This window comes from Janthinobacterium foliorum, assembly GCF_978021625.1.
Genome location: NZ_CDXDQE010000011.1, coordinates 1 through 57,671 on the forward strand (window position 1 = coordinate 1; position 57,671 = coordinate 57,671).

Consider the following 57,671-nt stretch of genomic DNA (forward strand, 5'->3'; position numbering starts at 1 on the left):
CGACTGTTAATTGTTAAAGAACTGTATTCGGTTACTGCTTTCGCGCTATCGACAAAGCGTTGTGTTTGTCAGCTGCGAAGAAGGAAGAGTATGAAGCATTTCGCTAAATCCGTCAACACCTTCTTTTCTGCTACATCACCGTTTCCGGTGATCCTCAAGTGCCGCATTTGACTGCGTCTCATTGGGGAGGCGAACTATAGCCAAGTCCTGGCCAGGAAGCAAGCTTTATCCAGAGAAATCTTCGCGTGCAGCGTAAAATGGCTGTTTTCCCTCGATCCGCACCTGTCATGACCATCCTGCTCTCCACCTTGAACGCCCGCTACACCCACGCTTCGCTGGGATTGCGCTATCTGCTGGCCAATATGGGCCCGCTGCAGGCGCAAACGCGGCTGCAGGAATTCGTCATCGGCACCAAAACCACGGAACTGGTCGAACGCATCCTGACGAACAAGCCGCGCATCATCGGTTTTGGCGTATATATATGGAACGTCGAGGAAACCACGAAACTGGTGGCCATGCTCAAGCGCGTGGCACCCGAGGTCATCATCGTGCTGGGCGGGCCGGAAGTATCACATGAGGCGGGTGAGCAGGAGATCGTCAAGCTGGCCGACTACCTGATCACGGGCTGGGGCGACGTCACCTTCCCCAAGCTGTGCGGCGAAATCCTCCACGGCCCCAAGCCGCTGATGAAGATCCACGCGGGCGTGCAGGCGCCGCTGGCGGAACTGCAGCTGCCCTACTCTTTATATACGGACGACGATATCCGCCACCGCACGATCTACGTGGAAGCGTCGCGCGGCTGCCCGTTCAAGTGCGAATTCTGCCTGTCCGCGCTGGACAAGACGGCCTGGCCCTTCGCGCTGGAGAACTTCCTGGCCGAAATGGAATCCCTGCATGCGCGCGGCGCGCGCCTGTTCAAGTTCGTCGACCGCACCTTCAACCTGAACATCAAGACCAGCCTGAAGATCATGCAGTTCTTCCTGGATAAGATCGAGGCGAATCCCAACGACCCCATCTATGCCCACTTCGAGCTGGTGCCCGACCACCTGCCCGACGCCTTGAAAGAAGGCATCAGCAAGTTCCCGCCCGGCGCACTGCAATTTGAAATTGGCATCCAGAGCTTCAATCCGGACGTGCAATCGCTGGTCAGCCGCAAGCAGGACAATCAAAAGGCGGCCGATAACATCCGCTGGCTGTGCGAGGAATCGAACGCCCACTTGCACGTGGACTTGATCGCCGGCTTGCCGGGCGAGGATGAAGCCAGCTTTGCCGCCGGCTTCAACAAGCTGGTGGCGTTAAAACCGCATGAAATCCAGTTCGGCATCTTGAAACGCCTGCGCGGCACGCCCATCATCCGTCACACGGAAAACTTCGGCATGGTGTTCGATCCGCACCCGCCCTACACCATCCTGGCCAATAAGCAGCTCGATTTCATGAGCATGCAACGCCTGGTGCGCTTTGCCCGCTACTGGGACCTGGTGGCCAATTCGGGCCGCTTTGCCAATACGGTGCAATGGATGCTGGGCGACGCGCCATTTGAAAACTTCATGGACTTTTCGAACTGGCTGTACGCGCACACGGACGCCACCCATCGCATCGCCATGGAGCGCCTGGCCAAGCTGGTGGCGCAATGGCTGCAGACGCGCGGCATGAGCGCGGCGCAAGCCAATGCCCTCGTGGCCAGCGACTATGCAGGCGGCGCCCAGGCAGCCGCGCAGGCCAAACCGGCCGAAGCGGGAACTGGCAACGCCAAGGTGCGTCCGGACATCGCCTTGCCGCAGCGGCAGGCGCGCCACCTGGCGTCCTGACGGCCCGGCGATCGAACATCGGTGGCGGTCTGCGCCATTCTCCCTTAAACTGACACGATGCCGACTGTACAATCGCCGAAACTGACCCTCTCCCAGACCAGCTCCCAACAGGGAGCCATCGTGACCGCCAGCGGCACCTGGCAGGTGCACGCCCTGGCCCATGACAATGCGATCAAGGGCATCGAGGCCCAGCTCAAGCCCCTGCAGGGCGACGCCAACACGCAATGGGACCTGTCGCAGATCGACAGCATGGACCATATCGGTGCCCAGCTGTTCTGGAATGCCTGGGGCAAGCAGCGCCCCGCACAGCTGACCCTGGCTCCGTCGCTGGAAGAGTTTTTCCGGCGCATCGAAGACACGGGGCCACTGGAAACGCCGCCCTCGCGCGCCAACCGCCTCACGCCCGTGATGAAGCTGGGCATGGCCATCCTGCTGTTTTTCGAACATTTGAAGGGTTTTATCGCCCTGGTGGGCCAGGTGACGCAGGATATCGGCCGTTTCGCGCGCCATCCCATGCGCGGGCCCTGGCGTGAAATCTCCGCCAACATCTTCCATGCGGGCTTCCAGGCGCTGGGCATCACGGCCCTGGTGGGCTTTTTGATCGGCGTGGTGCTGTCATATTTGTCCGCGCAGCAACTGCGCGCCTTTGGCGGCGACATTTACCTGGTCAACCTGCTGGGCATGAGCATCATCCGCGAACTGGGGCCGTTACTGGCGGCCATCCTCGTGGCGGGCCGCTCCGGTTCCTCCATCACGGCGCAGCTGGGCGTGATGCGTGTCACGGAAGAGCTCGACGCCATGCTGGTGATGGGCATTTCGCACGGCTTCCGCCTGATCATGCCGAAAGTCCTGGCCTTGGCCATTTCCATGCCCCTGCTCGTCATCTGGACGGACACGGCCGCGCTGATCGGCGGCATGGTGGCGGCCAAGGTGGAACTGAACCTGTCGGCGCGCTACTTCATCCAGAAGCTGCCCGACGCCGTGCCGCTGGCGAACTACATGATCGGCCTGGGCAAGGGCGCCATCTTCGGCATGCTGATCGCCCTGGTCTCATGCCATTTCGGCCTGCGCATCAAGGCCAACACGGAAAGCCTGGGGCGCGGCACCACCACCGCCGTCGTCACGGCCATCACCGTGGTGATCCTGGCCGATGCCGTGTTCGCCATCGTTTTCAATGGAGTGGGCTACTGATGGCGGACAACGATAGCGCTTGCAAGGCGAGCGAAGGCAAGGATGGCCAGTTCAACCTGCACGGCAGCGCGCCCGTGGTGGAGATCACCAACCTGTGGACCAAGTTCGGCCGCACCGTCGTGCACCAGGACTTGAACCTGGAAATCGAACGGGGCGAGATCCTCTCCATCGTCGGCGGCTCGGGCACGGGCAAGACCGTGCTGCTGCGCCAGATGCTGGGCCTGGAACATCCGGCGCGCGGCTGCGTCAAGGTATTCGGTGAAGATATCAACCAGGCAAGTTCCGACCAGTTGCAGCAATTGCGCAACCATTGGGGCATGCTGTTCCAGCAAGGCGCCCTGTATTCCGCGCTGACCGTCTTCGACAACGTGGCGCAGCCCATGCGCGAATTGCGCGTGCTGCCCGAAGCGCTGATACACGACGCGGTATTATTAAAGATGAACATGGTGGGACTGGGTCCGGAACATGCGTTGAAGATGCCGTCGGACTTGTCTGGCGGCATGATCAAGCGCGTGGCCCTGGCACGCGCCCTGGCGCTGGAGCCGAAACTGCTGTTCCTCGACGAGCCAACGGCAGGCCTGGACCCGGATTTGTCGGAAAGCTTTGTGTCCCTGATCCAGTCGCTGCACCGCGAGCTGGGCTTGACGGTCGTCATGGTGACGCATGACCTCGATACCCTGTTTGCCCTGTCCACGCGCATCGCCGTGCTGGCGGCCAAGCACGTGATCGCCATCGGCCCGCCGCGCGACGTCATCGACGTGGACCACCCATTCATCAAGCAGTTTTTCCTCGGCGACCGCGGCAAGCGCGCACTGGCCGTCCTGGACGAAAAACAGGCGGCAGACGAGGCCGCACAGCCAGGCGACGCTGCCGGCACTGACAAGAAAGCGGAGAAGTAATGGAAAACAGATCACATGCCCTGATGACGGGATTCTTTACAATCACCCTGCTGGTGGCGGCCATCCTGTTCGGCGTCTGGTTCAACCGCGACCGCGTGGAACGGGTGCCGTATCTGCTGGCCACCACCCTGTCCGTGCCGGGCCTGAACCCGCAGGCCACCGTGCGCTACCGGGGCCTGGAAGTGGGCAAGGTCGATGCCATCGATTTCGATACGCAAAAAGCCGGACAAATCCTCGTGCATATCAGCGTGGCGCCCGACACGCCCGTCACCAATACCACTTTTGCCGTGCTGGGCTACCAGGGCGTGACGGGCATCGCCTACATCCAGCTCGACGACGAGCACGTGGGATCGAAACTGCTGGGCACCAGCAAGGACAAGCCATCGCTGATCCCCCTGCGCGCCGGCTTGCTCGACCAGCTGGAAAAGCGCGGCAAGCGCATCCTTGACCAGGCCGAGCAGATCACCAACAAGGTCAACAATCTGCTCAGCCCGGAGAACCAGGCGGCCATGCTGGGTGCCTTCAATGAAGTGGGCAAGGCAGCCAAAGCCTTTGGCGCCATTCCGCAGCAGCTGGAGCCAACCATGACGCAATTGCCGCAACTGACGGAACAAACGCGGCAAACCCTGACGGCCATCAGCACGGCCAGCAAGAATGTCTCGGACTTGACGGCCACCTGGAAAAAACTGGGCAATGACATTCAGGCGCCCGGCGGCGTGCTCGACAAGGTCAATGGCACGGTCGACAAGGTCGGCAGCTCGGTGGAAACGGTAGCCAATGGCGTGTCGCTGGAAGTCTTGCCGCAGGTAATCGAGCTGAGCGGCGAAGCGCGCTCCTCCATGCGCGCCCTGAAAACCACCATGAGCACGCTGAATGAACAGCCGCAGAGCATCTTGTTCGGCGCCCCAGACATTCCGCCCGGCCCGGGCGAGCCCGGTTTTTCGGCGCCAGGCAAATAAGGAGAACACCGCATGCATATCCCACGCAATCTCACCGCGCTGGTCCTGGCCAGCGCTTTCCTGCTGAGCGGCTGCGCCAGCCGCGGCCCCCTGCCCACGTTTTATGATTTTGGCCCGCCGGCGCCGCAAGCTGCGCAGGCGCAGCCAGCCGTGCCAGCCGTGCCCGTGCTGGTAATTGCCGAGGCGAATGGCCCTTCTTGGCTGGACAGCCAGCGCATGTATTACCGTTTGCTGTACGCCGATGCGCAGCAATCGCGGCCCTACGCCTACAACCGCTGGAACACGCCGCCGTTGCAACTGCTGAGCCAGCGCCTGAAGACGCGCGTGGCGCAAAGCGGCGTGAAAGTGCTGTCGACCACGGACGCGGCCGCCGGCATTCCCCTGCTGCGCATCGACGTCGATGATTTCTCGCAAAATTTTGACACGCAGACGCAAAGCAGCGGCCATGTCTCGCTGCGCGCCTCGCTGTTCCGCGGCTATCGCCTGATCGACCAGAAAACCTTCAGCCGCAGCGGCCCGTCCGCCAGCGCCGACGCCCAAGGGGGCGCACAGGCGCTGGCGGCGGCCTCGGATGCCATCGCCGCCGACCTGCTCACCTGGCTGGGCACGCTGACCATCCCGAAAGAATGACGGCACCCGCTTCCCCCGCCAGCCCGGCGGCGCTGCCGCCCCTGCCCGTACGCTCGTCGCCCGTCTCGCGCGCGACCCTGCTCGCCTACGTCTTCCTGATCGTGTATGCCAGCTGGTTTCCGTTTACGGGCTGGCACAGCAACGGCCTGTCGCCGCTGACGTTCCTGGAAAACACGCGCATGCCCCGCTACTGGACGGGCTTTGACGTCGGCATCAATGTCGTCGGCTATATTCCGCTGGGCGCGCTGATCGTGTATTCGCTGTTTCCCAGGGTGACAGGTTTTCTTGCCGTCATCATCGCCAGCCTGTGCGGCGTGTTTATTTCCGGCAGCATGGAAGCCGTGCAAACCTATCTGCCCAGCCGTGTCTCGTCGAATCTCGACTTTTATACGAATTCGGCCGGCTGCTGCCTCGGCGCCATCATCGGCGCCTTGACGGCACGCAAGCTGCTGGACCAGAGCCACTTGCTGCGCCTGCGCCAGCGCTGGTTTGCCCAGCATGCCAGCCAGGGCCTGGTGCTGGTGGCCCTGTGGCCGCTGGCGCAAATCTATCCGCAAGGCTATCTGTTCGGCCTGGGCCAGCTGCTGCCCATCCTGTCGGACTGGGCTTCGAGCCTGATGGGCATGGAAATCGACCTGGCATCCTACCTGCGCCCCGACACCATATTAACAGTTGAACAATATTGGCTTTCGGAAACCATCATCACGGCCTGCGGCATGACGGGCGCCGTGCTCACCTTGCTGTGCCTGCTGCGCCGCGCGGCTCCGCGCGCCATCCTGATGCTGACCCTGATCGGCGCCGCCCTGATCGTGCGTTCGATGGCCAGCGCGCTGCTGTTCTCGCCGCAAAACGCCTTCGTCTGGATCACCCCGGGGGCACAGGGCGGTTTCCTGATCGGGCTGATCATGCTGGGCGGCCTGGCGTTCGCGCCCCATGTGGCGCAGCGCCGCATCGCGGCCGCCACTTTGCTGCTGAGCCTGGTAATGGTCAACACGACGCCGATCAATCCGTATTTCATGTCGACCTTGCAAGGCTGGGTGCAAGGCAAGTTCCTCAACTTCAATGGCGCGGCCCAATTTCTGGCCCTGCTGTGGCCCTTCATGGCCCTGTGGTTCCTGTGCCTGCCATCGCACCGCCTGAACCGCCAGGACGATGTGCAGCGACAGCGTCGCGAAGACCATCCATAAGCGCTATCATGGCGCATTAATGTCTTGAACAGCAGGAGAGCCGCATGAGCGACGCACCGTATTTTGAACGCCACGTTTTTTTCTGCATGAATAAACGTGAAGATGGCCGCAACAGCTGCGGCGACCATGGCGCGGAAGCGGCGCAAAAACATTGCAAGCGCCGCATCAAGGAGCTGGACATGAATGGCGCGGGCAAGATCCGCATCAACCAGGCCGGCTGCCTGGACCGCTGCGAAGAAGGCCCGCTGCTGGTGATCTACCCGGAAGCGACGTGGTACACCTATGTCGACACCAGCGACATCGATGAAATCATCGATACGCACCTGGTGGGTGGCAAGGTCGTCGAGCGCCTGAAAATCTAAGATCGCTGAACAAAACCTGCTGCGCGTGGCGATAGACGGCCTCCGATGCTCACTGTGCTCCAGCACGGTTGCGCCTCTCGGACCAACAGAGGCGCCGAGCCTCACTGCCGCTCGCTAGGGTTTTGCCAGGCGCTCCATGCCCCGTCTTTAATCTTAATTTAAGCGTAAGCCACCAGTATGAGCATCATGAACAGAAACTCGGAAAAATTTACCCTTGCCGGCCATGCGGGCAGCATGGAAGGCTTGCTCGATTTCCCGGCAGATACCCCGCGCGGCATCGCCCTCGTTGCCCATCCGCATCCGCTGTACGGCGGCACGATGGACAACAAGGTCACGCAAACCCTGGCGCGCGCCTTTGTCGCCCTTGGTTACGTGGTGGCGCGCATCAATTTCCGCGGCGTCGGCGCCTCGGAAGGCGTGCATGACCATGGCGCGGGCGAGACGGACGACATGCAATTGCTGTATGAACACATGCGCGGCCTGTATCCAGGCTTGCCCGTGGCCCTCTCCGGTTTCTCGTTCGGCACCTTCGTGCAATCGAAACTGCAGGAACGCCTGGCCGCCGCCGGCACGCCCGTCGAGCGCCTGGCGCTGATCGGCAGCGCCGCCGGCAAATGGGCCATGGCGGACATTCCCGCCGACACCATTTTGATTCACGGCGAACTGGACGATACCATTCCCCTGTCCGCCGTCTTTGACTGGGCCCGTCCTCAAGACATTCCCGTGATCGTGATCCCCGGTGCCGACCATTTTTTCCACCGCAAGCTCAACCACATCAAGAACCTCGTGATTGCCTTGTGGCATGGTGACAAACCCGCAATCGCAGCCGATGATCATTGAAGTGTGGGCTTACTACTGCCTCCACGGCTATAATTGATCCGTTTTTTCCACGCGGCCATGTAAGTAGCAACGACATGGCCCTCAGCCTTCATCTTTTTCGCAGACCAGCCTCCATGAAAAAACTTTTAGCGGCACTGGCCTCCAGTGTATTTTTCTTTTCCGCCGCCTTCGCCCAGAGCGTTCCCGCACCAACCATCGCCGCCAAGTCCTGGCTGCTGCTTGACGCCACCAGTGGCCAGATCATTGCTTCGCAAGATCCGGACGCGCGCATCGAGCCGGCATCGCTGACCAAAATCATGACGGCCTACCTGACGTTTGCCGCCATCCGCGAAAAGAAACTGGCGCTGGATCAAAAAGTGAATGTCTCCGTGCGCGCATGGAAGGTCGATTCGAGCAGCTCGAAGATGTTCATCGACCCGGCCACGCCCGTCTCGATCGACGACTTGCTGCATGGCCTGATGATTCAATCGGGTAACGATGCCGCCGTGGCACTGGCCGAAGCCGTTGCCGGCGACGAAGGCACTTTTGTCGTGCTGATGAACCGCGAAGCCCAGCGCATGGGCCTGAAAAACACGCGTTTTGGCAATCCGCATGGCTTGCCTAGCCCGGATAACTATTCCACGGCGCAAGATTTGTCCGTGCTGGCCCAGCGCGTGATCGCCGACTATCCGGAATTCTACAAAATCGATTCCATCAAGAGCTTTACGTACAACAAGATTACCCAGCCTAACCGCAACCGCCTGCTGTGGCTGGATCCAACCGTGGACGGCATGAAAACGGGCCACACGGAAGCGGCCGGCTATTGCATGATCGCTTCGGCGCGCCGTCCGGCCGGTTCCGGCGAGCGCCGCCTGATTTCCGTGGTGCTGGGCACCACCTCCGACCAGGCGCGCACGCAGGAAAGCCAGAAGCTGCTGAACTGGGGCTTCCAGAACTTCGATACGGTCAAGCTGTACTCGAAAGGCCAGGCCGTGGCCACGCCGGAAGTGTGGAAAGGCTCGAAAGGCACCGTGAAAATCGGTTTCGCCCGCGATGTGCTGGTCACCGTACCCAAAGGCACGGCTGCCAAGATGAAACCTGTGCTGGAACGCAAGGACCCGCTGGTCGCCCCGCTGGCCGAGAACGCCCCCGTCGGCAAATTGAAAATGATGGTGGACGACAAGGTCCTGCTGGAACTGCCAGTCGTGGCGCTGGAAACCATCAACCAGGCAACGATCTTCGGCCGCGCCTGGGATTCGATGCGTCTGTGGATGAAATAAGCAGTTAGCTTTCCGCATAAAAAATGCCCGCACGTTGCGGGCATTTTTTTCGTCCGTTCACCTTACTTCAGCGGCGCATCCTTCAGGTGCGGCGCCCGCGGCACGGGCGGGAAAGTGCCGTGGCGGCCGGCGGCAAAGGTCGCTTCCGTCTGCGATGGCTCCACCGGCACGGACACCTTGCGCACCTTGGCCACTTGCGCCGCCGTCACGGGCGTGCCGCGATTGCCCCAGCTGGTCTGGATGAAGGTCACTACCTGCGCAGTCTGCTCATCGGTGAAGATGTCGGCATACGGCGCCATCGTCAGCGCCGACGGTGCCGTGCGCGTGGCCGGCACGGCTCCGCCCGACAGCACGATGTTGATGGCCGACGTAGGGTCATTCGTCTGCAGCACGGCATTGCCGGCCAGCGCAGGGAAAGCCTTGTCGTACCCCTTGCCGTCGGAACGGTGGCAGCCGGCGCAGCGGTCCAGGTACAACTGGGCGCCCGTGGAATTGACGATACCGCTGAACAATTGCTTGCCCAGCGTGTCGTCTGCCACGAACGCGGGCGTGGCCGGATTCGATGGCGGCAGGGACTTCAGGTATTTCGCCATCGCCGCCAGGTCGCCATCCGTCATGTGCTGCATGGAATGGGCCACCACATCGTTCATGGCGCCGAACGATGCCGTATGGCTGTTGCGGCCCGTCTTCAGGAATTCGGCGATCTCCGCCGCGCTCCAGCGCGCCAGGCCGCCGCCATGCTCGTTGCGCAGCGATGGCACGGACCAGCCGTCGATCACGCCGCCGCCGGCCAGGAAGGTGGTATTGCCCGCATCCGTCAGCGATTTTTCCTGCATGCCCACGCCGCGCGCCGTGTGGCAGGCGCCGCAGTGGCCCAGGCCCTGCACCAGGTAGGCGCCGCGCAGCAATTGCGCGTCGCCCGTGGCCGGCACCTTGTACGGCTGCGGCGTGGGCGCGAAGGCCCAGCGCCAGATGGTCAGCGGGAAACGCATCGACAGGGGCCAGGGAATATCGGCCGCCTTGTTCGGCGTCGGGTCCGCCTTCACGCCATGCATGAAGTAGGCATACAGCGCCTGCATGTCCGCCTCGCTCAGGCGCGAGTACGATGGATACGGCATGGCCGGATACACGGTGTAGCCGTGCTTGGTCACGCCCGTGCGCATCAGCTTGTCGAAATCGGCAAAGCTCCAGTCGCCGATGCCAGCCTTTTTATCCGGCGTGATATTGGTGGAATACACCTTGCCGATCGGCGTTTCCATGCCCAGGCCGCCCGCGAACGGCTTGCCTTTCGTGCCGGCCGTATGACAGGCGATGCAGTCGCCGGCGCGGGCCAGGTATTCGCCCTGGCGTATCAGCTGGGCGTTCGGCGTGGTGGCGGCGGCAACCGCGCCGGCGGACCAGGCGATGCTGGGGGTACTGGAGGCGAGCGCCAGCAGCAGCGCGCCCACGGTGGTGGTGAATGTGTTGTTCATCTTCTTGTTCTTCATCAGGCGACCAGGGGACGGGGATCTTTCAGGTATTGCTCGCGGATGGCCTTGGCCGACCAGTAGGTCAGCGCGCAGGCCAGGCCTGTCGGGTTGTAGCCGATACCTACCGGGAACACGCTGGAGCCGACGGCAAACACGTTATGCACGTCCCAGCTCTGCAGGTAGCGGTTGACGACGCTGGTCTTGCGGTCCGCGCCCATGGCCGTGCCGCCCGCCCAGTGCGTGGTCTGGTAGTTGCGCAAGTCCAGGTGATCGCCCACGTTCTTGACAGACACCTTGATCGATTCCGGATTCATGGCTTCGGCCACTTTCATCATCTTGTCGGTGACGAAACGGCTCATCTTGATGTCGTTTTCCTTCCAGTCGAAAGTAAAGCGCAGCAATTGCTGGCCATATTTGTCCGTGTAGGTCGGGTCGAGATCGACGTAGCAGTCGCGGTAAGTCATGTTGGCGCCGTGGCAATCGAACGAGACCGTATTCAGGTAGCTTTTCTTGACGGCTTTTTTCCACGCCGAACCCCAGGCCGGCGTGCCATCCGGCGTGGCGATGCCGGAAATGGGCTTGGAACCGGCCGGATTGCACCAGGCGGGCGAGCCCCCCACGAAGCCCAGCGGGCCATGGTCGAAATTGTCGCCATTCCAGTCATCAAGCGCGACACCGGTGCCGCCGGCGCCGATGAACGGGTTCGTGTTCGTGTCTTCCTTGAAGAAGGTCTGGATGGTGGACATCATCTGGTAGGCGATGTTGCGTCCCACCACGCCTTCATTGCTGACGGGGTCGTACGGCTTGCCGACACCGGACAAGAGGAACAGATGCGCATTGTTGTAGGCAAAGGCGCTGGCGATGACCAGGTCGGCCGGTTGCTCGACGGCCTTGCCGTCCGCATTGATGTAGGTCACGCCGGTTGCGCGTTTCTTGGTGCCATCGAGGTTGATGCGCACGACGTTGCAATTGGCGCGCAATTCAAAGTTGGCCACCATGCGCAGGGCCGGCATGATGTTGACGTTGGGCGACGCCTTGGAATAGTTGTAGCAGGCGTAGCCGGAGCAGAAGCCGCAGAAGTTGCACGGCCCCATCTGGCAGCCATACGGATTCGTGTACGGGCCGGACGCGTTCGACGACGCGTTGACGAAGGGATGGTAGCCGACAGCCTTGGCCGCGCGGCGGAACAATTCCGCCGTGTACGGCACTTTTTGCGGCGCCAGCGCGTAATTGTCGGAGCGGTCGCCCTCGAACACATTGCCGTCGCCGACGACGATGCCGTTGACCTTATATGCCTGGCCCGAGGTGCCGAAGACTTTTTCCACAAAATCGAAGTGCGGCTCCAGTTCGGCGTAGGTCACGCCAAAGTCCTGGATCGTCATGCCTTCGGGGATGAATTTCTTGCCGTAGCGGCGCTCGTAATGGCTGCGGATTTGCAGCTCTTCCGGCAGGACGCGCCAGTGCATGCCCGACCAGTGCAGGCCGGCGCCGCCCACGCCCGTGCCCGGCTTGAAGGCGCCGATCTGGCGATACGGCACGGCCACGCCCGTGATGCTGTGGCGGAAGGTAAACGTGCTCTTCGACATATCCTGGAACAGCTTGGTGCGCTGGATGTAGGTCAGCTCGTCGAGGGTCTTCGGATAGGCGCCGTCGGGATAGGTGTCGCGGTACTCGCCGCGTTCCAGCGCGACCACGTTCAGGCCCGCTTCCGTCAATTCCTTGGCCATGATGGCGCCGGTCCAGCCGAAGCCGACAATCACGGCATCGACAGGCTTCATTTTCAAATCTGGTGTGATATCACTCATGATGGTTTTTCTTTTTCTTTGATCTGGTACAACAACAATGCGATGACAGGCTTAGGCGATGGAGACGGGCGGCAACGGGTATTTCTTGCCGTACTGTTCGACCCAATCCATGTAGTCGGCGCGGGCGCCAGGGAATCCCACCATCTTCCAGGCCAGCATGTCCTTGTTACCGCCGTGCACGGGATCGCAAAAGTAGCCTTCGCGCGTGTTTTGCAGCAGCTGGTTGAAGAAGGTCTTCGAAGGCACTTCGCCGATATCCAGCGTGCCTTTTTGCAATTGCGTGATGACGGCATCGCGCTCGGCCGCCGCCAGCTGCACGAAAGGCTTGCCAAACTGCTTGTTCACGGCCGCGTTCACGCCCGCCAGGGCACTGCGGTACAGCTCGCGCGGCGCCATGTGGAACTGGTAGCCGAACTGCTCGATCGATGGCACGAACGGCGCCTGCATGTACCACAGCGCGCCATACGCATACGGCGTGTTCATCTGCAAGTCGATGAATTCATGCGCGCCCGATTCCAGCGCGCCCGGCCCTTCGCCATCGGCGGGGATCAGGCGGTCGACCAGCGCCGTCAGGGTCGCCCATTCCGTGGCGTTGAAAAAAGTGGGCTTGTAGGCAGGCTGGTCCTTGGAGACAGCCATGGCCAGGCCGCCGCCGGCACCGGCCAGCAAGGCCACGGCAGGCGCGGCGCTGACGGCCTTGCGCAGGAAATGACGCCGGTGCGGCGAAATTCCGATGGTTTTCATAGGTTTTCCTCAGGCGGCATGAGCCACCACAATGATGGATGGGGGAAGAGCAATGCGGGCAAGCGCCGCTGAGCGTGCAGATTTCACGTGGGATAGGCCAGGGTATCGCTGCGCTCATCTATCTGCCTCTTGGTTAGTTGACCAACATGATTGACAAGCGCTTGTTTTGCATTTACGGTGCGCATCGTACCATAATTAAAAGAAACATTCAGAGACAGGCGCAACATGATCAAAAATGAGGCAGCGCCGCGCGGACGGCCGCGCAAGGCTGGCGTGGAAGATGCTGTGCTGGAAGCGATCGTCATGCTGGTGCGCCAGCATGGGCTCGATGCGGTGACGATACAGATGGTAGCCGATGCGGCAGGCGTGGGGCGCCAGACGATTTACCGGCGCTGGCCGCGCCGCGAAGAGATGCTGCTCGACGCGCTCGTCAAGCGCACGGCGGAAAAGCTGCAGCGCGCGCTCGACATGCCGGAAGGCCAGGAAATCGAAGCGATCTGCGCGCGCATCTTCGACAACCTGAATGCGGACGGCCGCTTCACCTGCGATTTATTAGTGCTGATCCACAACGATGCGGCGGCGCAGCTGCGCTTTCGCGAACACATCGTCGCCCCCTGGATTGCCCTGGTGGTACAGCGCCTGCTGAACATCGGCGTGCGCCCCGACCTCGATCTGCGCCTGTTCGCGTTCATGCTGCAATCGGCGCTGGTGTACCAGATGCAGCTGGGCGGCCAGCTCGACGATGCATTGCAGGAGCGTTGCTGCCGTTTTATCCGCAGCATGCTGTAGATTAGCTGGCTATAATCGTGGCGAGTTCTTCCACGCCACCACCAGAAAGCCAGCCCATGAGCCATGTATTTCCCGCCAGCCTGCAAGCACCGCGCAGCCGTTTGAGCAGCAACGGTCCCGAACTGTCGCGCATCGTCGCCGGCATGTGGCGCATCGGCGAGTGGGAAATGTCGGCGCAAGAACGCCTGGCATTCATCGAGCAATGCCTGGCGCTGGGCGTGTCGAGTTTCGACCATGCCGATATCTACGGCGACTACAGCGCCGAAGGCCTGTTTGGCGAAGCGCTGGCCCTGCAGCCGGGCTTGCGCGACAAGATGGAACTGGTCAGCAAATGCGGCATCAAGCTGCTCTCGCCGCACCGTCCCGGCCATGCCATCCAGCATTACGACACGAGCGCGGCGCACATCACCAGTTCCGTTGAGCACAGCTTGCGCCAGTTGCGGACGGACCGCCTGGACTTGCTGCTGATCCACCGCCCCGACCCGCTGATGGATTTCGACGAAATCGCCGGCGCGTTTACCCGCCTGCAGCATGCGGGCAAGGTGCTGCACTTTGGCGTGTCGAACTTCAGCCGCCACCAGTTCGAGTGCCTGCACCGGCGCTTCCCGCTGGTGACGAACCAGGTCGAATTTTCACCGCTGCACGTGGCGCCCCTGTTCGACGAAACCTTCGACGGCTTGCAGGACCTGAAAGTGGCGCCGATGATCTGGTCGCCGCTGGCGGGCGGACGCCTGTTCCAGGGGGGCGATGCGAATGTGGAGAATTTGCGCAATGTCATCAAGCAGATCGCCGACCAGCTGCAGCGTCCGTTTGCCAGCGTGGTGTTTGCGTGGATCATGCAACTGCCTAGCCGGCCCCTGCCGCTGACGGGCACGGGCCGCATCGAAGCCGTGGGCGTGGCCGTGGAAGGCACGCAGTTCACGCTCAGCCGCAGCGACTGGTTCGCCATCCTGCGGGCCGCGCGCGGGCACGAGGTTGCTTAAAATTTAATCAATCTCATCCGGGTCATGGAACACCTGCGGCAAGGCAATCCCTCGCCAGCCCAGGTGCCACGCCAGGTTGAGCAGCAGGGTGGCGGCGATGTAAACGGCGAAGAAGAAGGCGAAGAAACTGGTTTTCAGCCATACCAGTGCGGCAATGGCGACGATCAGGACCAGCAAGGCGGCCAGGCTTTTCTTTTGCTTGGAGCTGGGGAAGCGCAAGGTCGACACCATCAGGCTACCCACGCCCACCAGCAGCAGCATCAGCAGATAGCTGTGCAGCATCGAATCGATGGGCGCCGGCCAGGCCACCACCACGGCCGCCACGCAGGCGGCCCCGGCCGTGATCGGCATGCCGACAAAATACAGGGGATCGGTGCGTCCCACGTTCACATTGAAGCGCGCCAGGCGCATGGCGCCGCAGGCCACGAAGAAAAAGCTGGCCATGCCGCCAAAACGCAGCAGCAGCGGGTCGTGCACGCCCATCTGCACAAAGCCATAGCAATACAACAATACCGCCGGCGCGCAGCCGAAATTCATCACGTCGGCAATGGAATCGAGCTGCACGCCGAACTGCGAACTGGTGCCCGTGAGCCGGGCCACGTAGCCATCGAGCGCGTCAAATACGCCGGCCAGGACCAGCAAGGCGGCGGCCAGGCGATAGGCATCCGCGTCACCGACGGTGGCGTTATCGACGGAAATGACGATGCTGGCAAAGCCGCAAGCGATCGACATTAACGTCACCATGCTGGGCAAGGCGTATTTGGCGCGCTGCAAGCGCGACTTGGGCAATGTGTTCAAATTATGGACAATCAAAGAATTCGGAAATAAAACAGCGCGGCGGCGCACGATGCACTATGCTCATTCTACCCTGTGCGGCGCCGCTGCCACCTGTGCACCAACGCGTGACATATCTTTTCACCAATGCTCTACGGCACATAAAAATGCCTTAGAATCGATTCCAGGGCAGCACGGCGGCCCCCCACAACATTTATACAGGAGTCAGCTTGATTGCCTCGTCTTTGCGTTGGAAACATGGCCTACCCGCCCTTCTGGTCGCGGCACTGCTGAGCGCTTGCGGCGGTGGCGGCGATAGTGGCAGCAATGCCGCACAAATCACGTCGACACCGGCCGGCCAGCTGACCCAGGAACCGGGCGCTCCCGTCCTCAGCAACAATATCGCCACGGATGGCTTCAACTGGATCAATTACCGGCGCAGCCAGGTCGGCCTGTCGCCGCTGGTGCGCAACAGCCTGATCGACAGCGCGGCCCAGGGCCACACATCGTACCTGAACACCAATAATCTGGTAGCGCACGAGCAAATCGTCGGCAAGCCGGGATTTACGGGCGTCGCGCCCTACGACCGCATCACCAAATCAGGCTATGCCATCACTTCCGTCTGGGGCGAGGTGATCGCCGGCGTGGCGACCACCTCCGGCTTCTACATGGCGGAGAACCTGATCACGGCCATCTATCACCGCTTCGTCATTTTTGAGCCGCTGTTCAAGGAAGGCGGCGCCGGTGCGGCCGTCAACAATAGCGGCTACGCCTACTTCACCACGGACCTGGCCGGCAATAGCCGCTACGGTCCCGGCTTGCCAGCCGGACAGATCATCAGCTATCCCTTCAGCGGACAAGTCAAGGTCGCCACCAGTTTTTCCAGCAATGAAGAAACGCCCGATCCCGTGCCCGACCAGGACGTGGTCGGCTACCCCATCAGCGTCCATGCGAATTTCGACGCCACGCTCAGCGTGAGCGCATTCACCGTGCGCCAGCATGGGGCCGCTTCGGATCTGACCGTCCGCCTCCTCACCCGGAGTACCGACCCCGTCAATACGGCGCGTTCTGTGGCCGCCATCATCCCTCTGGCGCCCCTGCTGGCGAACACCACCTATGACGTGAGTTTCATCGGCAAAGTCAGTGGCGCGGACGTCACGCGCACCTGGTCATTCACCACGCGCTAGGCTGCCCCGCCTTGCCAAGCGGGCGCAGCATCTAGGACGACTGGATGTAAAATAGCTGCTCCTGCTGTACGGCAATTGACAAGTTTTGGGGCCATGGGCATTCAGGCATGATGAAACCACACGCCACTTGCGATGATGAGGCTGCCTTGGCGGCTTCCGACATGGTGCGTATTCTCGATGTCGAGAACGGACTGGGCCGCATCATGGGCGACCGCCTGCTGTACCTGAAAATCCTGCGCCGCTTCCTGCACGACCACGGCACCACGCCATGCCAGATCCGCGCCGAGTTCGACGCCGGCAACTACAGTTCAGCACGTCTAAAGACGCATACCCTGAAAGGCGCCGCCGGCATGATCGGCGCGCGCCACGTGCACCGCCTGTCGGAAACCCTGGAATCGGCGCTGCGCGCGCAGGCGCCCGACCTGGCGCAGCAAATGCTGCAGCTGGAGCTGGCACAGGACCAATTGCTCGGCGCCGTCAGCAGCATGCTGGGCACGCCGGAAGCACCGCATACGGCGGCGCAAGACGTGGCGCCCGATCCGGCCGCGCCCGCCATCCAGCTGCTGCTGGCGCGTTTGGCCAGCCATTTGCGCGAAGGTGACGGCGCCGCCATCGATATCCTGGAAAACTCGGCCAGCCTGCTGGCTGCCAGCCTGGGTGTGCATGTGTACCAGGAGGTGGCGGCGGCCGCGCACGAATTCGATTTTGACGGCGCCCTGGCGGCGCTGCTGCGGCGCCGCTAGCGTCCGAATTCAGGGGTTGTACTGCGCCTCTTCCGCATAGGCCACGCCACAGCTCTTGCCGCAAAAGCGACGCACGGCGTCGAGCGGCTTGTCGCAGTACCAACACGCACCTTTGGGCGGCAAGGAAGCGATCAATTCCGGCATGGCCGGCAATGGCCGCGCCACCACCTCCGCCCCGCCTTCCACGACATCCGGCTGTTTGCTGTCCATGGCGCTTCCTTTCCTAGCGGCACTTCAAGGCCGCTCAGCAAGATTACGTCAGCGCAGTTTGGACTCCATGACATTTCTCAACGGGGCGGAGCCTAGCCTGACTTTCGGTAGCTGCGCACCGCGTCATTGGCATGTTCATCGATGATTTTCAGCAGCCGCGGCTGCTTCGCATACATGGCAGACAGGCGCTTCCATTGCCGCTGCGCCTGGCCGCAGGAGTCATCGATGGCCGCGATGATCTCGCGCTGCCGCGCCTTGTCGTTGTCATCCCACTCGCCGGCAAAATGCTCGCACGTTTGCGCATGCTCAATGAACTGGGCCACGTCGCGCGGCAGTTTTTCCTGTGCCGGGGCCAGCAGGGGCAGACAGCACAGCACGCCAGCGATGAGGATTTTCATCGTGTCCCCCTTACTTGCCGATACAGAAACGGCTGAAGATCACGCCCAGCAGATCGTCGGGCGAGAATTCCCCCGTGATGCTCGACAGCTGTACTTGTGCCAGGCGCAACTCCTCGGCGAACAAGTCCAGCGACTGGTCATCCTGCGCCGCGTGTTCGGCGGCGATATTCAAGTGCTTGCCCGCCGATTTCAAGGCGATCAAATGACGCTCGCGCGCCAGGTACAGCGACTCGCCCGTCTGCTGCCAGCCGGCGATACGCAAGAGCTCGGCGCGCAGGAGGTCGATGCCGATGTGCTCGTGCGCCGACAGATACACGTGCGTGGCGTCCGGCAAGCTGTCGACGCTGGGCTTGTGGCCGGAGAGGTCAATCTTGTTCCATACGCGCACAACCGGCACGCCTTCGGGGAAGGCGGCAACGATGGTTTCATCGGCCAGGGTCGGGCCGTGGTCGGCGTCGAGCAAGTGCAAAATGACGTCCGCCTTGCCAATCTCTCCCCAGGTGCGCTCGATGCCGATGCGCTCGACGGCGTCGATGGTGTCGCCTGCGCTGCGGATGCCGGCCGTGTCGATGATGTTAAGCGGAATGCCTTCGATCTGGATGGTTTCGCTGACCTTGTCGCGCGTGGTGCCGGCGATCGGCGTGACGATGGCCACGTCGGCGCCCGCCAGTGCATTCAGCAGCGACGATTTGCCCACGTTGGGCTGGCCCGCCAGCACCACGTTCAGGCCTTCGCGCAGCAGCGCGCCCTGCGCCGCCTGGGCAAACACTTTATTCAGCGCTTCGATGACGGCCTTCAACTGGCCCCGCGCATTCGATTTCTCCAGGAAGTCGATTTCCTCTTCCGGGAAATCCAGCGTTGCCTCGACCAGCATGCGCAAGCCCGTCACCTGCTCCACCAGCGCGTGGATGGTATTCGAGAACGCGCCCGACAGCGATTGCGAGGCGGACTTGGCCGCCGCTTCCGTGGACGCATCGATCAGGTCGGCCACGGCTTCCGCCTGCGCCAGGTCCAGCTTGTCATTGAGGAAGGCGCGGCGCGTGAACTCGCCCGGCTCGGCCAGGCGCAAGCCGCTGTCCCTGCCCGCTTCGAGCACGCGCGCCAGCAGCAGTTGCAGCACGACGGGGCCGCCATGGCCCTGCAATTCCAGCACGTCTTCGCCCGTGTACGAATGCGGGCCCTTGAAATGGAGGGCGATGCCCTGGTCGATGATGGCGCCATCGGCCTCCGTAAACGGCAGATAGGTGGCGTGGCGCGGTTTCAGCTGCTGCGCGCCGAACAGGGCCGTCATGAGAGGCGCAAGGTTTTTGCCGGAGGCGCGGACCACGCCGATGCCGCCGCGTCCGGGAGCGGTGGCGATGGCGGCGATAGGGGAAGAGTCGAGTTTCATGGGGATATTGTAGATTATTCGGGGAAGGCTGCAGGAGCCGCGATATTTTCAGCGACAAACCGGGTGCACAAAAAAAGGGGAAGTCCAGTGGAAAACCGGCAAAACCCACTTTTTTTTGACATCGTACCCACTGGGTAGGATGCCAAAAAAAAGCCCGCGCGAGGCGGGCTTTCTGTTCGCTGGCCGGAATTACTTGGCGGCGACCGCGTATTTCTTGGTGATCACCCATTGCTGGCCGATCGACAGGACGTTGTTGACGACCCAGTAAAGTACCAGGCCCGACGGGAAGAAGAAGAACATCACCGAGAATGCCAGTGGCATGAACAGCATCATCTTCGCTTGCATCGGATCGGCTGGAGCCGGGTTCAGCTTGGTCGTGATGTACATCGAGATCGCGTACAGCACGGGCAGGATGCACCATGGGTCATGCTGGGCCAAATCGGTGATCCAGCCGATCCAAGGCGCGCCGCGGATTTCCACGGACGCGTTCAGCACCCAGTACAGGGCGATAAACACGGGCATCTGGATCAGGATCGGCAGGCAGCCGCCCAGCGGATTGATCTTTTCCGTCTTGTACAGCTCCATCGTGGCCTGGTTCATCTTTTGCGGGTCGCCCTTGTAGCGCTCGCGGATGGCCTGCATCTTCGGCGTGACCAGTTTCATCTTGGCCATGCTGCGGTAGCCGGCGGCCGACAGCGGGAAGAACGCCAGCTTGATCAGGATCGTGAAGGCGATGATGGTCCAGCCCCAGTTGCCCAGGACGCTATGGATATGCTCCATGACCCAGAAGATCGGCTTGGCGATGATGGTCAGCCAGCCGTAATCCTTGACCAGTTCCAGGCCTGGCGAAACGGCTTCGAGCAGGTGGGCGATTTGCGGACCCGAGTACAGCTTGCTGTCCATGCTGGCCGAGGCGCCTGGCGCCAGGGTCGGCAAAGGCAACACGTTGCCGATGGCGTACAGGTTGGTACCGACCTTCTTCGTGAAGATGTCGCGCTTGGCGTTTTCAGGCGGCACGAAGGCGGACACGAAGAAGTGTTGCGAAATGGCAAACCAGCCGCCATTGGCCGTCTGCGGATGCAGCGCCTTCATGGCATTGTCGTTGCCCTTCTTCTCGTCTTCCAGGGCCGCTTTTTCGATTTTCTCGAACGTCAGCTTCTGGTACTTGTCTTGCGGCGTGTACAGGGTCGGGCCAGTGAAGCTGCTGTTGAAGAACGAGTCGCCGACGGGCTTGTTGCCGTCATGCGTCAGTTGCAGGTACAGCTGTGGCGTGACAGGAGCCGCGCCCACGTTGGCCACGTCGTGGCGCACGTCGATGACGTAGTCGCCGCGCTTGAAGGTAAACGTCTTGGTCAGCTTGACGCCGCCTTCGACCGCTTCCATCACCAGTTGCACTTGCTTGCCGTCACCCAGGGTGCGCACGCCAGGCTGCACGGTGAAACCGCTCGCGTGGGTGGGGAAAGGACCGCCGACCAGACCCGATTGCGCCAGGTACGTGTGGTTCGCGCCTTCGTCGAACAGCACTTCGTTTTGCTTGCCTTCGTCAGGCTGGCACCATTTGAACAGGCCGAAGCAGCCGCCAAACCAGCCCGGGTTGCCCGCGCCCTTGAATTTCAGCAATTCCAGACGCTTGACCTGGCCGCCCAAGGTGTCGATATCGACCTTGATGACGTCGGTGGTGATGGTAATCACTTCGCGCTTGAACGCGGCGGGATCGCTCACTTCGCCAGGCACGGCAGTCGCGCCGGCGGCTGGCAATGCAGCCGTCTTGGCCGGGGTCACAGGCGCCTTGGCGGTTTGTTCCGTGTTCGCGGAGAACATCGACGGCTTGCCGTTCGAGATCATCCATTCGTTCCAGAGAATTACCAGCGAGACGGAAAACACGATCCACAGGATGGTACGTTTATTGATATCCATTAGGGTATTTGTCAGGAGTGGTTGCAACCGCAAGCGGTCGTTGAAGATTGTTTGCAATCGGCCGGCGGCACCGGGTCGACGCCCCCTTCATTCCAGGGGTGGCAACGGCACACGCGCTTGGCAGCCAGCAGGCTGCCCTTGGCGGCGCCGTGCACGCGCAACGCTTCCATCGCGTAATGCGAACAACTCGGATAGAAGCGGCAATTCTGTCCCAGCACGGGGCTGATCAGCAACTGATAAGCACGCAACAGGAACAGCAGCAGGGTTTTCATGGCGCAGCGGGTGGTGGCGCAGCAACAGAACGGGCCTGGGCGGCGATTTGCGCCGCGAACAGGCGGCTCAATTCTTCCCGCAGCTCGGCCTTGAGCCGGGTCGTGGTGGCCGGGCCATCCTTGCTGTTGACGGCGCGCGACAGGCGCACCACGCAGTCGACCGGCGGCAGCGCGCTGTTGCGAAACAGCTCGCGCGTCACGCGCTTGATCGTGTTGCGGGTCGCCGCGCGGGGCGCGAAACGCTTGGCCACAACGACGCCCAGCCGCGCATGCGGCAATTGATTGTGTCGGGTGTACAGCACAAAATGCGCTGTTTTTTGCGAAGGGCGCAAACGAAAAACGGATGAAAATTCATCCGTTTTAACGATACGCCGAAAGCGCGCGAAGTCGTGTGAACCTTCGCGTTGATTGCCGACTGGAGTACAGCTAGCCACGCGATCAGCTGTCAACGACAAGCCTAGACGGCCAGACGTTTGCGGCCCTTTGCGCGACGTGCGTTGAGCACATCACGGCCACCACGGGTAGCCATACGAGCGCGGAAGCCGTGCGTACGCTTGCGGCGAACGACGGAAGGTTGGTAAGTACGTTTCATGTTGGTCTCGCTAAAAACAAAAAAAATGCAAAATCGGGTCTGACGTCCCGTCAGTTTTTGGTGCCAATGACAATCGCGCACTTATGCCAAGGCACAAGCTGGCCAATCTCATCGCCCGCTGGAACGCGCACCAAATCTACTACGCGGAGCGATTTGCGGCCTCCGGTGCTCACTGTGCCTTCGCACAGTTGCGCGCCTCAGCCACAACTCATCACCGCTCGCTACGATTTGATACTGCGTCGTTAATCCACGCTTAGTCCATATTGTCGTTCCAAATGAATAAACACGGAATACGGGCGGGGAACCCTGAATTATTCAGCATATGCCCCCCTCTTGTCAAGGATTGCCGTGATCGCCTGGAAATTTGCGCGCCGCTCCCCACCTGCGCCAGAGGCCGCACCAGCACTGCCTGCAACGGGATAACCGGGGGATAAGTCCAGGCTTATGCACATGGCGCCCCACCCCGCCACGCAAAAATAACAGCCGCGCCTGTGGATAACTTTCGCAGTCGGGAGTAGAATAGCGCGTTACGTGTGGCGAGCCCTCGCGCGACGCCGGCCTTGCAACACGGTGAACGCAGGGCAGAATCGATACGCCCTCCCACACCTTTTCACATAGACATACATGGATAATTTCTGGCAGGCCTGTTCCGCGCAGTTGGAACTGGAGCTGACACCGCAACAATTCAGTGCGTGGATCAAACCGCTTATCCCTCTCGACTACGAAGAGGGCAAGCTGCGCATTGCTGCGCCCAATCGCTTCAAGCTCGATTGGGTCAAGACCCAGTTCGCCAGCCGCATCACTGCCCTGGCCATTCAGTACTTCGAAGCGCCCACGGAAGTGCAGTTCGTGCTCGACCCGCGCCTGGCCCTGCCGAAGAAGCCCGTTGCCGCCAGCACCCCGGCCAGCGATCCGAATGGCGGCGCGCCCAGCGCGCGCGCCGCGGAACCGCAGCCCAGCGTGCCGGAACTGAGCATCGGCGCGGCGCCGCGCCGCGAGCAGAGCCGCATCAACACCGACCTGACCTTCGACAGCTTCGTGACGGGTAAAGCCAACCAATTGGCGCGCGCCGCCGCCATCCAGGTGGCGAACAATCCGGGCGTGTCGTACAACCCGCTGTTCTTCTACGGCGGCGTCGGCCTCGGCAAAACCCACTTGATCCATGCCATCGGCAACCAGGTCATGGCCGACAACCCGGGCGCGAAGATCCGCTACATCCACGCAGAACAGTACGTTCGCGACGTAGTGACCGCTTACCAGCGCAAGGGTTTCGACGACTTCAAGCACTACTATCACTCGCTCGACATGCTGCTGATCGATGATATCCAGTTCTTTGGCGGCAAGAGCCGCACGCAGGAAGAGTTTTTCTATGCGTTCGAGGCATTAATTGCAGCGAAGAAACAGATCATCATCACCTCGGATACGTATCCGAAGGAAATCACGGGCATGGACGACCGCCTGATCTCGCGCTTCGATTCGGGCCTGACGGTGGCCATCGAACCGCCGGAACTGGAAATGCGCGTGGCCATCCTGCTGAAAAAAGCCAAGCAGGAAGGCGTGACCTTCTCCGATGACGTGGCTTTCTTTGTCGCCAAGCACTTGCGCTCGAACGTGCGCGAGCTGGAAGGCGCGCTGCGCAAGATCCTCGCGTACTCGCGCTTCCATGGCAAAGATATCACCATCGATATCGTCAAGGAAGCCCTGAAAGACTTGCTGTCGGTGCAAAACCGCCAGATTTCCGTGGAAAACATCCAGAAAACGGTGGCCGACTTCTTCAATATCAAGGTCGCCGACATGTATTCGAAGCGCCGCCCCGCGAATATCGCCCGGCCGCGCCAGATCGCCATGTACCTGGCCAAGGAACTGACACAGAAGAGTCTGCCGGAAATCGGCGAGCTGTTCGGCGGCCGCGACCACACCACGGTGCTGCATGCCGTGCGCAAGATCGCGCTGGACCGCACCAAGAACCCGGAATGCAACCATGAATTGCATGTGCTGGAACAAACATTGAAGGGGTAAGCGCCGCTTGGGCAAGACTGGCTCAAAACGTGCTTTACCCTTATTATCTGGGAGAGCGCCGCAGCTGGTCTGCCGGGGTTCCCCATGCAATGATTGTTAAATTACTACGTTAAACTTCATACCTATACATTGAGGATAAATATGCAATTGGTCAAAACCACCCGAGATACCCTTCTCCGGCCACTGCAGATCGTGAGCGGTATTGTCGAGCGTCGGCACACTATGCCGATTCTGGCCAATATCCTCATCCGCAAAGACGGTGAAAATGTCTCCTTCCTGTCGACCGACACCGAAGTGCAGATCACCACGCACGCGGAAATCGGCTCCGGCGCGGACGTCACCGGCACCACCGTGGCCGCGCGCAAGCTGCTGGACATCCTGCGCGCGCTGCCCGAATCGGGCGACGTCACGATGACCCTGCTGAACAAGCGCCTGACCGTGCAAACGGGCAAGTCGCGCTTCGCCCTGCAGACGCTGGCGGCGGAAGAGTTTCCAACCGTGCAACAAGCGGAAAGCTACAACGCGACCGTCACCCTGCCGCAGAAAACGCTGAAGCACCTGTTCAACATGGTGCATTTCTCGATGGCGCAGCAAGACATCCGCTATTACCTGAACGGCTTGCTGCTGGTATTGGATGGCAATAATGTCATCGCCGTTGCCACCGACGGCCACCGCCTGGCGTTTTGCCAGGTGGCCACCGAGCAAACATTTGCGCGCCAGGAAGTGATTATTCCGCGCAAGACCATCATCGAACTGCAGCGCCTGCTGGAAGAGAACGATGAGCCGGTGCAGCTGGACATCGCCGCCAACCAGGTGAAACTGACTTTTGCCGACATCGAGCTGATCTCGAAGCTGGTGGAAGGCAAGTTCCCCGACTACACGCGCGTGATTCCTAAAGGCTATAAAAACGACTTCACCATCGGCCGCGATGAGCTGCTGCGTTCGCTGCAACGCGCCGCCATCATGACCAGTGACAAGTTCAAGGGCGTGCGCTGCATCATCACCCCGGGCAGTATGAAGATCAGCTCGACCAACGCGGACCAGGAAGAAGCCGTCGAGGAACTGGAAATCGACTACGGCGGCGACGCCGTCGACATCGGTTTCAACGTGACCTACCTGCTGGACGTGCTGAACAACCTGAAGTGCGAATACGTCAACATCGCGCTGGGCGACTCGAACTCGTCCGCCCTGATCTCCATCCCTGACAACGCCGACTTCAAGTACGTTGTCATGCCGATGCGGATATAGAAGGCAGGTCGGATTAGCGAAGCGTAATCCGACGCACCCGGCGGCCATGTCGGGTTACGCCGTTCCGGCTAACCCGACCTACGCTCATCCGCCAGCAGTCCCGAATCAATCAGTAATCGCTATTTGAGAAAGCAGTCCATGTCCGAGAATCCACAAGACACCCCGATCCAGGCCAAAACGGAAGAATACGGCGCCTCCTCCATCCAGATCCTGGAAGGCCTGGAAGCCGTACGCAAACGCCCGGGCATGTACATTGGCGACACCTCGGACGGCACGGGCTTGCACCATCTGGTATTCGAAGTGCTGGACAACTCGATCGATGAATCGCTGGCCGGCCACTGCACGGAAATCCACGTCACCATCCACAGCGACAACTCGATCTCGATCACCGACAATGGCCGCGGCGTGCCGACCGGCCTGAAAATGGACGACAAACACGATCCGAAGCGTTCGGCGGCGGAAATCGTCATGACCGAACTGCACGCGGGCGGCAAGTTCGACCAGAACTCGTACAAGGTCTCGGGCGGCTTGCACGGCGTCGGCGTGTCCTGCGTGAATGGCCTGTCGAAACTGCTGAAGCTGACCATCCGCCGCGATGGCAAAGTGCATTACATGGAGTTCGTGCGCGGCGTGCCGCAAAACCGCGAAATCGAGATGCGCGATGGCGTGGCCGTCTCGCCGATCAAGGTCATCGGCGACACCGACAAGCGCGGCACGGACGTGCATTTCTGGGCCGACGAGGAAATCTTCACACACGTGGAATTTCACTACGAAATCCTGGCCAAGCGCATCCGCGAACTGTCCTTCCTGAACAATGGCGTCAACATCAAGCTGTCGGACCAGCGCACGGGCAAGGAAGAAATCTTCGCCTTCGAAGGCGGCACGCGCGGCTTCGTCGAGTACATCAACAAGGCCAAGTCGGTCTTGCACCCGACCATTTTCCAGGCCACGGGCGAGCGCCTGTCGGACCAGGGCACGAACATCTCGGTCGACGTGTCGATGCAGTGGAACGATGCCTATAATGAACAAGTGCTGTGCTTCACGAATAACATTCCGCAACGCGATGGCGGCACCCATTTGACGGGCCTGCGCGCGGCCATGACGCGCGTCATCAACAAATACATTGATGAACACGAATTCGCCAAGAAGGCGAAAGTGGAAATCAGCGGCGACGACATGCGCGAAGGCCTGACCTGCGTCTTGTCCGTGAAAGTGCCGGAGCCGAAATTCTCGTCGCAGACGAAAGACAAGCTGGTGTCGTCGGAAGTGCGCGGCCCGGTCGAAGAGATCGTCGCCAAGACCCTGGCCGACTACCTGCAGGAAAAACCGAACGACGCCAAGATCATTTGCGGCAAGATCGTCGAAGCGGCGCGCGCGCGCGAAGCGGCCCGCAAGGCACGCGACCTGACCCGCCGCAAAGGCATCATGGACGGCCTGGGCCTGTCGGCCAAGCTGGCCGACTGCCAGGAAAAAGACCCCGCCCTGTGCGAACTGTACATCGTCGAGGGTGACTCGGCAGGTGGCTCGGCAAAACAAGGACGCGACCGCAAGTTCCAGGCGATTCTGCCGCTGCGCGGTAAAGTGCTGAACGTGGAAAAAGCCCGTTTCGAGAAAATGCTGTCGTCGGAACAGATCACCACCCTGATCGCCACGCTGGGTACCTCGATTGGACCGGACGAATTCAACGTCGAGAAGCTGCGCTACCACCGCATCATCATCATGACCGATGCGGACGTCGACGGCGCCCACATCCGCACCCTGCTGCTGACCCTGTTCTACCGCCAGATGCCGCAACTGGTCGAGCGCGGCCACATCTACATCGCGCAACCGCCGCTGTACAAGGTGAAGGCCGGCCGCGACGAGCGCTATCTGAAAGATGACGCCGAAGAAGCCAGCTACATGATGACGGTGGCCCTGAACACGGCCGTGCTGGTGCCGCGCGAAGGCGCGGACGGCATTTCCGGCGAGACCCTGGCCGAACTGGTACGCAAGTTCAATCTGTCGAACACCATCATGACGCGTTTGACGCGCGTCATCGACCGCGCCGCCCTGACGGCCATCATGACGGGCGTGCAGCTGGACCTGTCGACGCTGGAACTGGCGGAAAAATCCGCGCTGGCCCTGCAGGCAGCCATCAACGATACCGCCGTGCAAGTGCACGTGCGCTCCGACGACCTGTCGGAAAAGCACATGCTGCGCATCGAACGCATGCACCACGGTAACGTCAAGGTCACGGCCATCGACGCCGACTTCGTGCAAGGCCCGGACTACGCCGTGCTGAGCAACGGTGCCGCCACTTTCGAAGGCTTGATCGGCGCAGGCGCGTTCGTGCGCCGCGGCGAAGGCGAGCGCGTCAAGGAAATCGCCGTGGTCGATTTCCACCAGGCCATGCAATGGCTGCGCGACGAAGCCGAGCGCACCGTGTCGAAACAGCGCTACAAGGGTCTGGGCGAAATGAACCCGGATCAATTGTGGGAAACGACGATGGACCCGACAGTGCGCCGCCTGCTGAAGGTCCAGATCGAAGACGCCATTGCGGCAGATCAAATCTTCACGACCTTGATGGGCGACGACGTGGAACCACGCCGCAACTTCATTGAAAACAACGCGCTGCGCGCGGGCAATATCGACGTGTAAACCACCGCGTCATGCCATCACGCATGCAAAGAAAACGCCACCTGTAGGATCTCAAAATACATGAAATAAATCTCATAATTTGAAATATCGGCGGCCACCCAAAACGGCCGCCGTTTTTGTCTACAGGCTCAGAAAATTCCGAAATAAACTCAAATAATTTTCGCGGCTGGCCAAATATACGTTGGGCATCGTTAAGATTAATCCGTCACGCGATACTCTCAACTGCAGCCCCCCCGAAACAGAGCATCGTCTATCATCGGCGAGCATCTGATCTAGGAAGCGGTAGTCACAGTTACGGCAGCGGCCATTGAAAAAGTTCGCAAGCCTTAGTGACCGACGGTAGAATTACCCAGATTGCACTATCTCATCTTGGTCTACGTACTCGGCTCAAATATCGTCTCCAAGCTCTCAATCCGAAAGTTGGCGAGTTTATGTGGGTACTTTTCGTAAATGGATAATTCGGTGGTTCCGAACTGTGCCACTGGCAGAAGCGGGTCAGCGCGGAGCAGCTTCGCGGGGTGGGGACTACGGATACAGCCGAGCCGGTTACGCTAAGCCGACTTCATGCTATACCATCATAATTAACGATCTGACATTGTCCTTGTTAAACTTTCTGTTTATGGATCCATCGATGGCGTCCCCTGGACTTTACTATTATATGCATGGTTGATAAGCTGCATCCAAACAAACCACCAATGGCATTATTAACAACACACTCCACATCCGATGCCGATGGACAAATCATAGCTAGCGATGAAATTTTGTTATTCAATAGCCAATAAAACAGCACTTCGCGTCAGTTTTACATACTTCAAATCCACTCTGGATAACAGGTAAACTGGGCAAGACCTCATCGATAAGCTAGTAGCAAACTTTAAAGCGTCTCCTGAATGAACAAACAACAACTCGCCGCCAAAATCTGGGAATCGGCAAACCAAATGCGGTCGAAAATAGAGGCCAATGAATACAAGGACTACATCCTCGGCTTCATTTTTTACAAATACCTCTCCGACAAGCTGGAGCGCTTCGCAAAAATCGAGGGCTTCAGCGATGAAGAGCTCCGCGCTCTGTCAGAAAGCGACGCCGAAGCCGTTGACCACATCAAGAGCAACATCGGCTACTTCATCGCTTACGAGCATCTGTTTTCCACCTGGATAGAGAACAAGGGCGACTTCGATGTCGCCCATGTACGCGATGCACTCTCCGCCTTCAGCCGCCTGATTCACCCAAACCACAAGCGCCTTTTCGATGGCATTTTCAAAACCCTTGAAACCGGCTTGAGCAAGCTCGGTGACACCGCCGCCAAGCAGAGCAAGGCCATCAGCGAGCTGATTCAGCTCATCAAGGACATTCCCATGGATAGCCGCCAGGGATACGATGTGCTCGGCTTCATCTATGAATATCTGATCAGCATGTTCGCCGCCAATGCTGGGAAGAAAGCCGGCGAGTTCTATACCCCGCACGAGGTCTCCGTCCTCATGTCCGAGATAATCGCGCATCATGTAAAGGACAGGAAAACCATTCAGATCTACGACTCCACCAGCGGCTCCGGCTCGCTCCTCCTAAATATCGGCCAGTCCATCGCCAAGCACATGGCGGACAAGGACAACATTAGATACTACGCCCAGGAGCTTAAAGAGAACACTTACAACCTCACCCGCATGAACCTTGTCATGCGTGGCATCCTCCCAACCAACATTGTCACCCGCAACGCCGACACCTTGGAAGATGATTGGCCTTACTTTGACGATCAAGACCCAGTCAATACCTACAACCCGCTATACCTCGACGCTGTGGTCTCGAATCCTCCATACTCGCAAAAATGGGATCCGCAGCACAAGGACACTGACCCTCGCTACGCCCGCTTCGGCCTCGCGCCCAAGTCCAAGGCGGACTACGCCTTCCTCCTTCACGACCTTTACCACCTCAAGCCTGACGGCATCATGGCCATCGTTTTGCCGCACGGGGTTCTTTTCCGTGGTGGCGAAGAGGGTGCGATCCGCAAGAATTTGATCGAAAACAACCACCTTGAGACTATCATCGGCCTACCGCCCAATATTTTCTTTGGCACCGGCATCCCCACCATCATCCTCGTGCTTCGGCAGAAGCGGAAAGATAGCGCTGTCCTCATCGTGGATGCCTCCAAGGGCTTTGCCAAGGAGGGGAAAAGCAACAAACTTCGTGCTTCCGATATCAAGAAAATCACCGACACGGTGATCGAACGAGTCAGCGTGCCGCACTACAGCCGCCTCGTCCCCAAGTCCGAGCTTCAGGAAAATGAATATAACCTCAACATCCCGCGCTATGTGGACTCTTCCGAGCTCGCCGAGAGTTGGGATCTCTATGCCGCCATGTTCGGCGGCATCCCGCAGAGCGAGCTGAATGACTTGGCTGACTTTTGGCAGGCCTTTCCAAGCCTGCGCTCCGCCCTGTTTGCCAATAACGGCACGCCATACGTCGCGCCGCAGGTGGAAGACCTTGCCCACGCCATTCGCGAACATGCCGAAGTGAAAAAATTTGGCGAAAAATTTTCTGCGGCATTTACCGATTTCAATCCCTGGTTGCGCCGGGCGCTGCTGGATCAGATGCTCACCCTTCACGTCCACGGACAGGAGGCGCTCATCAGCGAAGAACTGTTTGCCCGCCTTGCTCCGCTGCCACTCATTGACCGCTATCACGCTTATCAAATTCTCGACGTTCAGTGGCAGCCCATCGCCATCGATTTGGAAATTCTCCAGACAGAGGGCTTTGACGCCTCCCGCATGGTCGATCCTCATCTCGTCACCAAAAAGAAAGATGGGAAAGACGTAGAGGTGCAAGATGGCTGGAAAGGCCGCATCATGCCCTTTGAGCTAGTGCAGATGACCTACCTAAAAAAGGAGCTGGACGCGCTGCACGAAAAGGAAACCCGCCTCATCGAGATCACCGCCTCCATTGAAGAAATTCTCGAAAGCCTCAGTGAAGAAGAAAAATCCTCCGACACCGTCAACGACGTGGGCGATAAGTTCGTCAACGCCGCCGTGACCAGGGAGGCAACGTCCCTGCAAACCGAGGTGAAAAAATCAGGCGACTTTGACCCCGAATCTTACGAGGCCAAGATCATCAAGGTAGCCAAATGGCTCGCCGAAGAGAAAACTCTAAAAGCCGCGATCAAACAAGAAGCCGCCTCCCTCCAACTGAAGACCAAAGCGACCATCGAAGGCCTGAGCGATGCGCAGGTGCACGACCTCCTCGACCGCAAATGGATCATTTCCCTTAGTGACGAACTTCACCGCTTGCCCGATCAACAAATCGATGGATTGACCCGCAAGTTGGAAGCCCTCGTGGAAAAGTATCGCATCACCTACGCTGATAATGCCCGCGAAATCCAGCAAACTGAAACCGAGCTTGCTGGCATGATTGGGGAACTCGACGCGAACGAATTTGACCTTAAAGGCCTCACGGAACTGAAATCTTTACTCAATGGCAATGGCAACTAAGATGAGGAAGCAAACAAACAACAAAGCTCCTCAAATTCGCTTCAAAGGATTTGTGGGGGCGTGGGAGCGTCAGACGCTGGGGAACTTATTTCCAATCACATCTGCTGCTCGCGTTCATAAACATGAGTGGACTCAATTCGGTATCCCATTTTTCCGATCGAGTGATGTCGTTTCAGCTTTCATAGGTAAAGTAAACACAAAGGCATTTATCTCTAACGACCTTTACTTAGAACTTTCAGAGAGAGTTGGACGCGTCAAAAAAGGCGATATGCTGATCACTGGTGGCGGCTCTATAGGCATACCCTACTTAGTGAAAACCGATGATCCTTTGTACTTCAAAGACGCGGATCTTCTTTGGTTCAAAATTCGCAATTCCGTAGATAGTCACTATCTATTTACTTTTTTTTCATCTCAGTCGTTTAGGAGATATTTAAAAAGCATAAGTCACATCGGAACAATTGCTCACTATACAGTCGAGCAGGCAAAAATAACCCCACTCGCCGTTCCTAGAGAAAGTGCCGAGCAAACCAAAATCGGAGAGCTTTTCGAAGATCTGGATAGTCTGATTGGGTTGCATCAGCGCAAGCATGACAAGCTGATGATGCTGAAAAAAGCGATGCTCCAAAAGATGTTCCCGCGACCCGGTACAACCACTCCCGAAATCCGCTTCAAAGGTTTCTCGGGGGCCTGGGAGGAGCGTTTTTTGAGCGAGCTCACGAGCAAAGTAATTGAAAAGAATGTTTTAAAAGAGCACTCTGAAACTTTCACAAACTCAGCTGAGATTGGAATTATCAATCAGAGAGACTACTTCGACAAAGACATCTCGAACGCAGAGAATATCGGTGGCTACTACATCGTGGAACCAGATAGCTTTATTTATAACCCACGCATTTCGGCATTGGCTCCAGTTGGTCCAGTCAATCGAAACAAGCTTGGCCGGACAGGTGTAATGTCACCGTTGTACACCGTGTTTAGAACCAAAGATGTTGATAACACTTTTCTGGAATATTTTTTCAAAACGAATCTCTGGCATCCTTTCATGTATTTAAATGGGGATACCGGAGCAAGGGCTGACAGATTTTCGATCAAAGACGCTGTTTTTATGGAACTACCCGTCCCTTATCCCGTTTTGCTAGAACAACAAAAGATCGGCACCTACTTTCGTACGATGGATGAGCTAATTTTCAAACACGCCATCCAGCTTCAAAAGCTCAAACAGATCAAATCCTCCTGCTTGGAAAAAATGTATGTCTAAATCCCCTATGACCACTTTTTCCAAAGAATCCGAATTTGAAACCGCAGTGATCCGCGAGCTTCGCCAGCGTGGCTGGGGCGACGCGGAAGTCATCAAGAACCCGAGCGAAGCGGACTTGCTGGCGAATTGGAAGCTAATCCTTTTTGAGAACAATCGTGGCAAGGATCGGCTCAATGAAGTGCCCCTGACCGACGGTGAGATGCAGCAGATCATGGAGCAGATTACCGCGCTGCGCACACCGCTCAAGCTCAATGGCTTCATCAACGGCAAAACTGTTGCCATCACCCGCGATAACCCAGTGGACACGTTGCACTTTGGCAAGGAAGTGAGCTTGAAAATTTACGACCGCCACGAGATCGCCGCCGGTCAGAGCCGCTACCAGATCGCCCGGCAACCGCGTTATCCCCGTGGCTCGGAGCTCATCAATGACCGGCGTGGCGACCTTCTGCTCCTACTGAATGGCATACCAGTGATCCACATTGAGCTGAAGAAAAGCGGCGTGGCGGTGGGTCAGGCCTACAACCAGATCCAAAAGTATTCTCGCGAAGGCATTTTCACGGGCATTTTTTCGCTCATCCAGATCTTCGTGGCGATGGAGCCCGCCGAGGCGCTTTACTTTGCCAATCCCGGGCCGGATGGGAAGTTCAACAAAGACTACGCCTTTCACTGGGCGGACTTCAACAACGAGCCGATCACCGATTGGAAGAACTTCACCGCCAGCCTGCTTTCCATCCCGATGGCGCACCAGCTCATCGGCTTTTACACTGTGGCAGATGAATCGGACGGCGTGCTGAAAGTAATGCGTAGCTACCAGTACTACGCCGCCCACGCCATTTCCGACAAAGTGGCCAAGACTGATTGGAAGAATGCAAACCGCCTTGGCGGTTACATCTGGCACACCACCGGATCGGGCAAAACCATGACCAGTTTCAAGTCCGCCCAACACATCGCCAACTCTAAGGACGCGGACAAAGTGGTCTTCCTGCTCGACCGCATCGAGCTGGGCGCCCAGACCCTGCAAGCCTACCGCAACTTCGCCGGCGATGGCAATGAGGTGCAGGCCACGGAACACAGCGGCGTGCTCATCAAGAAACTCAAGAGCACCAATCCCGCTGATACCCTCATCGTCAGCTCCATTCAGAAGATGAGCAAACTCAAGGATGAAGAGGACGGGCTCAAAGCGCACGATCTGGAAACCATGCGCGCCAAGCGCATCGTCTTCATCGTCGATGAATGCCACCGCTCCACCTTCGGCGACATGCTCATTGACATCAAAAAGAGTTTCCCTGGAGCGGTTTTCTTCGGATTTAGTGGCACACCCATCCAAAAAGAGAACGTCCGAAACGACAACACGACCACCGATGTCTTTGGCGATGAGCTACACCGTTACAGCATTGCCGACGGAATACGCGACAAGAACGTCCTGGGCTTCGATCCCTACCAAGTGCCGACATATAGCGACTACGATTTAAGGAAGGCCGTCGCTTTGGGAAAAGCCAAAGCCGCCACGCCACAGGAGGCCTTTGCCACCCCCGCAAAGAAGAAGGTTTTCAACCACTACATGAATTTGCCAATGGCGGGACACAGGGATAACGCCGGTGTTTATCAAACAGGCATAGAGGATCATCTATCCAGCACCCAATACAATCGGAACGAGCACCAGAACGCCGTGGTTCAAGACATTGCCGACAAATGGGTCACCCTTAGCCAAGGCAGTAAATTCCATGCCATCTTCGCCACCAGCAGTGTCCAAGAAGCCATCACCTACTACCGTCTGATGAAGGCGCAATGCCCGCAGTTGAAAATCACCGCCCTCTTCGATCCGAACATCAGTGATGAAGATGGCGGCGGCGACCCCGTTTTCAAAACCAATGGCCTCGTCGAAATCCTGGGAGACTACAACGCGTCCTATGGGCACAAATTCGACCTTGGCAGTCATGCCAATTTCAAAAAAGACCTCGCCGCGCGTCTTGCCCACAAAGCGCCCTATATTCGCATTGAGACCGAGCCAGACAAGAGGCTCGATCTGCTGATTGTCGTGAACCAGATGCTCACCGGCTTCGACTCGAAATGGCTAAACACGCTCTACCTCGACAAGCTGTTGGCGTATGAGAACATTATTCAGGCATTTTCCCGTACCAACCGCCTCTTCGGGCCGGACAAGCCGTTTGGCACAATCCGCTACTATCGCAAGCCGCACACGATGAAGCGGAACGTCGCCGCTGCCGTAAAATTGTATTCAGGAGACAAACCCATCGGCCTGTTCGCGGATCGTTTACCCCACAATTTGGAGCGCATGAATGCCAGCTTTGCCGAGATCAATGCCATCTTCGAAGCAGGGGGCATTAAGGATTTCATAACGCTGCCAGATGACCTCACCGAGCGCGCGACCTTTGCCAAAAATTTTCAAGAATTCAACAGAATTCTAGAAGCGGCGAAGATCCAAGGCTTCACTTGGGAGAAAGCGATCTATGAATTCGATGAACCAAAACGAACGGTTGACCTTGCTATTACCCAGCATCAATATCTCACACTCCTTCAGCGGTATAAGGAGCTTGGCGGCGGTGGTGGCAGCGTTGGCGAGGCCATCCCCTTCGAGATTGATAGCCACATCACCGAAATCGACACCGGCAAGATCGATGCCGACTATATGAACTCGCGCTTTGACAAATATCTCAAAGTTCTGCAAAGCGGCAATGAACCGGCCAAGGAAACCACCTTGGCCGAGTTGCACCGGTCCTTTTCATCGCTTTCCCAAGAAGAGCAAAAAATCTCCGAGATCTTCCTTCATGACATTCAACGTGGCGACGTGCAGATCGACGCCCACCGTACCTTCCGCGACTATCTGGCCGACTATCAGGCCAAGGCTAAGAATCGTCAAATCGACATGCTCGTGGCTCTTCTAGGTGTGGACAAAACGAAACTCGTCGCTCTCATGAACACCCATGTGACGGACGCCAATCTCAACGAATTTGGCCGCTTCGACGATCTGAAAGCGACCGTCGATCAACAAAAAGCGAAGACCTACTTTGAAGGTTTGGAAGGCAAAGAACTGGCCTTGTTTAGGGTCAATATCAGAACCGCAAAGCTCCTCCAAGATTTCATTATTAAAGGGGGGATATTATCCACCTGAGCTTTACCGTTGTAACCTAAATCGAAGGGTGCTTGTCAAGTTGTCGGTTTGAGAGCAAATCTTCGCGCGTTTACGAATGTCCAGCTTTACGCCCATGCCATTTGGGCGTAAATCACCATATCAGACCTTAACCATCATGGGGCACCGAAGATACGAAGTTCAACATCAAGGTTTGAACACGCACTAATCCATCCCTGGATTAGCTGAAAGGCTTGCAGCGACTCGCTGCTCCCAGCTGCACCGAGATTCATTTGGTTAGCAAAGTGATTTCTTGAGAAACTGTTTGCCGCAACGACCCAGACCTCTTTTTTCACCGCGTGATTCCTCCTCCTATCGGCGATGAGGTCCCATAGGCGCGTCATTTCTGATTCCGAATCCGACGTTGACTCGTCGAAACGTTTTCGATCCAACATGCGAATACGACTTTTGAGGCGATTTGCCGCTCCATTTGTAGGCCAGTCATTGAGCAGCTCGGACCAGTTTGCAGCGAGAAGATTTCGATCACTTGATATTAGCATCTCCAAGTTTTTCACCGCCTGTGAGCCGACTTCAGCAATTGCACCAGCAGATGACTGCGGTCGCTTGCTCGAAGAACCGCATTTCACATGAATATAAACAAGCTTGTCTGGTGAAGAGACGACGAAGTCTGCCGGTTCTGTTCCCATATCTGAACACAACAGAATGTCGGGATGAGCGACATAATCATAAAAGGGTCCCAAGTCTGCAAGCGAGGGGTTCGCCAAAGAGAAATTTTTCAACTTATCGATCAGGTAGAACACAGACAACGGATCAAATTCATCGTTTACCGGTCCGGTACTTGCGCCCTTCTCACTCAGGCCTGCCTGCTGCAAGGCTGTGAGTCCAACGATAATGTTACTCAACTCAGACTTTTCGATTTCAAATCCCCCCTGTGTTGGCAAGCGCAATTCGTAGAATCTACCTCCAGAATATGTGATGCCATCTTTGAATAAAGCTTTGCTTAACTTCATAGTCAGAAGGTCGCTGATGTTGTCCACTCCTTCGGCATGCACATCCATACTTTTCCGAGGTGAGAATGTTAAGTACGGCTCCTCCAGACCCACGCTGACATCGATGAGCGTTCCCTTAATTCCTTCGATCAGTTCGAACTGATTGATGCATGGGTAGAAAGCGAACTCATCGTCGAATTCGCGTCGCACCCCGTCAACCTCTACACTAATTGGATTTTCTTCTCCGTCAAACTCAAACATCAGCGCTTCGAGTTCAAGCGCTCGACTAGGTACAATTGGCTTCGCGAATGAACTTAATACGCGACTTGTTGCCACCTCGTTCGAAGCGAGGCACCCTTCGATCATCTCGAACCACTCTTCCAAATCGGACAAACTGAATTGACGATCTTTGTGGTCGGAGATTCGCCCGGCATCCACGCCCACGTAGAAAGTTCCAGATTTCTTCCCCTGATTGTTCAAGGTGTCACACTTCAACGTTGACATTCGGTAGCCAGCAAATTGTTGCTGTCCTCCGAGCTCGTCTAGATTGGGACTTTTTAAGTGCATTGACTCTGGCCGGCGAGCTGGCCTGCCAATAGCACGTGTGCTCGTCTCCTTTGGGCGCATCTGGCCATCTCGAATCATGACTTTCAGCAATTTTTCCTGCGACAGTGGAAGTGTTAATCCAAGCTCAGTATCGCCAGAGAATGATCGGCCTCGGCTGTCAAACACAGCAACAACACCATTCTTCAGAACACGAATCAATGTAATTTCAAGGCTGGGCTCAAAGAAAAGTTCATTCGCCAAGAACCTGGATTTATTGAACGCTACGGATAACACGACATGTATTGAAGTACTATTCGACTTAAAAGTCTTGCATAATTCTCCACAATTTGTCGAGCGCCAAAATAGTGTATCTACCGCCTGATCGATGGAAAAGCTGCTTTGCGTATTGAGGAAACAAATCGAAGCTGTCGGAATGACTAGAGCCTTGTCGGGATCGAAATCGTTAATGTCAAATTTCCCGACGAAACGGCTCTGATGATAGCTATAGTTCGGGAATGCATCCAAGTATAGTTCGATCAACTTCGCGCTGTCTAACGAACTAAGGAACTTCGACACACCAGTTGATGATCTTAGCGATTCGTCGAAATCACGATAGCTCTCCCACATGACCTGATTTGAGCCGTCATCCAATTCGACCACAACCGGATCGGTACCTTTGAATGCGCGGACCACGCGACCGATTGTTTGAACGAGCTCTCTGCCGCTACCGACTACGTAAGTTAGGACAAGCATCTTCGCACATGGAATATCAACGCCTTCATCAAGCTTATGCTGATGAACAAGGATGCGGTACGAACTTGTGGCGATGTCTTGTGGAACCGACACTCGTTCAGTTTGACGTGAATCATTCTTATAGGCATCGTGCACTGCAATCGTCGGCGCGAGCTTTGAAAATCGGTCGAAATAGCGCTGGACCTCTTCAAAGTTCTTGCACTTGACGATGCACTTTAGCTCTAAATTCTTCGCCAAGAAAGCCGAAATAACAGAGTCAAGTTCATAGTCACCCACTGAGTCTACGCTCGGAGCGCATAAAACTCCATCCTCCGCAGCCTCCGAAAAGGTGTAGATGTAACTCGCTTTCGTACCAACGTCAAACTGAAAGAGATCATTACGGTAAGGGGTTGCAGTGACGATGATTCGATGGGCGTGTGTTCCACGGACCAGTGTGCGCCACACGGGAGATGGTTCAGAATGACCTTCATCGATGATGATAAGGTCAAATTGCTCCCTAATCTTTGTAAGGTGCTCCAGCGTCTGGTGCAAGAGCATCTGGAATGTCGTCACATATATGCCATTCTGATCGATGTCGTTTATTGAGCGATGAACTTTTCGCTGTGCAGTCATCGAACCTGGCGCCGCCTTCTTAAAGAATTCGCCTGCGATTTGCTTGGCTAACTGATTGCAGACGTAACGCCTATGACAGAGGACAAGTATCTTGTGTTGTGGCGCGTAGTGAGCAAGCGTCGCTATAACTCCTGATTTCCCAGCACCAGTGGGGAGACTGAGCAAGCAAGCTTTGTGTTCCTGTTGATCTAGCGGCTCGTTGAGATAACCCACACCGCAACGGACTGCGCTCTTCTGGCATTCACGCAGTGCGATCCATATGCCTTGGTCAATCCCGAGGTCATTCAATGCGGCTTGATCCACTCTTTACCTTTCCTCGCATATACGCGCGTCTGCTCCGCTGGTAATAAGACTCAACTTGGATGCCGGAAGCACGATCTGAATCAACAGCCGCTCTTTCCTGCTGGAAAAGTAATTTTATTCCTAATTTATGATCAAAGCGTTAAAATTTACAGAGCCCAACTTTTTTATAGTTACGGGTACGATATGGAATCGCCGATCAACTTGGCATCTCACGCTCTACCGTCCAGCCTTGATAACTCAATGACGTTCTTCCAACGTCAGAATTCTACTATTTTTATCTAACAATTCCTTTAAAATCAAAGGCTTATTGACATTTCCTACGATAAACACTATCTTTTGGGTATTACTCGCGTTAGAACAGCAATAAAATGAGCCCCTTCTCTGTTTATCTTTTGGATCTAAGGAATCGCTTTGGCCTTCGCCAAACGAAGCTTGCCGAAATGCTGGGCTATGAGCAAAGCTACATCTCCGGCCTTGAACTGGGCACGAAGAACCCATCAAACCAGGAATTCATCGCACGTCTAAGCAGTGCATTCAAGATGACAACTCAAGAGCAGGAAGAACTCGCCAAAGTTGTTAAGCAATCACAACAACGGTTTGTTATTCCACGCGAGGCTCATCCCGAAGCGTTCCGCTTTTGCAGCGAATTATGGGACAAAATTGATCGCATTCCACTCCTTCAACTTCAGGCAATTCGAGCAGTCTTGAACTTAGACGTGCCCATGAACGGTCTGCAATTGCCTGAGAGGAATGGTTCGAAAGAAACGGAGGCCCAGATGTAAAAACGGGACAAACCTATTGGCTTGCCCCGTTTTTGGTAAGCCATAGCTGCGTGCTACGGGGACCTTAGGAATCTCCAGTATCGCGCTACCGACTGCGCGCGTCAAGCCGCCCCCCCCTCCATTCGTTACACGATCGCTTTGGTCTATTTCCCAAGGCAGGGAATTTTTCGTCCCAAATTTCGTGTTTTTATATACGCGACGTCGACTAAAACGTCGCGAGGGCGCCGTTACGCCTGCAAATTTGACGAGGTAGCAGTTATGGCAATGAGGAAGGTTGTCACACCATCTGGCCGGGGCATCCGCGGCTTTTTCCCATCCACAAAGAACCAGCGAATGGTCGCATGGGAATCCTTGCTCGAGCGCGACGCGATCATCCTGTTCGAGCTATCACCTGGCGTTGTCTCGTATGAGGAACAGCCATCCATTGAGCTGTACTACGACGGCTCTCTCCCTCGAAGATACTACCCCGACTTCGCATTGACGCTGCGAAACGGATCTGTAGCACACGTAGAAGTTAAACCCAAGAAAAAGCTCTCCAACAAACTGGTTTACGAGCGCTTGCACCTGATTGCAGCCAGCTATCAACGGCAGTCGCGGCAATTTTGGATTTTGACTGACGATGAAATCCGCAAGCAACCCAGACTATCGAACCTAACACAGTGCGCATATCACATCAAAGCTGCACGCGTCGACCAGCCGCCAGTTTGGCAGTTGCATGAGCTGAAAAACCGTGAGGACTGGACCGTTGAGACATTAGCGAAGACGCTTGGCGGGATTTCTTCCGTGTTTCGCCTGCTCGCTTCCGGTCTGGCCTTTTGCGACCTAAGCCAACCAATACTGCATTGCACCCGTATATCCTTTACGCACGGAGAAGCACCAAATGATTCGCTTTACTTTTAGAAAAGGCCTGCGGTTTCTTGAACGTCAACGTACGTGGACGCTGATTCGACGACTGGCGAATCAAAAACTACAACTCGAAGATGAGGCCGGCGAGATCGTCACCTACACGGAATCGGAACTGAATTGCAAGTGGCTCAGACGAGAGCTCGTTATTGATGAGAGCTGCATTTCTGAGTCGAGCAGCGCTTTCTATCTGACCACACCGCGTGACTTATCCACTTATCCAGAGCACATTCGTACGTCTTCACTAAGGCGGCTGAAGTATCTAGTTGCCCTCGAAGGATATCTTGGTACCTATGTGCCGAAGGTACTTCAGCCGCAGATTAGTGCCATCGCAGCGCAAATTGGTGACCTTAATCCGCCAAGTCCAATCACCGTGTATCGGTGGTGGAAATGCTATCGCTATTCCAAGTCAGGGGAATCAACAGTTGATATGCGTCATCGTTCCGGGCGCCCGAAGTGCGATGCCGCAGATGCACTTTTGGAAGAATCCATCTCCACGCTCTTTTTAGATCAGCAACAGCATCCAGCCTCGGCAGTGTACGACGACTTGTGTACTCGTGTTGAGCAAGTCAACAGGCAGCGCGATCACGCCTCGCAAATCCGCTGCCCATCCAGGGCAACAGTTTATCGTCGCATAGACGATTTGGAAAAGGAAATTGTGGATCGTTCTCGTCTAGGTAAGCATGCCGCTGAACGAAAGTATCGACCAGTGCTAGGCACGGTCAAGGTCAGCAAGGTGCTAGAACGCCTTGAAGTGGACCACACGCCACTGGACCTAATCATCATTGATGAAGACACAGCCTTGCCACTTGGCAGACCATGGCTTTCAGTCGCAATCGACAGATACAGCCGAGTCATCATGGGTTTCTATGTGTCTTTCAACGAACCTTCATCGTTCTCCATTCTTCAATGCTTGAAACGAGCGATCCTGCCAAAAGATGATTGGCTGAGCAACTACCCGGATATCCAGGGAAAATGGCCCTGCCATGGCATCCCAGAGTTAATCGCTACCGATAACGGCATGGATCTTCACTCTGCTGCATTTCGCGATATTTGCCTCGAGTTAGGGATCCAGTTGCTTTATTGTCCGGCGAAAAAACCAGAATACAAAGGTTCAGTCGAGCGCTTCTTTCGAACGATCAGCCAGGGCCTCGTTCATAGGCTGCCTGGTACCGTTTTCTCTAATGTAAAACAGCGGGGTGACTATCCATCGGAAGAGCTTGCCGCAATCGATCTTAAAACCTTGATGCACTTGCTGACGAAGTGGGTAGTTGAGGTGTATCACTGTTCGAAACATCGAAAGTTACGCATGACACCGCTTGAGAAGTGGTACGAGAGCATTCCCAACCGCACCGTAGAGCTCCCGGCTTACCCCGAACAGATGGATGTATTAGTTGGAATTCCTGCCGAGCGCACATTGTTTCACTATGGCTTGGAAATAGACAATCTCATGTACAACAGCGAGGAACTGCAAACCATCTTTCGCAGAAATGGGGCGGAAGCTAAGACCAAAATTAAACTCAAATACTACGAAGACGACGTGTCATACATTCATGCTTTCAACCCATCCAACGATTCTTACGTACGCGTGCCCGCTGTGGATTGGGACTATGCCACGGGCCTAAACAGGCATGTCCATAATTTAATTCAGGCTGCGGCAAGAGAGAAACATGGCAGCCGGCCCGGTATCAAGCGTTTACTTGAGGTCAAGACAGAGATACAAGAGATTGTATCTAACGCCCTGAAGAGCAAGAAAATGAAGGATCGAAAACGCGGTGCCAAGCTGACGCAGCATAACAGCGAAGGAATACTCCAGCGCAATAGCTCTCCTATCGAAAAAGCCATGTCGCCAAAAAAATCAACCAAAGCGACTCGGCCAGCAAAGGTAGATCCTGGATTGGATGACGAACTTCCATCATTCAAAGTTTCAACTCGGACGATGCAAAGAAAAGGAGAAGGCAGTGCATAAAGATGCTATGGCGAAGCGCAAGGTGCACTCTAAGGGCCCCGATCAATACGAGAATTACACAGTCTTTTCAATCCGCCATCAAGTAATTGAGTTCAATGCATTTCGTGAAGGCTGGCAAAAAATTGCCCAAATCCATCGTCGTGGCTGTGATGCCAGAATTGCAGTTGGGCTGCTTTTGGTAGGGCAGTCGGGCGCAGGAAAAACTACCCTTATCGAACACTACCGTGACAAATTTCCCAACGAACTTCGCCCGGAGCAGACCATTGTGCCTGTCCTGATAGTTCAAACCCCAGCGATGCCAACGGTGAAAAACTTGGCAGAAGCCATACTGCATGCATTGTGCGATCCGGACGTGAACAAAGGATCGACAGAAGAAAAAACCCGCCGGATCTTCAAGCTCTTGCAGGCCTGCCGCGTTGAACTACTCATCATCGACGAATTTCAGCACTTTAGTGACACACGTCGTCGTAGCGTTGCAAATCAGGTCGCGGATTGGTTGAAAAGTGTTTTGAATGTGGCCCAGATACCGGTCGTAGTAGTGGGACTACCTCGGGCTGAGAACGTGATTCACTTAAACGAGCAACTTGCCAGACGCTTCTCGTCAGGCTTTGAACTTCGTCCTTTTAGTTTCCACACGGGCGAAGGGCAATTGGAATTCAGAGGGCTACTGAAAACCATACATTCCCATATCCCTGTTCAATGTGTTGAATTCCACGAAGCCAATCTAGCATTAAGATTCTTCGTCGCAACGAATGGGCTCATCGACTACATCGCGAAGATCATTGATGAAGCAGTACAAATAGCTGGTCGTCGTGGAATACCTTACATTGATTGGAGCATACTCGCCCAAGCGTTTGAGGAGTCTGTCTGGAGAAATGTCCCCAAAAATCTCAATCCGTTCAATCCTGATGCTGAACTTCGGCAGTTGAACAAAGTTGGCGAACCATTCGAGCATTGGGACCCATTACGCTTACCAACCATAGAGTTGGAGGAAGGGCGATGAATAAGCTGCTATCGGAAAGTCACCCTGGCGATAGTATGTTACTTTGCAGGCCGGCCCGCGCGCCCACTGAGGGGATGTATGGTTTCCTATTACGCTTGGCTGAAGCAAACGGTTTGGTTGGCATCGCCCAGCTTTTACCCGGTCGAAAACCTTCGATTGATGCGCTGGAACGCCGGCTTGGCACACAACGCTGGCCACAGAATCGAACAATGCTCGACGCAATTCGTCCGCAGCTAACTTGCCGCCCAGGACAACGGTCACTATGGAACCAACGGCATAGCCGCTATTGCCCTTGCTGCCTAAGTGAGTCGCCGCAATGGAGATGGGAGTGGGAATTAACGCTCTTCACTAGCTGCCCCCAACACGGCGTCGAGCTGATAGAGCACTGTCCCAGATGCAGCAAGAAGCTAAACTGGGGACGTCAAAGCCTGACCAATTGTGATTGCGGTTTTTCCTTAACTTCGGCTGAACCTATGCCCGTCTCACAGGCGGAGCGCCAGTTAGCGGAAATTTTTTATGCGAAGCTCTACCGGAACCCGACGACGCACACACACCTGTCTGAATTATCACTTGAACAATTAAACAGGGTGACGTTTATGCTTGGCGCATACGCAAAAAATGATGGACGCAAGTTCTCGCAAAAAATTAGAAATTTACATGACATAGATGTTGTGCGCCCGCTCACGCATTCAGCCGCAAGCATACTTATGAACTGGCCTAAGAAGTTCCACATTCTGCTTGCATCATTGCGCAAGGCTGGTGAGATCGACATACAAGATCAGCGACTGTCAAAGCGTTTCGGATTTTTCTATCAATACGTCTATAAAAACCTGAGGGATCCTGAATATTCGTTTCTTCTGCAAGCATTCGAAGGGTATATTTCACGCACATGGCGGGGAGCACTTGCTGAACGAAATTCAAGACTTTCCGTTGATATGCGCCGACGTCATACCTGGATCCCGATCAGCGCAATGGCGAAAGAGCTTAAGACGTCACCGCGTAAACTCCAACTCCTCATCAACGACGGTCGTATCGACTCCAATGTTAGTAAGACCGATACCGGCCGATCTCTCATTTGCGTGAATCGCCAGCAAATTGCAAAGATGCGGATGGAGTTAGACAACGTACTTGATCTCCAGCAGACATGCAATTTATTAGGGCTTACGAAGTCACGAACAACGCAGCTCGTGCAGGGAAAAATGATTGAATCAATCTTTCAACCAAAAGGTTCAGGAACATCACGTTGGGGGATACCTCACCAGCATGTGAAAGCTCTTATATCGTTTGGTTCTGATCTACCGGTCATCGCGGAACGTGAGAGGCCTGAACTTGTTTCGCTTGCTCATGCGCTTCGTTACCTGCTTCGTGAAAGATTTCTATTTCCTTCCCTAATAATCCGAGTCATACACAGAGAGATCATGCCATTGGCTGTCTCTGACTCCATTTCCGGCCTGCCCAGTTGGCTATTCGATCGCAATGCACTTGTTGCCTGGATAAATGAGCAACGTCGAGTTGGCATGCATGGCTGCATATCCGTTCCAGATGCAGCTCGGAAACTAGGTATACGCCAAGAAGCTATTTATCAATTCGTACACAGGTCACAATTGCGCTTCGTCCTTCATAACGAGCGCCATCACGTTCTCATCTACGAAAAAGACTTGGAAGAATTTGCAAACAAATTCGTTTTTAGTCATGAGCTTCAGGCGCAGTTCAACTTGGTTCCTTCTTACTTTATCCCACGTCTTATGGCACGTGGCGTCAGACCGGCCAGCGGCCCAAAAATCGATGGTGGGCAAATCTATCTATTTCCCCGATGTTTAGATCTTTTCGATGCAATGAACGACGTAGTCAAGAATCGTAAATCCGCGTAGCCGTTCAAACAAAACAGGAAGTGTGATGAATTATTGGCAAGGCTTCAGTACCATCAAAGAAATGCCAATCTGGTTGAAGTGTCGCTGCTTGCTCATTCGCTTACTCGTACACGAATGAGCAAGCAGGCGACACGCCTGTCGGCCATCGTCTCGGGCTCGGATACTACTCCTCTGCTTTGAGAACGATGGCCCTAATACATTTAAGATTGTTAAAGAACAGTGCCTCGTCTGCGCATACAGCACTAGGGCTTCAATCTGCAAGCATTTCCACGAACATACCTGCGTACACGGCTACTTGTCCAGCACCGCCACACTAGCGATCGCGTCGAACTCGTTCAGCACATCTGGGTGATGCTTTGTCAGGTGACGCAAAATGGAATCATTGGCCAACAGCTTCGCTAAATATCCTCTAGCCAATACTAAGTTGAGGACGTCGTGGCCATAGGACTGCTCGGCTAATTTGAACTGTTCCTGCAGATTTCCCATTTCCCTTTCCATTTTCGCCATCTGCTCAGCGCTCACGCCCGTCATTTTTTTGGTCTTGGTTTCACCGACAATCATGTTGCTTAGGGTGGCGGCTACCAATGCTCGCGCGTAGGCAACCGTGAGATTATTACTACTGACCATTAATTCAACGCACTCCACTTGCCTCGTAGGCTTGAGCTTGCGTAGCACTGCACCGAGATTTGCGGAGAAAACCTGATCGTGCAGCAATTCAGCGGCTTCCGGACAAATCCCATCGAGTAGGTTCAATTTCTTCAAAATTAAGCTGATATCAACGTCAAGCGCCTTGGCAAGTCTCTCAGGAGTAACACCACGCTCCACAGTACGCCGGATCATGACGTGTTCTTGAATACTAGAAAGGCGATTTACCCGGTTGTTATAGGTATAGCTCTCGTCGTCAAGGGCTACCAAACAAGGTACCGTCTCGAACCCCAGCTGTTTTAATGCCGTCAGTCGCGAATGCCCATCTAGTAAGACGTACTGCTTGTCTCTATTAGGTTTCGTCACCGATAATGGCTCAATCAAACCGACAGCCTCAATGGATGCGAAGATTTGCTTAAATTTTCGAGAAACCAGCAACCCATCAGGCGTTTTTCGCGAAGGCAGAATCAACGAGAGCGGCAAGCTCAATGGTTCCGGTACAAAACCCAAAGGCGGTTTTCCCATGCTCAGATTCCTTTCGCCCATACTCGGTCCGCAAGATGCTGTGGCAGTGTATCCAGTCCTTCCGCACGCAGAAGATTCGCGAAATTCTCATCAACCAGAAGCTGGCGCAACGCGCTAACTATGAACAGCAAACTACGCTGGGTGTTTTCTGCCTTTCTTACCAGCTGTTTTTGGCGCTCGACTTCACGCTTATAGTTGCGCACAAGACTGGATGTGGTGACATCATCGTTTTGCTCTCGGGACGGAATTTTTCCGCCCATGCCTCGGCCCCGCGTTCGGCGACGTTCAATTACCCGACGTGCTTGTATCAATTGGTTACCGCGTAGCTTGCCAGACTCGTAAGCATCCTGCAGGGCTGCCTGGATCGCCTTATCATCGTTGCCCGCGCCGGCTATAGTGATGGCAGCATTAAGTGGGATACGTCCACTGCCGACTGCCATCAAGAGCCGTTCTTCCCCGTTTTTGAGCAGGTACAAGATGCCCTGTACATAATCCATGCTCAGGCCAGTCTTTTCCACAATCGCCTTTTTATCGTAACCCTGATCTCGCAGTTGCTCGATACCTGCCAGAAGCTCCAGCGGACTAAACTTACGCCGAGCGATGTTCTCCGTCAGGCTCATAATAAAAGCCGACTCATCATCGACGCTCATGACAATTGCAGGGATCTCCGACTGACCGAGGCTTTTGAACGCCTTAAAACGTCCTTCACCACAAATCAACAGGTACCTCTCGCCATCATTGGCTGGCCGGGGCGTTACAACGATTGGTTTTTTCAGGCCGAGGCTTCTGATATTGGCAACGATCTGTTCGAATACTCGGTTATTGCGTTCGCGAGGATTGAGCACCTCGATTTTTTCCAGTGGGATCATTCGCAAATCTGAGTGGTGGTGATCCTTGTAATGGTTCATGCGATCCTCCGTAAGCGACTCCGTCGAGCCATGCTGTACAGATAATCTAAACTATCAAAGTGGTAGCACTCGACTTCAATGCCGTTGTGGTCGGCCAAGTGAATCCGCGGTTGACCGAAGTCAAGGCGAGGCAAAAGATAATAATCCAGTGAGGCCTGATTTTCACTATCTAAGCGCACAGCCACCGTAATGTCCGGTGCCAGCGTTGTGTCGAAGCGCACCTTCCATCGCCGTCGGCCATTTTCGAACGACTGGCAGCGAGCGAGCACTAACGAGACCGTAAACTCGCGGTTGATGGTGAGAAGGTCAGTGGCTGGATCGCGCTCTACCACGCCACCAACGTCGGAGATCATCTGCTCTGTCTCACCGACGATTTCTGGATAGAGCCTACGTAAGAACTGATTGGCTTCTAAATACTGGTAATCCCGATTAGGTGTAAAGCCAACTGCCTGGTACGCTCGGATCAGGCTGCCGAACCTGTGTGCGTAAGCTGCTGCTGACGGCATACCTTCCGCCTCGTTGATGATCAAGCCCGAAAGGTATCCATGCCGCTGGTACAGATTACGCAACTTCGCGACAAATTCTTCCTCGCTATATCGACGTGCCCGAGCACGTAAAATACCTTGCGTGGTGTAGAAAATCTCGGCTGGGACTATGCCTTCGAATGCCCCGTCCTTCTTGATCCACATATCAGGGCTGTTAATCACACGTTGTTTCTTGAGCTTGAACGATCGGCGGTTGTAAACATTGTTGCCAATGTACTTCTCGTTGGACAGTACCTCTCGGACAGTGGCCCGCGTCCAGTTGCGTCCGAGATCGGTCTTGATACCTTGGCCATTGAGTCGCTCTGCGATCTCTGACTCCAACAAATTGTCATCGATGAACCAGCGGTAGATCTGGTTCACAACAGCCACTTCCACATCTGGCCCTGGCTGTAGGATGACGCGGTCCGTTTGTAAGCTTTTTTGCTCGCCTCGCATCAACTCGCTTTTGATAGACCCCGTCTGATCGATCAACACGCGCCGTAGGCCAAAACCAGCAGGCCCGCCCTGTCGAAAACCCAGTTCAATCAGTCGGCACTGGCCTGCGAAAACTTTGGCGGACAGCTCCCGGCTATATTCGCCGGCCATCGCGCGTTTGACGCCCTTGACGATAGTAGACACAGGCGAGCCATCGTTCTCGAACTGCTCCGCACAGTAGGCCACTTGGATTCCAGCGCGACGACAGATATATTCATAGTAAGCACTTTCATCCGCATCCTGGAACCGGCCCCAGCGGCTCACATCGTAGACTAGGATTATCTGGAAATCTGCAGTACCAGTCTCGACGTCTTTAATCAACTGCTGCAAGGCTTGGCGACCATCGATCCGCAGCCCACTCTTCCCTGTGTCAGCGTAGGTTCGAACGATCTCTATGCCACGACGTTGCGCATACTCGCGGATCTTGTCTGCCTGGTTCTGGGTCGAATATTGCTGATGCTCGGTAGACATTCGAACGTATTCAACGGCACGGAACGTTACAGGACTGTTCTGACGACCTGGTACGCCAGTTGGTTGTTCGTCTAAATACATAGCGCTTCATCCCTTCGCTATTTACATGTAAATCTCGGGACCAACTTTCTAGCAATGGGCAACGGCCGGGCATGGACGTGGCGCACGCCACCACAATGATTTCATCAAGATGATCGACAGCTTATTGAAACGAAAATACCGAATTTCTGTCAGAAAGCCTAACGAGTCCTCTCTTTACACGCGTCCTTTTTGCAGGGGCAATCCAAACATACAGGGGTAATTTCTACGATCAAAGTACCGTTTTCTGAAACGTGGTCCCCTATGGCATGTGTGATTTTGTAGACTCCCGGCGGCAACATCGAGAGCGAAAGCCACGCGTCCATCTTTACACAATCTCTGTTGCAACGTGGCGCGTTCTGTCGTCGATCTCGGCTGCTCTCCGCATAGTCGGGGTGGGCGCGATACTGACGCCAGTATTCGGGATGACTCTCCTGCCACGCGCGTTGTGCGTCTCGCTGGTTGAGTCGATATTCAGGATCCGTTTGCAGCTTATTTTGCTGCCATCGGCGCTTTCTAACGCGCTGACATTCGGGCGCTGAACAATAGACCTGGTTCGGAGCTTGGGGGCGTGGCTGGAACTCCCGGCCACAGCCTGCGCAATACTTGATCGACATTGATCTCTCCATATGAGCGGGGTATGGAGAAGCATCCGATTGTTCAATGTGATCGACGACTACAACCGTAAGGGGGGCGGCATAGAGGTTGATTTCTCATTGCCGTCCGAACGGGTAATCTGGCCCCTTGACAGGATCATCGAATGGCGTGGCAAACCCCAGGTCATTTGCCGCGATAGTGGCCCGAGTACATCAGCGCTATGACGCTGGCCTGGGCCGCCAAGCGTGGCATACGCATCGACTTTACTCAGCCCAGCCAGCGGCAGCAGAACGCTTATGTCGAGCACTATAATCGCACGGTCCGCTACGAATGGTTAGTCCATCACCTGTTTGAAACGCTCGATGAGATTCAGGATTTTTCGAACCGCTGGCTGTGGACTTACAATCACGACCAGCCCAACATGGCACTTGGCGGAATCACGCCAAAACGGAAGCTTGCCATGGCCACTTAACCTCTACTTTTAGCCTGCTCTAGAAATGGGGGATTACCCGTTTATCTCTATGAACACAACTCGCCACTTGAAACTTCACTTCATCAGCACAGCATCGAAAATGAGATAAAAAAAGCAAAATGCAGCTACAGCCAGAGGTCGCTACGTACACTTCCCAGCTGACGAGCCAACTGAGCAACGCTTACCCAAATCTTGGCCGGTGAAACAGCTTCTAAGTGTGCGGTTTCCTCAACTGCCATCACCACCACTTGCAGGGGTGTTTCATCTAGGAAATGCAGTAAATAGGATATACGATTAGCCGGTACTTGTCCGGTAATCAAAGCATGCTGCAGCTCGTCGCTAGTCAGCTCTCCCCTGTAACTGACGCTCGCGTTTTTTGCCGCCATCCACAAACCGCTTTTTTTTTCCCTCGCCTTGATCGATGGCGGAGCAAAATTGAGTCCGAGTACCCCAAGCAGATTCACCAAGCGCCCGAAACTCAGATCGCCAATAGTTCCGGTCTCCAGCTGTTGCACTGTCTGTCGCGACAGTCCAGCAAGTTTCGCTAGCCGTTGCTGGGTTAACCCAACGGCAAGTCGACGGACGCGGATTGATTTCCCGACCTCGGAGATGTTCATCAGCCACCACTCTATAAATGTAAAAAATATTGTACATGCATTTACAGCACCTACATATACTTAACTTGCCGACTTAAAACAATGGAAGCGTCATGTCTACATTAAGCTGAGGGGCGTTAGGAAAATTTCATCTATTGTGAGATTTCATGAGGGAATTTTCATGTTTTTTGAGAATGGCACTGCCTTTAGTCTCAAAATACATGGATAACTTGTTGATTTTTAAAGCATTATATTTCATCTTTTTTGAGATCCTACACCACCTCCGGGTGGCGTTTTTTTTATCCGGCACCGCCGTTCACTGTCGGCAAAAACCCTGCGCGTGACTTTTTTTCTGTCACCGCCAAAGCCATTGTGCGAGAATGCCCCTCCCCCCCTGGATGGTGCGCATGATGACCAAACTCGCCGCAATCATAACTGGCATGACGCTCATGCTGGCCGCCTGCAAGCCCGCAGCCACGGCCCCCGCGCAGGACATTCCCGCGGCAATGCGCCAGGCCGCGACCACCCTGCTACAGTCGAAACTGCTGCACGCGACCTCGATTGCCGTCGTGTATCGCGGCCAGGAATTCATTCTGCATCAAGGCGAGCTGGAGACCGGCAAGGCCAATCCGCCGGACGATACGACGCTGTATGAAATCGGCTCGGTCAGCAAAACGTTCGCCGGCCTGCTACTGGCGAACGCCGTGCTCGATGGGAAGGCGTCGCTCGACGACCCCATACAAAAGTACCTGCCGGCCGCCTACCCGAACCTGCAGTCGCAGGGGCAGGCTATCCGCCTGCGCCATTTGGTCACGCATACCAGCAATATGCCGGGCATGCTGCCATTGCAGGTGAACACCGTGCTGAAGGATTTCACTGCGCACGCCACGCCGGCAAGGCTCAATGCCGCCTATGCCGACTACGGACAAGCGCAATTCTGGCAAGACTTGCACATAGTCCGCATCGACGGTCCGCTGGGCAAGGACTACGCCTATTCAAGCGCCGGTACCGAACTCGTCGCGCATACCCTCGAAACAATCTACGGCATGCCCTACGAAGTCCTGCTCACGCAATTCATCGCGCGCGCAGCCGGCATGCACGATACCAGGCTGAGACTCACGGCACAGGATGCCGGCCGGCTGGCGCCCGGCTACCACAGCGACAATCCCGTCATGACAACGCCGATGCCACAGCTGCCGTGGGGGGCAGCCGGCAACCTGAAGTCGACCATGCCGGACATGGCGAAGTACCTGCGCCTGCAATTGGGCGCCCATCCCGCGGTCGTCGAATCGCACCAGCCGCTGGTACGCTTTCAGGATGACTTCAGCATCGGCTATTTCTGGAACATCGGCAGCAATCGCCAGCTGGGCACGCATTACGTCCACCATGGCGGCGTGCCGCGCGCGCAAAGCTACGCCTACGTCGTGCCGCAATATCAGCTTGGGGTCTTCATCATCACCAACCAGAGCGGCGACGCCACTGCCGGCGCCATGGAAAGCGCGCTGGCGCCTGTTTTCGACACCGTGGCATCCATGGAAAGCGCGAAATAAGCCGGCCCTTGTCGTGAAGATTCTGGCGCCGGTGGCTTATGCGCGCCACCCTTGTGCTTGAGGGGCACTTCGCGCAGATTCACATTGACATGGTTGCTTTAGGCAAGCAATAATCTGCCATAAGCAAGCAACTGGAGCCAGCCATGTCCACGCAGTCACTCAGCGAGCGCACGGAAATCGTGCGCCGTTTTAACCGTTTTTACACGCACCAGATTGGCGTGCTGCACGAGCACTTGCTCGACAGCGCTTTCTCACTGACGGAGGTGCGCATCCTGTACGAACTGGCGCACCGGAGCGATCTCACCAGCGCGGACCTGTGCCGCGAACTGGGCTTGAACGCGGGATATCTGAGCCGTGTCATTGCCGGCTTCACGAAGCAGGGGCTGATCGCCAAGACGCGCTCGCCGACGGATGCGCGCGCAGCGCAACTGCAATTGACGGACCAGGGGCAGCGCACCCTGGCGCCGCTGGTCGACGCTTCGCGGCGCGAAGTGGCGGCCATGCTGGAGCGCTTGCCCCCCACGGCACAGCAGGAACTGGTCGCCGCCATGGGGCAGATTCAGGACTTGCTGGGTCAGCCATCGCAAAGTTATCTCCTGCGCAATCCCCAGCCAGGCGACATGGGCTGGATCATCCACCGGCAAGCCGTGCTGTATGCACAGGAATATGGCTGGAACAACGAATACGAGGCACTGGCCGCCGACATCCTCGCCAGGTTCATGCGGGAATTCGATCCGGCCACCGAGCGCTGCTGGATTGCCGAGAAAGATGGCAAGGTGGTCGGCTCCGTCTTCATCGTGCGCCAGGATGCCAGCACGGCGAAACTGCGCCTGCTGTATGTCGACCCGTGCGCGCGTGGCATGGGCATCGGCAGCCGCCTGGTCGAGGAGTGCCTGCGTTTCAGCCGCCAGGTTGGCTACACGAAAATAGTCTTGTGGACCAACAGCGTCCTGACGGGCGCGCGGCGCATCTATGACCAGGCCGGCTTCCAGCTGGTCGAGGAAGAGGCGCATCACAGCTTTGGCAAGGACTTGACGGGCCAGGTGCTGGCACGCGACCTCTAGCCGTGGCGCCTGCCACGCCGCTGTGGCGGCGAGCGCACAGCGGCTGCCGCTTGCCACACGCCAGTTACCATTCCCGCGAGGAAAGCATTACACTAGTTCCTGAGCGCAACTTATTCACGCGCCACGCCATGCCGGCCATCGCCGCCGGCAGGCGCCCCTGCCGCAAGGCCTGTTGTCTGCCTGGACGAATGCAATGTTCACTTCGCGCAACCTGTCTCCTGCCTTGTATTACCTGTTCTTTTCAGGAGAACGGGAGCAGCAGCAGCGCTTTTTCAAGGAACTGCATTTCATTTCGATAGCGATCCTGACGTTTGGCCTGGCCTGCTGGCTGGTCACGTTCAGCCTGACGCAGCCGCGCGCTTCGCTCGATCATGCGCAGGCGGCAATGGGCGTGACGGGCATGCTGGTCGGTCTGGTGCTGACCGTGTACGCCAGGTCGCTGCAAGCGATTATCGCCAGCGGCACCATCAGCGTGCTGTTCATCGGTTTCAGCTTTCGCGTGCTGATGCTGGGTACGGAAGACCCCGCTTTCTGGGTGTTGCCGCTGGGCGTGATGATCACCCTGACGACGGCCCCCATCTTCAGCGGCATCGCGTATTACCTGGGCGTCTCGCTGGCCGTGTGGGCCATCCTGGGACTGGGGCAGTTTCCCGTGCACGTGGCGCGGGCCGACGAATACTGGCCCGTGCTGGCCGTCACCATCAGCGTCATCATCGGCCTGGCGCTGAACATTTATTTTCTCGTCTTGCGCATCCATAACTACCGCGCCCAGCGCGACCTGGCGACGATGGCCTACAAGGATGGCTTGACCGGACTCAACAACCGCCGCATGTTCACGCAAAGCGCGCGCACCCTGCAGCACACGGCACGGACGCCCGCGTATTTCCTGATGATCGATATCGATGACTTCAAGAAAATCAACGACGTGCATGGCCACGACGTGGGCGATGAAGTCTTGAAAAAGATCGCCGATGTGATCGCGGCCCTGTCCGGCGATCACCTGTGCGGCCGCCTGGGCGGCGAGGAATTCGCCGTCATCTACCTGGGTGAAAAGACAGCCGCCTGCGCCTTCGCCGCGCAGCTGGTCGACAGTGTCAAGGCCGCGTTCGAGCCGGAACGCAAGGTTTCCGTCAGCATCGGCGTGGCCGAGCTGCTCAAGGAAGTCGATTTGTCGCACAGCTACCGGCGCGCCGATGAATCCTTGTACCTGGCCAAGAAAAACGGCAAGAACCGCTACGTGCTCAACGCGGCTTGAGAAAGCGCCATTTCTTCACAGAATGCTAAGATCGCGGCCCGCGCGTGCCGGCAACCGGGCCGGCATGGCGTCTCACAAGGATGGCCATTGAACACCCGCATTCGCGCTCTACTTCCCCTGCTGCCGCTGTGCATGGCCCTGGGCACGCCACTCCACGCACAAACGCTCGATGACGCCGCCTTCGCGGCCGCCACCGTGCCCGTGCCATCGCCGCCGCTGGCGCTGAACGCGCACCCCGAAATCCGCGCCGACGTCTTCAAGCTGCTTGGCTATGCGCGCGGCAGCTATACGCAGGGCCATACCCTGCTCGCGCGCCAGGTGCTCGACGCCATGCGTTCATTGGAAAACATCACGCGCACCATGCTGCCCGACGGGCGCTCGGTGCTGGCCTCCATCGATGCCGGCCAGCACGGCGCGCAGCGCGCCGCCATGCTGTTCGACCCGCAGCGCAAGCTGCTGGCGCTGGGCCTCGTCAATGGCCATTGCCAGAGCGCCATCGGCGATGCCGCGCCCGCCTGCCTGCCGCCCACGCACGCCGTGCTGACGGTGTTCCTGCCGCCGGGCGCAGAAGACGGGATGGCCGCGCCGCTGCTCGTGTGGGCGCGGCGCCTGCCGCCCATGCTGGCACAGGCTGCGCCGGCACAGCGGCAAAGCATCGCGGCCATTGAATATATCACCACGCGGCCCGGCCAGCCCGGCTGGGAACCGCGCGACGTGCCGCCCGGCTTTCCCGCCAGCCTGCGGCATTTACTGCTGCCCAATGCGGAAATTGACAGCAGCTCCAGCGGCGGAAAACGCATGGCGCCGGCCAGCCTGGCGGGTTTGCCGATGCGCACGCCGGCGGAACAGGCCGAGGCTGGCGACGAACCCATGGCCGACGCCAGCATCACCCTGCGCAGCTATGCGGATTTTCACTGGGTGCTCAACACCTACGCCAGGCTGGCCAAGGGCGCGCAAGTCCAGGGCCATGAGGACAAGGTAGTCTTCAGCGGCAGCGATGCCAGCGGCCGCTACACGCTCACCCTGCGCGAACCGGACCAGGAAAACGGCGTGCTCATCACGGTGGCCAGCTGGCTGGAAAAATAGCGCCACGCGAGGGTGGACAGGGGAAAGCATTGCCACTCCGCACAAGAGCATGGCATTTTGGCATTTTGCGGTATGATTTCCGATCGTGCGGCGCTGCCCGGTCCCTGCCCTGCCCACCCCTCTCATCAAGCAAAACCACGCTTGAGTAGCATTCTGTCCTAAGGAACTCTTATGTTCGGTTTTAACCTGCGCGTCGCCAAGATGGTGTGGACGGCATTCCTCATCGTCCTGTTGCTGTTCATCACCTATCAAGTGTCGTCGACCCTGATCGTGGTGGTCTTTTCGATTTTCTTCAGCTACCTCGTGTATCCGCTGATCGAACTGCTGGAGCGCTATGGCCCCAAGCGCTTGCCGCGCACGGCGGCCATCGGCATCGTCTTTCTGGTCGTGGTATTGCTGGTCGCCATCCTCGGCTCGATCTTCGGCGCCCGTATCGAAGAGGAAGCGACCAAGCTCAGCGCACAATTGCCGACTCTGCTGAAAGGCAATAATTTTGCCGAGCGCATTCCGCTGCCGGAATTCATGGAACCGCTGCGCGCGCGCATTCTGTCGTTCATGCAGGAGCAGCTGAGCAGCGGCACGGGCCAGGCGATGCCGCTGGCGAAGGAAATCAGCCTGGGCGTGATGCACGCGGCCAGCAACCTGATCTACCTGGTGCTGGTGCCCGTGCTGAGCTTTTTGCTGATCAAGGAAGGGCCGGACATGCGCGATGGCTTGCTGTCCCTGCTGAACCGTCCGAACAAGAAACTCTGGGGCGCCATCATCGACGACCTCGACATCCTGCTGTCGCGCTATGTGCGCGCCCTGCTGCTGCTGTCGATCGCCACCTTTGTCTCCTACAGCATCGCCTTTTCCCTGATGGGCGTGCCATACGGCCTGCTGCTGGCCGGCGCCGCCGCCTTGCTGGAATTCATTCCGTTTGCCGGCCCGCTGGCGGCCGCCGTCATCGCCGTCGTGGTGGCCGGCTTCAGCGGCTTCGAGCACGTGTTCTGGCTGATCGGCTTTATCGCCGCCTACCGCTTGTTCCAGGATTACGTCGTCAACCCATACCTGATGAGCGAAGGCGTGGAAGTGAGCCCGCTGATGGTGATCGTCGGCTTGCTGGCCGGCGACCAGCTCGGTGGCGTGGTGGGCATCTTCCTGTCCGTGCCCGTGATGGCGGCCATCAAGATCGTCTTCGTGCGCGCCCGCGCCGCCTTGCAGGCACGCCACGATGCCCTGGAGAAAGCGGAACAGGCCGCAGAGGAAGCGCGCGCCCAGACCCTGGCCGAGGCGGCGAGATTGCAGGAACAGGGCAGCAAAGCTACCCTGGAAGCGCAGTAACTTAAAACTCTTCCCACTCGCCGCTGCTGTCGGCGGCAGGCTTGGCCATGCGCGGCTGGGCAGCGGTTGCCGCAGCGGCGCGGGCCGGCGCCAGGCGCAGCGCGGGGCGTTTCAAGCCCGTGCTGGCAGCCGCCACGACCGGCTTGCGCAAGACGGGCTTGGCCGCTGCCGGACCGCCATGGCTGGCGTCGAG

Annotated in this window: 46 protein-coding genes and 1 pseudogene (1 of these 47 running past the window's edge); 30 read left to right on the forward strand and 17 right to left on the reverse strand. The window is 57.0% G+C overall.

The features are described from left to right. Positions 1-287: 287 nt before the first annotated feature. The 9 genes from ACZ92H_RS20620 (at position 288) to ACZ92H_RS20660 (ending at position 9,135) form a co-directional block, all read left to right on the forward strand. Entirely contained in the window at positions 288-1,808 is a 1,521-nt protein-coding gene (locus tag ACZ92H_RS20620) for a B12-binding domain-containing radical SAM protein (RefSeq protein ID WP_465050957.1), read from the forward strand. Positions 1,809-1,865: 57 nt separating this feature from the next. Beyond that, a complete protein-coding gene (locus ACZ92H_RS20625; RefSeq protein ID WP_131378276.1) occupies positions 1,866-2,999 on the forward strand; it encodes an MlaE family ABC transporter permease in 1,134 nt (377 codons plus the stop codon). Continuing rightward, a complete protein-coding gene (locus tag ACZ92H_RS20630; RefSeq protein ID WP_131378274.1) occupies positions 2,999-3,898 on the forward strand; it encodes an ABC transporter ATP-binding protein in 900 nt (299 codons plus the stop codon). Before ACZ92H_RS20625 ends, ACZ92H_RS20630 begins: the two co-directional genes overlap by 1 nt. Continuing rightward, a complete protein-coding gene (locus tag ACZ92H_RS20635; RefSeq protein ID WP_131378272.1) occupies positions 3,898-4,857 on the forward strand; it encodes an MlaD family protein in 960 nt (319 codons plus the stop codon). The genes ACZ92H_RS20630 and ACZ92H_RS20635 overlap by 1 nt, the downstream gene beginning before the upstream one ends. A gap of 12 nt (positions 4,858-4,869) precedes the next feature. Continuing rightward, positions 4,870-5,487: an ABC-type transport auxiliary lipoprotein family protein gene (locus ACZ92H_RS20640; protein ID WP_465050956.1), complete on the forward strand. Its 618-nt coding sequence runs from the start codon at positions 4,870-4,872 to the stop codon at positions 5,485-5,487. Beyond that, positions 5,484-6,674 carry a VanZ family protein gene (locus ACZ92H_RS20645; RefSeq protein WP_131378268.1) on the forward strand — a complete coding sequence of 397 codons (1,191 nt, stop codon included), beginning with the start codon at positions 5,484-5,486 and terminating at the stop codon, positions 6,672-6,674. The genes ACZ92H_RS20640 and ACZ92H_RS20645 overlap by 4 nt, the downstream gene beginning before the upstream one ends. A gap of 44 nt (positions 6,675-6,718) precedes the next feature. Beyond that, a complete protein-coding gene (locus ACZ92H_RS20650; protein ID WP_029496727.1) occupies positions 6,719-7,036 on the forward strand; it encodes a (2Fe-2S) ferredoxin domain-containing protein in 318 nt (105 codons plus the stop codon). Positions 7,037-7,222: 186 nt separating this feature from the next. Beyond that, positions 7,223-7,876, forward strand: a complete 654-nt coding sequence (locus tag ACZ92H_RS20655) for an alpha/beta hydrolase (protein ID WP_035828394.1) — start codon at positions 7,223-7,225, stop codon at positions 7,874-7,876. A 113-nt stretch (positions 7,877-7,989) separates the two neighbouring features. Continuing rightward, a complete protein-coding gene (locus ACZ92H_RS20660; RefSeq protein WP_131378267.1) occupies positions 7,990-9,135 on the forward strand; it encodes a D-alanyl-D-alanine carboxypeptidase family protein in 1,146 nt (381 codons plus the stop codon). A gap of 62 nt (positions 9,136-9,197) precedes the next feature. On the opposite strand, the gene ACZ92H_RS20665 is transcribed toward ACZ92H_RS20660, so the two are convergent. The 3 genes from ACZ92H_RS20665 to ACZ92H_RS20675 are packed head-to-tail and all read right to left on the reverse strand — an operon-like array spanning position 9,198 to position 13,153. Next, complete coding sequence (locus ACZ92H_RS20665; protein ID WP_465050955.1) at positions 9,198-10,607, reverse strand: cytochrome c; 1,410 nt, start codon at positions 10,605-10,607, stop codon at positions 9,198-9,200. A 14-nt stretch (positions 10,608-10,621) separates the two neighbouring features. Next, positions 10,622-12,409 (reverse strand): GMC family oxidoreductase, encoded by a 1,788-nt coding sequence (locus tag ACZ92H_RS20670; RefSeq protein ID WP_131378264.1) that lies wholly within the window; start codon positions 12,407-12,409, stop codon positions 10,622-10,624. Positions 12,410-12,460: 51 nt separating this feature from the next. Then, complete coding sequence (locus tag ACZ92H_RS20675; RefSeq protein WP_131378263.1) at positions 12,461-13,153, reverse strand: gluconate 2-dehydrogenase subunit 3 family protein; 693 nt, start codon at positions 13,151-13,153, stop codon at positions 12,461-12,463. A gap of 225 nt (positions 13,154-13,378) precedes the next feature. On the opposite strand from ACZ92H_RS20675, the gene ACZ92H_RS20680 reads away from it, so the two are divergent. Together ACZ92H_RS20680 and ACZ92H_RS20685 are read left to right on the forward strand one after the other, a co-directional pair. After that, on the forward strand, positions 13,379-13,942 hold the full coding sequence (locus tag ACZ92H_RS20680; RefSeq protein ID WP_465050954.1) for a TetR/AcrR family transcriptional regulator: 564 nt from the start codon (positions 13,379-13,381) through the stop codon (positions 13,940-13,942). A 56-nt stretch (positions 13,943-13,998) separates the two neighbouring features. Further along, a complete protein-coding gene (locus tag ACZ92H_RS20685) occupies positions 13,999-14,925 on the forward strand; it encodes an aldo/keto reductase (RefSeq protein WP_465050953.1) in 927 nt (308 codons plus the stop codon). A gap of 3 nt (positions 14,926-14,928) precedes the next feature. Here ACZ92H_RS20685 and pssA read toward each other — a convergent pair whose 3' ends face one another. Beyond that, positions 14,929-15,714, reverse strand: a complete 786-nt coding sequence (gene pssA / locus ACZ92H_RS20690) for a CDP-diacylglycerol--serine O-phosphatidyltransferase (protein WP_131378309.1) — start codon at positions 15,712-15,714, stop codon at positions 14,929-14,931. Between the two features lie 215 nt (positions 15,715-15,929). On the opposite strand from pssA, the gene ACZ92H_RS20695 reads away from it, so the two are divergent. Further along, positions 15,930-16,886: a CAP domain-containing protein gene (locus ACZ92H_RS20695; protein ID WP_465050952.1), complete on the forward strand. Its 957-nt coding sequence runs from the start codon at positions 15,930-15,932 to the stop codon at positions 16,884-16,886. A gap of 107 nt (positions 16,887-16,993) precedes the next feature. Continuing rightward, positions 16,994-17,629, forward strand: coding sequence for an Hpt domain-containing protein (locus tag ACZ92H_RS20700; protein ID WP_131378261.1), 636 nt, complete (start codon positions 16,994-16,996; stop codon positions 17,627-17,629). Between the two features lie 9 nt (positions 17,630-17,638). Here ACZ92H_RS20700 and ACZ92H_RS20705 read toward each other — a convergent pair whose 3' ends face one another. The 7 genes from ACZ92H_RS20705 to rpmH all read right to left on the reverse strand — a co-directional run bounded on the left by ACZ92H_RS20705 (position 17,639) and on the right by rpmH (position 22,408). Beyond that, positions 17,639-17,839 (reverse strand): hypothetical protein, encoded by a 201-nt coding sequence (locus ACZ92H_RS20705; RefSeq protein WP_131378259.1) that lies wholly within the window; start codon positions 17,837-17,839, stop codon positions 17,639-17,641. Positions 17,840-17,931: 92 nt separating this feature from the next. Then, positions 17,932-18,237: a hypothetical protein gene (locus ACZ92H_RS20710; protein ID WP_131378257.1), complete on the reverse strand. Its 306-nt coding sequence runs from the start codon at positions 18,235-18,237 to the stop codon at positions 17,932-17,934. A gap of 10 nt (positions 18,238-18,247) precedes the next feature. Continuing rightward, positions 18,248-19,627: a tRNA uridine-5-carboxymethylaminomethyl(34) synthesis GTPase MnmE gene (gene mnmE, locus ACZ92H_RS20715; protein ID WP_131378254.1), complete on the reverse strand. Its 1,380-nt coding sequence runs from the start codon at positions 19,625-19,627 to the stop codon at positions 18,248-18,250. 189 nt (positions 19,628-19,816) lie between these two features. Next, positions 19,817-21,544, reverse strand: a complete 1,728-nt coding sequence (gene yidC / locus ACZ92H_RS20720; RefSeq protein ID WP_131378252.1) for a membrane protein insertase YidC — start codon at positions 21,542-21,544, stop codon at positions 19,817-19,819. Between the two features lie 11 nt (positions 21,545-21,555). After that, entirely contained in the window at positions 21,556-21,816 is a 261-nt protein-coding gene (gene yidD, locus ACZ92H_RS20725; RefSeq protein ID WP_092801264.1) for a membrane protein insertion efficiency factor YidD, read from the reverse strand. Then, the gene (rnpA, locus tag ACZ92H_RS20730) at positions 21,813-22,265 is read right to left on the reverse strand and encodes a ribonuclease P protein component (RefSeq protein WP_465052370.1); all 453 of its coding nucleotides are present in this window, start codon (positions 22,263-22,265) and stop codon (positions 21,813-21,815) included. The genes yidD and rnpA overlap by 4 nt, the downstream gene beginning before the upstream one ends. Positions 22,266-22,273: 8 nt before the next feature. Continuing rightward, entirely contained in the window at positions 22,274-22,408 is a 135-nt protein-coding gene (gene rpmH / locus ACZ92H_RS20735; RefSeq protein ID WP_010401996.1) for a 50S ribosomal protein L34, read from the reverse strand. Positions 22,409-23,032: 624 nt separating this feature from the next. On the opposite strand from rpmH, the gene dnaA reads away from it, so the two are divergent. The 6 genes from dnaA (at position 23,033) to ACZ92H_RS20765 (ending at position 36,179) form a co-directional block, all read left to right on the forward strand. After that, the gene (gene dnaA / locus ACZ92H_RS20740) at positions 23,033-24,427 is read left to right on the forward strand and encodes a chromosomal replication initiator protein DnaA (RefSeq protein ID WP_034754339.1); all 1,395 of its coding nucleotides are present in this window, start codon (positions 23,033-23,035) and stop codon (positions 24,425-24,427) included. A 141-nt stretch (positions 24,428-24,568) separates the two neighbouring features. After that, positions 24,569-25,675 carry a DNA polymerase III subunit beta gene (dnaN, locus tag ACZ92H_RS20745; RefSeq protein ID WP_131378250.1) on the forward strand — a complete coding sequence of 369 codons (1,107 nt, stop codon included), beginning with the start codon at positions 24,569-24,571 and terminating at the stop codon, positions 25,673-25,675. 138 nt (positions 25,676-25,813) lie between these two features. Further along, on the forward strand, positions 25,814-28,312 hold the full coding sequence (gene gyrB, locus ACZ92H_RS20750; RefSeq protein ID WP_131378248.1) for a DNA topoisomerase (ATP-hydrolyzing) subunit B: 2,499 nt from the start codon (positions 25,814-25,816) through the stop codon (positions 28,310-28,312). 890 nt (positions 28,313-29,202) lie between these two features. After that, positions 29,203-31,791: a type I restriction-modification system subunit M gene (locus ACZ92H_RS20755; protein ID WP_465050951.1), complete on the forward strand. Its 2,589-nt coding sequence runs from the start codon at positions 29,203-29,205 to the stop codon at positions 31,789-31,791. Between the two features lies 1 nt (position 31,792). After that, positions 31,793-33,046, forward strand: a complete 1,254-nt coding sequence (locus ACZ92H_RS20760; RefSeq protein ID WP_465050950.1) for a restriction endonuclease subunit S — start codon at positions 31,793-31,795, stop codon at positions 33,044-33,046. After that, complete coding sequence (locus tag ACZ92H_RS20765) at positions 33,039-36,179, forward strand: type I restriction endonuclease subunit R (protein ID WP_465050949.1); 3,141 nt, start codon at positions 33,039-33,041, stop codon at positions 36,177-36,179. The genes ACZ92H_RS20760 and ACZ92H_RS20765 overlap by 8 nt, the downstream gene beginning before the upstream one ends. Before the next feature lie 134 nt (positions 36,180-36,313). Here ACZ92H_RS20765 and ACZ92H_RS20770 read toward each other — a convergent pair whose 3' ends face one another. Next, positions 36,314-39,361, reverse strand: a complete 3,048-nt coding sequence (locus ACZ92H_RS20770) for a DEAD/DEAH box helicase (protein WP_465050948.1) — start codon at positions 39,359-39,361, stop codon at positions 36,314-36,316. A 368-nt stretch (positions 39,362-39,729) separates the two neighbouring features. Here ACZ92H_RS20770 and ACZ92H_RS20775 point away from each other — a divergent pair, with 368 nt between their 5' ends. The 5 genes from ACZ92H_RS20775 to ACZ92H_RS20795 all read left to right on the forward strand — a co-directional run bounded on the left by ACZ92H_RS20775 (position 39,730) and on the right by ACZ92H_RS20795 (position 45,889). After that, complete coding sequence (locus tag ACZ92H_RS20775; protein WP_465050947.1) at positions 39,730-40,143, forward strand: helix-turn-helix domain-containing protein; 414 nt, start codon at positions 39,730-39,732, stop codon at positions 40,141-40,143. A 333-nt stretch (positions 40,144-40,476) separates the two neighbouring features. Further along, positions 40,477-41,043, forward strand: coding sequence for a TnsA endonuclease N-terminal domain-containing protein (locus ACZ92H_RS20780; protein ID WP_152988618.1), 567 nt, complete (start codon positions 40,477-40,479; stop codon positions 41,041-41,043). Beyond that, positions 41,024-43,015 carry a TnsB C-terminal domain-containing protein gene (locus ACZ92H_RS20785; RefSeq protein ID WP_465050946.1) on the forward strand — a complete coding sequence of 664 codons (1,992 nt, stop codon included), beginning with the start codon at positions 41,024-41,026 and terminating at the stop codon, positions 43,013-43,015. Before ACZ92H_RS20780 ends, ACZ92H_RS20785 begins: the two co-directional genes overlap by 20 nt. Next, complete coding sequence (locus ACZ92H_RS20790; protein ID WP_465050945.1) at positions 43,008-44,018, forward strand: TniB family NTP-binding protein; 1,011 nt, start codon at positions 43,008-43,010, stop codon at positions 44,016-44,018. Before ACZ92H_RS20785 ends, ACZ92H_RS20790 begins: the two co-directional genes overlap by 8 nt. Then, positions 44,015-45,889, forward strand: coding sequence for a TniQ family protein (locus ACZ92H_RS20795; protein WP_465050944.1), 1,875 nt, complete (start codon positions 44,015-44,017; stop codon positions 45,887-45,889). The genes ACZ92H_RS20790 and ACZ92H_RS20795 overlap by 4 nt, the downstream gene beginning before the upstream one ends. A gap of 291 nt (positions 45,890-46,180) precedes the next feature. Here ACZ92H_RS20795 and ACZ92H_RS20800 read toward each other — a convergent pair whose 3' ends face one another. From ACZ92H_RS20800 to ACZ92H_RS20810, 3 genes are read right to left on the reverse strand one after another with little or no spacing between them, the layout of a single operon-like run. Further along, positions 46,181-47,059, reverse strand: a complete 879-nt coding sequence (locus ACZ92H_RS20800) for a plasmid partitioning protein RepB C-terminal domain-containing protein (RefSeq protein WP_465050943.1) — start codon at positions 47,057-47,059, stop codon at positions 46,181-46,183. Positions 47,060-47,061: 2 nt separating this feature from the next. Then, the gene (locus ACZ92H_RS20805) at positions 47,062-47,967 is read right to left on the reverse strand and encodes a ParB/RepB/Spo0J family partition protein (protein WP_465050942.1); all 906 of its coding nucleotides are present in this window, start codon (positions 47,965-47,967) and stop codon (positions 47,062-47,064) included. Next, positions 47,964-49,538 (reverse strand): recombinase family protein, encoded by a 1,575-nt coding sequence (locus ACZ92H_RS20810; RefSeq protein WP_465050941.1) that lies wholly within the window; start codon positions 49,536-49,538, stop codon positions 47,964-47,966. The genes ACZ92H_RS20805 and ACZ92H_RS20810 overlap by 4 nt, the downstream gene beginning before the upstream one ends. 641 nt (positions 49,539-50,179) lie before the next feature. On the opposite strand from ACZ92H_RS20810, the pseudogene ACZ92H_RS20815 reads away from it, so the two are divergent. Next, positions 50,180-50,604 (forward strand): annotated as a pseudogene (locus tag ACZ92H_RS20815) (integrase core domain-containing protein); the annotation flags it as partial. A 125-nt stretch (positions 50,605-50,729) separates the two neighbouring features. Here the strand turns inward: ACZ92H_RS20815 and ACZ92H_RS20820 are convergent. Further along, entirely contained in the window at positions 50,730-51,221 is a 492-nt protein-coding gene (locus ACZ92H_RS20820; protein WP_465050940.1) for a helix-turn-helix transcriptional regulator, read from the reverse strand. A gap of 419 nt (positions 51,222-51,640) precedes the next feature. On the opposite strand from ACZ92H_RS20820, the gene ACZ92H_RS20825 reads away from it, so the two are divergent. The 5 genes from ACZ92H_RS20825 (at position 51,641) to ACZ92H_RS20845 (ending at position 57,478) form a co-directional block, all read left to right on the forward strand. After that, positions 51,641-52,750, forward strand: coding sequence for a serine hydrolase domain-containing protein (locus tag ACZ92H_RS20825; protein ID WP_465050939.1), 1,110 nt, complete (start codon positions 51,641-51,643; stop codon positions 52,748-52,750). 143 nt (positions 52,751-52,893) lie between these two features. Then, positions 52,894-53,814 carry a bifunctional helix-turn-helix transcriptional regulator/GNAT family N-acetyltransferase gene (locus tag ACZ92H_RS20830; RefSeq protein ID WP_131378228.1) on the forward strand — a complete coding sequence of 307 codons (921 nt, stop codon included), beginning with the start codon at positions 52,894-52,896 and terminating at the stop codon, positions 53,812-53,814. 193 nt (positions 53,815-54,007) lie between these two features. Continuing rightward, the gene (locus ACZ92H_RS20835; protein ID WP_465050938.1) at positions 54,008-55,069 is read left to right on the forward strand and encodes a GGDEF domain-containing protein; all 1,062 of its coding nucleotides are present in this window, start codon (positions 54,008-54,010) and stop codon (positions 55,067-55,069) included. 87 nt (positions 55,070-55,156) lie between these two features. Beyond that, positions 55,157-56,155 carry a hypothetical protein gene (locus tag ACZ92H_RS20840; RefSeq protein ID WP_465050937.1) on the forward strand — a complete coding sequence of 333 codons (999 nt, stop codon included), beginning with the start codon at positions 55,157-55,159 and terminating at the stop codon, positions 56,153-56,155. Positions 56,156-56,326: 171 nt separating this feature from the next. Further along, positions 56,327-57,478 carry an AI-2E family transporter gene (locus ACZ92H_RS20845; protein ID WP_465050936.1) on the forward strand — a complete coding sequence of 384 codons (1,152 nt, stop codon included), beginning with the start codon at positions 56,327-56,329 and terminating at the stop codon, positions 57,476-57,478. A 1-nt stretch (position 57,479) separates the two neighbouring features. Here the strand turns inward: ACZ92H_RS20845 and ACZ92H_RS20850 are convergent, their stop codons facing one another. Next, positions 57,480-57,671: the final stretch of a methyl-accepting chemotaxis protein gene (locus tag ACZ92H_RS20850; protein WP_131378220.1), read on the reverse strand. The gene runs 1,536 nt beyond the window's last position; 192 of the gene's 1,728 nt are visible here — the last part of the coding sequence; the start codon falls outside the window, past its right edge — the gene reads right to left on this strand; its stop codon occupies positions 57,480-57,482.

Coding starts and splice junctions, on each gene's coding strand:
- ACZ92H_RS20620 (WP_465050957.1), top strand. CDS start 288: ATGACCATCCTGCTCTCCACCTTGAACGCCCGCTACACCCACGCTTCG.
- ACZ92H_RS20625 (WP_131378276.1), top strand. CDS start 1,866: ATGCCGACTGTACAATCGCCGAAACTGACCCTCTCCCAGACCAGCTCC.
- ACZ92H_RS20630 (WP_131378274.1), top strand. CDS start 2,999: ATGGCGGACAACGATAGCGCTTGCAAGGCGAGCGAAGGCAAGGATGGC.
- ACZ92H_RS20635 (WP_131378272.1), top strand. CDS start 3,898: ATGGAAAACAGATCACATGCCCTGATGACGGGATTCTTTACAATCACC.
- ACZ92H_RS20640 (WP_465050956.1), top strand. CDS start 4,870: ATGCATATCCCACGCAATCTCACCGCGCTGGTCCTGGCCAGCGCTTTC.
- ACZ92H_RS20645 (WP_131378268.1), top strand. CDS start 5,484: ATGACGGCACCCGCTTCCCCCGCCAGCCCGGCGGCGCTGCCGCCCCTG.
- ACZ92H_RS20650 (WP_029496727.1), top strand. CDS start 6,719: ATGAGCGACGCACCGTATTTTGAACGCCACGTTTTTTTCTGCATGAAT.
- ACZ92H_RS20655 (WP_035828394.1), top strand. CDS start 7,223: ATGAACAGAAACTCGGAAAAATTTACCCTTGCCGGCCATGCGGGCAGC.
- ACZ92H_RS20660 (WP_131378267.1), top strand. CDS start 7,990: ATGAAAAAACTTTTAGCGGCACTGGCCTCCAGTGTATTTTTCTTTTCC.
- ACZ92H_RS20665 (WP_465050955.1), bottom strand. CDS start 10,607: ATGAACAACACATTCACCACCACCGTGGGCGCGCTGCTGCTGGCGCTC.
- ACZ92H_RS20670 (WP_131378264.1), bottom strand. CDS start 12,409: ATGAGTGATATCACACCAGATTTGAAAATGAAGCCTGTCGATGCCGTG.
- ACZ92H_RS20675 (WP_131378263.1), bottom strand. CDS start 13,153: ATGAAAACCATCGGAATTTCGCCGCACCGGCGTCATTTCCTGCGCAAG.
- ACZ92H_RS20680 (WP_465050954.1), top strand. CDS start 13,379: ATGATCAAAAATGAGGCAGCGCCGCGCGGACGGCCGCGCAAGGCTGGC.
- ACZ92H_RS20685 (WP_465050953.1), top strand. CDS start 13,999: ATGAGCCATGTATTTCCCGCCAGCCTGCAAGCACCGCGCAGCCGTTTG.
- ACZ92H_RS20700 (WP_131378261.1), top strand. CDS start 16,994: ATGATGAAACCACACGCCACTTGCGATGATGAGGCTGCCTTGGCGGCT.
- ACZ92H_RS20705 (WP_131378259.1), bottom strand. CDS start 17,839: ATGGACAGCAAACAGCCGGATGTCGTGGAAGGCGGGGCGGAGGTGGTG.
- ACZ92H_RS20710 (WP_131378257.1), bottom strand. CDS start 18,237: ATGAAAATCCTCATCGCTGGCGTGCTGTGCTGTCTGCCCCTGCTGGCC.
- mnmE (WP_131378254.1), bottom strand. CDS start 19,627: ATGAAACTCGACTCTTCCCCTATCGCCGCCATCGCCACCGCTCCCGGA.
- yidC (WP_131378252.1), bottom strand. CDS start 21,544: ATGGATATCAATAAACGTACCATCCTGTGGATCGTGTTTTCCGTCTCG.
- yidD (WP_092801264.1), bottom strand. CDS start 21,816: ATGAAAACCCTGCTGCTGTTCCTGTTGCGTGCTTATCAGTTGCTGATC.
- rpmH (WP_010401996.1), bottom strand. CDS start 22,408: ATGAAACGTACTTACCAACCTTCCGTCGTTCGCCGCAAGCGTACGCAC.
- dnaA (WP_034754339.1), top strand. CDS start 23,033: ATGGATAATTTCTGGCAGGCCTGTTCCGCGCAGTTGGAACTGGAGCTG.
- dnaN (WP_131378250.1), top strand. CDS start 24,569: ATGCAATTGGTCAAAACCACCCGAGATACCCTTCTCCGGCCACTGCAG.
- gyrB (WP_131378248.1), top strand. CDS start 25,814: ATGTCCGAGAATCCACAAGACACCCCGATCCAGGCCAAAACGGAAGAA.
- ACZ92H_RS20755 (WP_465050951.1), top strand. CDS start 29,203: ATGAACAAACAACAACTCGCCGCCAAAATCTGGGAATCGGCAAACCAA.
- ACZ92H_RS20760 (WP_465050950.1), top strand. CDS start 31,793: ATGAGGAAGCAAACAAACAACAAAGCTCCTCAAATTCGCTTCAAAGGA.
- ACZ92H_RS20765 (WP_465050949.1), top strand. CDS start 33,039: ATGTCTAAATCCCCTATGACCACTTTTTCCAAAGAATCCGAATTTGAA.
- ACZ92H_RS20775 (WP_465050947.1), top strand. CDS start 39,730: ATGAGCCCCTTCTCTGTTTATCTTTTGGATCTAAGGAATCGCTTTGGC.
- ACZ92H_RS20780 (WP_152988618.1), top strand. CDS start 40,477: ATGGTCGCATGGGAATCCTTGCTCGAGCGCGACGCGATCATCCTGTTC.
- ACZ92H_RS20785 (WP_465050946.1), top strand. CDS start 41,024: ATGATTCGCTTTACTTTTAGAAAAGGCCTGCGGTTTCTTGAACGTCAA.
- ACZ92H_RS20795 (WP_465050944.1), top strand. CDS start 44,015: ATGAATAAGCTGCTATCGGAAAGTCACCCTGGCGATAGTATGTTACTT.
- ACZ92H_RS20800 (WP_465050943.1), bottom strand. CDS start 47,059: ATGGGAAAACCGCCTTTGGGTTTTGTACCGGAACCATTGAGCTTGCCG.
- ACZ92H_RS20805 (WP_465050942.1), bottom strand. CDS start 47,967: ATGAACCATTACAAGGATCACCACCACTCAGATTTGCGAATGATCCCA.
- ACZ92H_RS20810 (WP_465050941.1), bottom strand. CDS start 49,538: ATGTATTTAGACGAACAACCAACTGGCGTACCAGGTCGTCAGAACAGT.
- ACZ92H_RS20820 (WP_465050940.1), bottom strand. CDS start 51,221: ATGAACATCTCCGAGGTCGGGAAATCAATCCGCGTCCGTCGACTTGCC.
- ACZ92H_RS20825 (WP_465050939.1), top strand. CDS start 51,641: ATGACGCTCATGCTGGCCGCCTGCAAGCCCGCAGCCACGGCCCCCGCG.
- ACZ92H_RS20830 (WP_131378228.1), top strand. CDS start 52,894: ATGTCCACGCAGTCACTCAGCGAGCGCACGGAAATCGTGCGCCGTTTT.
- ACZ92H_RS20835 (WP_465050938.1), top strand. CDS start 54,008: ATGTTCACTTCGCGCAACCTGTCTCCTGCCTTGTATTACCTGTTCTTT.
- ACZ92H_RS20845 (WP_465050936.1), top strand. CDS start 56,327: ATGTTCGGTTTTAACCTGCGCGTCGCCAAGATGGTGTGGACGGCATTC.